Annotated in this window: 52 protein-coding genes (2 of these 52 cut by a window edge); 35 read left to right on the top strand and 17 right to left on the bottom strand. The window is 43.6% G+C overall.

Going from position 1 to position 57,671, the window contains the following annotated elements; translation table 11 throughout:
* Positions 1–703, top strand: partial view of a hypothetical protein gene (locus tag KUV50_RS04950; protein ID WP_222578994.1) — the 3' portion only. The gene continues 254 nt to the left of window position 1, outside the view; the window shows 703 of its 957 coding nt (coding positions 255–957); its start codon lies off the left edge, out of view; the stop codon is at positions 701–703.
* On the opposite strand, the gene KUV50_RS04945 is transcribed toward KUV50_RS04950, so the two are convergent.
* The gene (locus tag KUV50_RS04945; RefSeq protein WP_222578993.1) at positions 695–1,264 is read right to left on the bottom strand and encodes an L-threonylcarbamoyladenylate synthase; all 570 of its coding nucleotides are present in this window, start codon (positions 1,262–1,264) and stop codon (positions 695–697) included. The two genes, KUV50_RS04950 and KUV50_RS04945, sit on opposite strands and share 9 nt — an antisense overlap.
* Positions 1,265–1,358: 94 nt before the next feature.
* On the opposite strand from KUV50_RS04945, the gene KUV50_RS04940 reads away from it, so the two are divergent.
* The 7 genes from KUV50_RS04940 (at position 1,359) to KUV50_RS04910 (ending at position 9,427) form a co-directional block, all read left to right on the top strand.
* The gene (locus KUV50_RS04940; protein WP_222578992.1) at positions 1,359–3,608 is read left to right on the top strand and encodes a PKD domain-containing protein; all 2,250 of its coding nucleotides are present in this window, start codon (positions 1,359–1,361) and stop codon (positions 3,606–3,608) included.
* Between the two features lie 97 nt (positions 3,609–3,705).
* Positions 3,706–4,059 carry a 50S ribosomal protein L19 gene (gene rplS, locus KUV50_RS04935; RefSeq protein WP_222578991.1) on the top strand — a complete coding sequence of 118 codons (354 nt, stop codon included), beginning with the start codon at positions 3,706–3,708 and terminating at the stop codon, positions 4,057–4,059.
* Positions 4,060–4,181: 122 nt separating this feature from the next.
* Positions 4,182–5,390, top strand: coding sequence for a metallophosphoesterase (locus tag KUV50_RS04930; protein WP_222578990.1), 1,209 nt, complete (start codon positions 4,182–4,184; stop codon positions 5,388–5,390).
* Positions 5,387–5,749 (top strand): hypothetical protein, encoded by a 363-nt coding sequence (locus KUV50_RS04925; RefSeq protein ID WP_222578989.1) that lies wholly within the window; start codon positions 5,387–5,389, stop codon positions 5,747–5,749. The genes KUV50_RS04930 and KUV50_RS04925 overlap by 4 nt, the downstream gene beginning before the upstream one ends.
* Positions 5,746–6,267: a DUF6794 domain-containing protein gene (locus KUV50_RS04920; RefSeq protein ID WP_222578988.1), complete on the top strand. Its 522-nt coding sequence runs from the start codon at positions 5,746–5,748 to the stop codon at positions 6,265–6,267. The genes KUV50_RS04925 and KUV50_RS04920 overlap by 4 nt, the downstream gene beginning before the upstream one ends.
* A gap of 166 nt (positions 6,268–6,433) precedes the next feature.
* Positions 6,434–8,947, top strand: a complete 2,514-nt coding sequence (gene topA / locus KUV50_RS04915) for a type I DNA topoisomerase (protein WP_222578987.1) — start codon at positions 6,434–6,436, stop codon at positions 8,945–8,947.
* Between the two features lie 12 nt (positions 8,948–8,959).
* Complete coding sequence (locus KUV50_RS04910) at positions 8,960–9,427, top strand: Lrp/AsnC family transcriptional regulator (protein WP_222578986.1); 468 nt, start codon at positions 8,960–8,962, stop codon at positions 9,425–9,427.
* 158 nt (positions 9,428–9,585) lie between these two features.
* Here KUV50_RS04910 and KUV50_RS04905 read toward each other — a convergent pair whose 3' ends face one another.
* Genes KUV50_RS04905 through KUV50_RS04895 form a run of 3 tightly spaced genes read right to left on the bottom strand, consistent with a single transcriptional unit; the run spans position 9,586 to position 13,644 of the window.
* Entirely contained in the window at positions 9,586–11,112 is a 1,527-nt protein-coding gene (locus KUV50_RS04905) for an aldehyde dehydrogenase family protein (protein ID WP_222578985.1), read from the bottom strand.
* A gap of 30 nt (positions 11,113–11,142) precedes the next feature.
* On the bottom strand, positions 11,143–12,267 hold the full coding sequence (locus KUV50_RS04900; protein WP_222578984.1) for a saccharopine dehydrogenase family protein: 1,125 nt from the start codon (positions 12,265–12,267) through the stop codon (positions 11,143–11,145).
* A gap of 12 nt (positions 12,268–12,279) precedes the next feature.
* Entirely contained in the window at positions 12,280–13,644 is a 1,365-nt protein-coding gene (locus KUV50_RS04895; RefSeq protein WP_222578983.1) for an aminopeptidase P family protein, read from the bottom strand.
* A 280-nt stretch (positions 13,645–13,924) separates the two neighbouring features.
* On the opposite strand from KUV50_RS04895, the gene KUV50_RS04890 reads away from it, so the two are divergent.
* The gene (locus KUV50_RS04890) at positions 13,925–15,016 is read left to right on the top strand and encodes a Gfo/Idh/MocA family protein (RefSeq protein ID WP_222578982.1); all 1,092 of its coding nucleotides are present in this window, start codon (positions 13,925–13,927) and stop codon (positions 15,014–15,016) included.
* 457 nt (positions 15,017–15,473) lie between these two features.
* Here the strand turns inward: KUV50_RS04890 and KUV50_RS04885 are convergent, their stop codons facing one another.
* Complete coding sequence (locus tag KUV50_RS04885) at positions 15,474–15,911, bottom strand: RrF2 family transcriptional regulator (RefSeq protein WP_222578981.1); 438 nt, start codon at positions 15,909–15,911, stop codon at positions 15,474–15,476.
* Between the two features lie 261 nt (positions 15,912–16,172).
* On the opposite strand from KUV50_RS04885, the gene KUV50_RS04880 reads away from it, so the two are divergent.
* Positions 16,173–16,367 (top strand): hypothetical protein, encoded by a 195-nt coding sequence (locus KUV50_RS04880; protein WP_222578980.1) that lies wholly within the window; start codon positions 16,173–16,175, stop codon positions 16,365–16,367.
* 133 nt (positions 16,368–16,500) lie between these two features.
* Here KUV50_RS04880 and rlmB read toward each other — a convergent pair whose 3' ends face one another.
* The 3 genes from rlmB to KUV50_RS04865 form a co-directional block, all read right to left on the bottom strand.
* Positions 16,501–17,241 (bottom strand): 23S rRNA (guanosine(2251)-2'-O)-methyltransferase RlmB, encoded by a 741-nt coding sequence (gene rlmB / locus KUV50_RS04875; RefSeq protein ID WP_222578979.1) that lies wholly within the window; start codon positions 17,239–17,241, stop codon positions 16,501–16,503.
* Positions 17,242–18,507 (bottom strand): hypothetical protein, encoded by a 1,266-nt coding sequence (locus tag KUV50_RS04870; RefSeq protein WP_222578978.1) that lies wholly within the window; start codon positions 18,505–18,507, stop codon positions 17,242–17,244.
* A gap of 229 nt (positions 18,508–18,736) precedes the next feature.
* Entirely contained in the window at positions 18,737–19,735 is a 999-nt protein-coding gene (locus KUV50_RS04865; RefSeq protein WP_222578977.1) for an aspartate-semialdehyde dehydrogenase, read from the bottom strand.
* Between the two features lie 207 nt (positions 19,736–19,942).
* Between KUV50_RS04865 and KUV50_RS04860 the strand changes: the two genes are divergently transcribed.
* The 15 genes from KUV50_RS04860 (at position 19,943) to KUV50_RS04790 (ending at position 38,145) form a co-directional block, all read left to right on the top strand.
* Positions 19,943–22,114 carry a hypothetical protein gene (locus KUV50_RS04860; protein WP_222578976.1) on the top strand — a complete coding sequence of 724 codons (2,172 nt, stop codon included), beginning with the start codon at positions 19,943–19,945 and terminating at the stop codon, positions 22,112–22,114.
* Positions 22,115–22,335: 221 nt separating this feature from the next.
* Positions 22,336–23,112 (top strand): endonuclease/exonuclease/phosphatase family protein, encoded by a 777-nt coding sequence (locus KUV50_RS04855; RefSeq protein ID WP_222578975.1) that lies wholly within the window; start codon positions 22,336–22,338, stop codon positions 23,110–23,112.
* Positions 23,081–23,461, top strand: a complete 381-nt coding sequence (locus KUV50_RS04850) for a diacylglycerol kinase family protein (RefSeq protein WP_222578974.1) — start codon at positions 23,081–23,083, stop codon at positions 23,459–23,461. Before KUV50_RS04855 ends, KUV50_RS04850 begins: the two co-directional genes overlap by 32 nt.
* Positions 23,458–23,994, top strand: coding sequence for a GNAT family N-acetyltransferase (locus tag KUV50_RS04845; RefSeq protein WP_222578973.1), 537 nt, complete (start codon positions 23,458–23,460; stop codon positions 23,992–23,994). The genes KUV50_RS04850 and KUV50_RS04845 overlap by 4 nt, the downstream gene beginning before the upstream one ends.
* Before the next feature lie 232 nt (positions 23,995–24,226).
* Positions 24,227–25,573 (top strand): TolC family protein, encoded by a 1,347-nt coding sequence (locus KUV50_RS04840; protein WP_222578972.1) that lies wholly within the window; start codon positions 24,227–24,229, stop codon positions 25,571–25,573.
* Complete coding sequence (locus tag KUV50_RS04835) at positions 25,570–26,793, top strand: efflux RND transporter periplasmic adaptor subunit (RefSeq protein ID WP_222578971.1); 1,224 nt, start codon at positions 25,570–25,572, stop codon at positions 26,791–26,793. The genes KUV50_RS04840 and KUV50_RS04835 overlap by 4 nt, the downstream gene beginning before the upstream one ends.
* The gene (locus KUV50_RS04830; protein WP_222578970.1) at positions 26,786–30,205 is read left to right on the top strand and encodes an efflux RND transporter permease subunit; all 3,420 of its coding nucleotides are present in this window, start codon (positions 26,786–26,788) and stop codon (positions 30,203–30,205) included. The genes KUV50_RS04835 and KUV50_RS04830 overlap by 8 nt, the downstream gene beginning before the upstream one ends.
* Before the next feature lie 264 nt (positions 30,206–30,469).
* Positions 30,470–31,096 (top strand): pyridoxamine 5'-phosphate oxidase, encoded by a 627-nt coding sequence (gene pdxH, locus KUV50_RS04825; RefSeq protein WP_222578969.1) that lies wholly within the window; start codon positions 30,470–30,472, stop codon positions 31,094–31,096.
* Positions 31,097–31,308: 212 nt separating this feature from the next.
* Positions 31,309–32,850 (top strand): Do family serine endopeptidase, encoded by a 1,542-nt coding sequence (locus tag KUV50_RS04820; RefSeq protein ID WP_222578968.1) that lies wholly within the window; start codon positions 31,309–31,311, stop codon positions 32,848–32,850.
* Positions 32,851–33,007: 157 nt separating this feature from the next.
* The gene (locus KUV50_RS04815) at positions 33,008–33,649 is read left to right on the top strand and encodes a Crp/Fnr family transcriptional regulator (RefSeq protein ID WP_222578967.1); all 642 of its coding nucleotides are present in this window, start codon (positions 33,008–33,010) and stop codon (positions 33,647–33,649) included.
* Positions 33,650–33,902: 253 nt separating this feature from the next.
* A complete protein-coding gene (locus KUV50_RS04810; protein ID WP_222578966.1) occupies positions 33,903–35,267 on the top strand; it encodes a TrpB-like pyridoxal phosphate-dependent enzyme in 1,365 nt (454 codons plus the stop codon).
* Positions 35,268–35,840: 573 nt separating this feature from the next.
* Positions 35,841–36,038, top strand: coding sequence for a hypothetical protein (locus KUV50_RS04805; protein ID WP_222578965.1), 198 nt, complete (start codon positions 35,841–35,843; stop codon positions 36,036–36,038).
* Positions 36,039–36,173: 135 nt separating this feature from the next.
* Positions 36,174–36,494, top strand: a complete 321-nt coding sequence (locus KUV50_RS04800) for a hypothetical protein (RefSeq protein ID WP_222578964.1) — start codon at positions 36,174–36,176, stop codon at positions 36,492–36,494.
* Positions 36,495–37,207: 713 nt separating this feature from the next.
* Positions 37,208–37,756 carry a DUF4142 domain-containing protein gene (locus KUV50_RS04795; protein ID WP_222578963.1) on the top strand — a complete coding sequence of 183 codons (549 nt, stop codon included), beginning with the start codon at positions 37,208–37,210 and terminating at the stop codon, positions 37,754–37,756.
* A gap of 8 nt (positions 37,757–37,764) precedes the next feature.
* Positions 37,765–38,145, top strand: coding sequence for a plastocyanin/azurin family copper-binding protein (locus tag KUV50_RS04790; RefSeq protein ID WP_222578962.1), 381 nt, complete (start codon positions 37,765–37,767; stop codon positions 38,143–38,145).
* Between the two features lie 157 nt (positions 38,146–38,302).
* Here the strand turns inward: KUV50_RS04790 and KUV50_RS04785 are convergent, their stop codons facing one another.
* The 3 genes from KUV50_RS04785 to KUV50_RS04775 form a co-directional block, all read right to left on the bottom strand.
* Positions 38,303–39,211 (bottom strand): alpha/beta hydrolase, encoded by a 909-nt coding sequence (locus tag KUV50_RS04785; protein ID WP_222578961.1) that lies wholly within the window; start codon positions 39,209–39,211, stop codon positions 38,303–38,305.
* Positions 39,212–39,458: 247 nt separating this feature from the next.
* Entirely contained in the window at positions 39,459–40,628 is a 1,170-nt protein-coding gene (locus tag KUV50_RS04780) for a thiolase family protein (RefSeq protein WP_222578960.1), read from the bottom strand.
* Between the two features lie 29 nt (positions 40,629–40,657).
* A complete protein-coding gene (locus KUV50_RS04775) occupies positions 40,658–43,045 on the bottom strand; it encodes a 3-hydroxyacyl-CoA dehydrogenase/enoyl-CoA hydratase family protein (protein WP_222578959.1) in 2,388 nt (795 codons plus the stop codon).
* 236 nt (positions 43,046–43,281) lie between these two features.
* On the opposite strand from KUV50_RS04775, the gene KUV50_RS04770 reads away from it, so the two are divergent.
* The 3 genes from KUV50_RS04770 (at position 43,282) to KUV50_RS04760 (ending at position 45,330) form a co-directional block, all read left to right on the top strand.
* A complete protein-coding gene (locus tag KUV50_RS04770) occupies positions 43,282–43,989 on the top strand; it encodes a MotA/TolQ/ExbB proton channel family protein (protein WP_222578958.1) in 708 nt (235 codons plus the stop codon).
* 3 nt (positions 43,990–43,992) lie between these two features.
* On the top strand, positions 43,993–44,394 hold the full coding sequence (locus KUV50_RS04765) for an ExbD/TolR family protein (RefSeq protein ID WP_222578957.1): 402 nt from the start codon (positions 43,993–43,995) through the stop codon (positions 44,392–44,394).
* Between the two features lie 108 nt (positions 44,395–44,502).
* Entirely contained in the window at positions 44,503–45,330 is an 828-nt protein-coding gene (locus KUV50_RS04760) for a cell envelope integrity protein TolA (protein WP_222578956.1), read from the top strand.
* Between the two features lie 192 nt (positions 45,331–45,522).
* On the opposite strand, the gene KUV50_RS04755 is transcribed toward KUV50_RS04760, so the two are convergent.
* From KUV50_RS04755 to KUV50_RS04745, 3 genes are all read right to left on the bottom strand, one after another.
* On the bottom strand, positions 45,523–47,040 hold the full coding sequence (locus KUV50_RS04755) for a flotillin family protein (protein ID WP_222578955.1): 1,518 nt from the start codon (positions 47,038–47,040) through the stop codon (positions 45,523–45,525).
* A gap of 81 nt (positions 47,041–47,121) precedes the next feature.
* Positions 47,122–47,706: a hypothetical protein gene (locus tag KUV50_RS04750; RefSeq protein ID WP_222578954.1), complete on the bottom strand. Its 585-nt coding sequence runs from the start codon at positions 47,704–47,706 to the stop codon at positions 47,122–47,124.
* Positions 47,707–47,990: 284 nt separating this feature from the next.
* Positions 47,991–48,695 carry a CDP-alcohol phosphatidyltransferase family protein gene (locus tag KUV50_RS04745; protein ID WP_222578953.1) on the bottom strand — a complete coding sequence of 235 codons (705 nt, stop codon included), beginning with the start codon at positions 48,693–48,695 and terminating at the stop codon, positions 47,991–47,993.
* A gap of 202 nt (positions 48,696–48,897) precedes the next feature.
* Here KUV50_RS04745 and KUV50_RS04740 point away from each other — a divergent pair, with 202 nt between their 5' ends.
* The 4 genes from KUV50_RS04740 to KUV50_RS04725 all read left to right on the top strand — a co-directional run bounded on the left by KUV50_RS04740 (position 48,898) and on the right by KUV50_RS04725 (position 54,481).
* Positions 48,898–50,370 (top strand): sodium:solute symporter family protein, encoded by a 1,473-nt coding sequence (locus KUV50_RS04740; RefSeq protein WP_222578952.1) that lies wholly within the window; start codon positions 48,898–48,900, stop codon positions 50,368–50,370.
* Between the two features lie 112 nt (positions 50,371–50,482).
* The gene (locus tag KUV50_RS04735; protein ID WP_222578951.1) at positions 50,483–51,685 is read left to right on the top strand and encodes an AGE family epimerase/isomerase; all 1,203 of its coding nucleotides are present in this window, start codon (positions 50,483–50,485) and stop codon (positions 51,683–51,685) included.
* 308 nt (positions 51,686–51,993) lie between these two features.
* Positions 51,994–53,313 (top strand): GntP family permease, encoded by a 1,320-nt coding sequence (locus KUV50_RS04730; protein ID WP_222578950.1) that lies wholly within the window; start codon positions 51,994–51,996, stop codon positions 53,311–53,313.
* Between the two features lie 178 nt (positions 53,314–53,491).
* Positions 53,492–54,481 (top strand): SMP-30/gluconolactonase/LRE family protein, encoded by a 990-nt coding sequence (locus KUV50_RS04725; protein ID WP_222578949.1) that lies wholly within the window; start codon positions 53,492–53,494, stop codon positions 54,479–54,481.
* A gap of 30 nt (positions 54,482–54,511) precedes the next feature.
* Here KUV50_RS04725 and KUV50_RS04720 read toward each other — a convergent pair whose 3' ends face one another.
* From KUV50_RS04720 to KUV50_RS04710, 3 genes are read right to left on the bottom strand one after another with little or no spacing between them, the layout of a single operon-like run.
* A complete protein-coding gene (locus tag KUV50_RS04720) occupies positions 54,512–54,850 on the bottom strand; it encodes a type II toxin-antitoxin system HicB family antitoxin (protein WP_222578948.1) in 339 nt (112 codons plus the stop codon).
* Positions 54,847–55,104, bottom strand: a complete 258-nt coding sequence (locus KUV50_RS19685) for a type II toxin-antitoxin system HicA family toxin (protein WP_222578947.1) — start codon at positions 55,102–55,104, stop codon at positions 54,847–54,849. The genes KUV50_RS04720 and KUV50_RS19685 overlap by 4 nt, the downstream gene beginning before the upstream one ends.
* Positions 55,105–55,162: 58 nt before the next feature.
* Complete coding sequence (locus KUV50_RS04710; RefSeq protein WP_222578946.1) at positions 55,163–55,861, bottom strand: DUF4377 domain-containing protein; 699 nt, start codon at positions 55,859–55,861, stop codon at positions 55,163–55,165.
* A gap of 378 nt (positions 55,862–56,239) precedes the next feature.
* Between KUV50_RS04710 and KUV50_RS04705 the strand changes: the two genes are divergently transcribed.
* The 3 genes from KUV50_RS04705 to KUV50_RS04700 form a co-directional block, all read left to right on the top strand.
* Positions 56,240–56,851 (top strand): FMN-binding negative transcriptional regulator, encoded by a 612-nt coding sequence (locus KUV50_RS04705; protein ID WP_222578945.1) that lies wholly within the window; start codon positions 56,240–56,242, stop codon positions 56,849–56,851.
* A gap of 163 nt (positions 56,852–57,014) precedes the next feature.
* Positions 57,015–57,266 carry a carboxypeptidase-like regulatory domain-containing protein gene (locus KUV50_RS19375; RefSeq protein WP_261395001.1) on the top strand — a complete coding sequence of 84 codons (252 nt, stop codon included), beginning with the start codon at positions 57,015–57,017 and terminating at the stop codon, positions 57,264–57,266.
* Positions 57,267–57,317: 51 nt separating this feature from the next.
* Positions 57,318–57,671, top strand: partial view of a TonB-dependent receptor plug domain-containing protein gene (locus KUV50_RS04700; protein WP_261395000.1) — the 5' end (the start) only. The gene runs 1,668 nt beyond the window's last position; only the first 354 of its 2,022 coding nucleotides appear in the window; it begins with the start codon at positions 57,318–57,320; the stop codon falls past the right edge of the window.

The raw sequence follows: 57,671 nt of genomic DNA, 5'->3' as shown, positions 1-57,671 counted from the left end.
GCCCTGGAAAGTTGGTAAAACATATACTGCGAATGAGTTGGAAGGAGTACAATCTTGGTACATCGGTCAGTCAGACTTTTACTCCAGAAAAATTGCTTCAGGGAGTGTGTATGTCAATATTGATCAGGGCAATGACCAGGCAGTGAAAGGATTTTTAAAAACCATGGATGCGTACAAAATTGAAAACCTGGATTCTCTGTTTATTGATTTTAGGTTTTTAGGACCGGTTGATTTTGGTGCGATTCTGCGTCTCTTTAATCAATTGGCACCCCGGGATCGATTTGAATTGGGTGTATCGATTGATGGTCATCAAGAGACGGAGGTGAATAGTAGCGGTCGGCCATTTTTTACCGCTAATCATGTGGTGTTTATGGTTAATCCTTTGGTTCCGATTGCGGTCAAAAAATTAGTTCTGAACCTGGCCACTGAACCCGGCTATCAGGTTGTGGGGATAAGCGATGTGGTGCCGGATACAGTATGTTTATTTACGGATTTCAGGGTTGACTCGAAAGTATACCGGGTTTGTACAGAAAAATGGACCGATGATGCGAAGTCGTCTTCAATCAGTATAGCCCCCGGGCCACAAAAAGATAGCCTTCAGATTTATTTTCAAAAAAAGGTCGATGAAACGTGGTACAAAAATCAAGATTCTGTGGCGATGAATGAACTTGTTCCAGAAATGCTACACAAGTTATTACCTTAAGAAAACAAGTTCTTTTTGTTTGGTGGAATATCTTGCAATTAGAGAAGGCATGACCTCATCCCGCCGCTCCTCCAGTTGGGGTGACACAATGTAATCCACTGCATCTTTTATACGCGGGTGAATGTCATCGAAGGATATGGGGAACGGATCATCACTAATATTGGCTGACGTACTGACGAGCGGCCGATCCGTAGCTTTGATGATGCTTTTACAGAAGTCATTTTGAACGATGCGAATCGCGATGGATCCATTTTCCGCAGTAATGCCTTCGGACCATTTTCTCACCGAAGAAGGAAAGATAATGGTTAATGGGCGTTCGTTATAGTGTAGAATGTTTTCCAGGTGCGGGTGTATTTTCGGGACTAATCCCCTTAGTCGCTCCAGCGTGTCAACAAGGACTATGAGTGGTTTGGATTTTTCACGTTTTTTAATGGTAAATATTTGATCTACTGCGTCCTGGTTGTAGGGGTCGCAACCCAAGCCCCAGATGGTATCCGTAGGGTATAGAATGACATTGCCCTGTTTGAGATGGGCAACTGTGTTTTGCAATTCTTTTTTCATAAATGGCACGTACTGATTTAAAATCTAGACCAGAAACGAAATTTGTATCCGGATAATTACTACCTTTTCAAAAAAATCAGGTATTTTAAGAGAGATGAACTGGAAGATTTATATCATACTCGGATTTATTTCGATGTTTGCTCCGCAGCTCACGGCCAAGCATATTATAGGGGGTGATGTGTCCTATGAGTGTCTCGGTAATGGAAAGTATCGCGTGACAATGTATGTGTATCGCGATTGCAGGCCGCAGCAAAATGCAGCACAATTGGATGGCGATGCTTCCATTGCGATCTATCGGGGGGGCAGTAGGTATGCACTGGCTGGGAGCTTCCAGGTAAAGTTGTCGAGCCGTGAAACGATTGATCCACCGGAGTATCCTTGTCTGATACTACCACCGGGACTATGTGTGGAACGGGGTAAATATGAATTTGAAATTAATTTTAATCAATGGCCGTCTTCGGAAAGCTATTATATTGTCTACCAACGATGTTGCCGCAACAATACTATTAACAACATCGTCGACCCCGGCAGCATTGGAGCCACCTTTTTTGTGGAGATTACACCGGAGTCTATGGAAACTTGCAATGATAGTCCGACCTTCGATAATTTTCCTCCGACGGTGGTTTGTGTCGACCAGGAATTTTCGTTTGATCACTCTGTGTCGGATACGGAGGGTGATTCCATAAGTTACCGCTTCGGAACCCCGCTGGTCGGTGGTGGTCTTGAAGGAAGTTCTTTTACGAATCCCGGTGATGCCACGGCATGCAATGGGGTGAAACCGACCCCGCCTTGTCCACCACCTTTTGAGAAAGCGCAATACCGTTCACCGCTGTATTCTGAATCCAATCCCATGGGTGGGAATCCACGGATTGCGATTGACCCTGAAACGGGTCTGATTACGGGAAAACCTGAGATTCAGGGTCAGTTTGTCATTACCATTGTTGCCGAAGAGTTTCGGGATGGCCGGAAAATTGGTGAAATTAACCGGGAATTCCAGTTTAATGTAGCTCAATGTGATCCGACCGTATTTGCACGGATAGAGTCCGCTGTGATGATTGATGAGTCCAATGCCGTGATGCGTTCGTGCGGTGAATTTACAGTTCCTTTTCGGGATTCTAGTTATGAAGAAAGGTTTATCGATACGTACAGATGGACGTTTAATATCGACGGAAAAGAGGAGGTTTACCGGGAAAAAAATGTGGATGTAACCTTTCCCCGTTTGGGTAATTATCAGGGGCAGTTGATCGTAAATGAAGGGACCGACTGCAGTGACAGTACCGATATCACCATTTCTGTGCTGCCCGACATCGGTGCAGAGTTTGATTTTGCGTACGATACCTGCATCGCCGGAGATGTAGAGTTTACGAATACCTCGTTCTCCGATGCAGACGGTGGAATCACCCAATATATTTGGGATTTTGGAGATGGCGGGCGGTCTGGTGCGAGAGAGCCTGCCTATCGTTATCAGTCACCAGGGACCTGGGATGTGGGGCTCACGGTGGTCGATGGAAATGAATGTCGGGAAACAATCCGGAAGAAGTTACCCTATTACCCGGTTCCGGCGGAAGAAGTGATTCGATCCCAGATCGAGATTGCTTGCCTGCCGGCAGCGGTACGATTTGATAATTTACCCCCTCCTGTTGACCCCACTTATGATATTACCTGGGACTTTGGCGACGGAAATACCGGGAAGGGGTATTTACCCGAGCATATCTATACTGAAGAAGGTGAATACGACGTGGGTGTGCATGTGGTGTCACCGATTGGGTGTGAGGTGTCTGCATTTTTTCCGCGGATGATCACGACCCAACCTTCGCCCGTGTCAGACTTTGATTACAATCCAGCGCGACCAACGAACCTGGACAAACGGGTCACCTTTACTAATAGGTCCGAAGCAGCCGTGGCCTATTCCTGGGAGATTGATCGGTTGGGCTCGTATTCATCGGAGGACCTGGTGATCAATTTTCCGGATTCGGGAATCTATAATGTGTCGCTTATTGCCATTCATGAGAATGGTTGCATGGATACCTTGACCCGGCCGGTCGATATTGAACCCATCGTAATTTATACGGTTCCCAACGCCTTTACACCCAACAGCGATCAGATGAACGATGTGTTCCGGGGGGTGGGGGTGTTTTTGGGCATGCAGAATTTTGTGATGAAGGTGTATGATCGGTGGGGCAACACGGTCTTTACCAGCACGGATCCTACGCATGGGTGGTCCGGTACGATCGCAGAAAGCGGCCGACAAGCTCCGCCGGGACTCTACGTGTATCTGGTGAATTATCAGGATGCCCGAAAGCGGCCCAAGCAAGTCTATGGTGAAGTTTTATTGATAAATTAGGAATGATTGTAATAAAATTAAAAATAAACCCTATCTTTGCACCCGCTATGCCGGAAATAATGGAGGCAGTATTCGTCAAACGCTAATCAATAATACAATGGACGCGATCAAATTTGTACAAGAACAAAATTATGAAACCAAGGATTTTCCGGTGTTTAAAGCTGGAGATACCATTGAAGTGGTTTATAATATCGTCGAGGGTGGTAAGAAGCGCCCCCAGGCATTTAGAGGTGATGTGATCAAGGTCGTCGGAGCCGGTCATTATAAGACATTCACCGTTCGAAAACTATCGAATGGGGTTGGAGTGGAGCGAATTTTTCCAATCAACACGCCAAATATTATCGAGATCAAACTTCTAAAGAAGGGTCGGGTAAGAAGATCCCGAATCTATTACCTTCGAAATCTGGTTGGTAAAAAAGCTAAAATACGAGAGCGTAGAACCTTTAAGTAAATTCGCTTTCTGTAAACAAAATGATAGAACGCCGTGTTTTGCAAAAGACATGGCGTTTTTTTGTATTGTACTATTATAAAAAGACCTTAGACGTCAGATTCCAATGGCTTTGAATTGTGAAGATGGTATTTTTTATTTTTATTTTATTAGTGCTTGATATCTATGCCACCAGGATGGTACGGCAGGTTCGTTTTATCAGACATCACGTCTGGTTATTCTGGCTTCTGAACAGTGTGGTATACCTTTACTTTTTCTATCTTTTTATGGATTATACCTTTTTGGGGCACCAAATGGCGATTTATCTGCGTGCTTGTGTAATTGTGTATTTTTTTTCTAAGCTGGCTTTTGTTTTTCCTTTGATGATACAGGATATAGCTCGTGGAATACGATGGGTCAGCAAAAACATTTCCGGAGAAAAACCAGTCCGTATAGATCGTCAATCCAGGAAGGCTTTTATTAAAAAAACATCTGTTGTATTGGGGTCTATCCCTTTTATGGTGATGGGGTATGGAGTAATTCGAAATATTTATAGGTACCGAGTACTGCATCAAAAATTGGCAATTAAAGACCTTCATCCTGATTTGGAAGGATTGAGAATCGTACAGATCTCCGATATCCACTCCGGTACATTTCCCGAGCAAAAACCCGTATGGAAAGGGATTGAAATGATCAACGAACTGGATCCTGACCTTTTTGTGTTCACGGGCGATCTGGTGAATTCGACGGCCGATGAAGTCGATCCGTTTTTGGAGTATTTTTCACAAATTAAATCTCGTTTTGGTAAATTTAGCATCATGGGGAATCATGATTACGGAGATTACCACCCCTGGAAATCCGAGCGTGAAAAAATAGAAAATGATCGTTCATTTGAAGACAAACATCGCCAGATGGGGTGGGATTTATTGCGCAATGAGCACCGAACTATCCAGGTAGGTGATAGTCAGCTTGGTGTCATCGGCGTAGAAAATTATAGCACGCTGCCCAGATTTCCCAGAAAAGGCGATTTAAAAGCAGCTCGTAATGGGATGAAAGATACCGACTTCCGATTGCTATTATCCCATGATCCGACCCATTGGAATGCCGAAGTCACCAATAAAAATCAGGATATTCACCTGACCTTGTCGGGACATACGCACGGCTTTCAGTTCGGATTTGAAATACCTGGTATAGGACGATGGAGCCCGGCACAATATATTTATAAACAATGGGCGGGTTTGTATCAAACTAAAAACCAGTACTTATACGTTAACAGGGGATATGGGGTGTTGGGTTACCCGGGAAGGGTCGGTATTCTTCCCGAAATTACCTTAATTGAATTGAAGAAGGCATGAATACTGTAGCACGCATACTAATCATAGTTCTGAGCGCAATCTTTTTGCTGGCATGTAGTAGTCACGATCCAAAACGAGAATTGATTCTCGGGAATTGGACTTTACAAGAAGCAGTTCGTCAGGGTAGAACCACCTCCACGTTGGATGGACTGAACTTTACATTTACCAATGATTCTTTATTCACGAACATTATCGCATTTGGAAACAACGAGTACACCTATGAAAATGATTCAGTGACTATTCTTGCAGAAGATCCCATCGTGTTTAATGTCTTTTATGTCGATTCCACGGAATTGGATTTGCATGGTGAAATTCAACAGGTTCGGTTTCGGTTGAAATTTGAAAAAATGACTCCATGAAGTACTACATCATAACCGGTATAATAGTGCTGTTGTGCCCTCTATTAGTAGCAGGCCAGGATAGTTTGCATCTGAACAAAGAGCAATCGGCAATAACTACTTTTGCAGAAGAGTATCAAAAGGAATACCTGAAACGAATTCAGAAAAGCCACATCAATGGATTCTACATCCCCAAAGACCTGCCGGATGCGTTGCGTATCTTAGATGAAATCGTGGATGACGATGGCAAAAGGAAATTTAGATCCAGAGAAGACTCCGTAGCGGTAAATAAGGTGTTTTTTAGTTTTGGCCGTTGGATTAACTTAAACTGGGGCATGGAGCTGGGAAGTCGTCTTACAGTGGCGCTTAATAAATTAGGGGTCAGTTATCCGGATGATATGACCCGGATGATCATGTATGCCTGGCATCGCCACCTGAATAATGAACCACTGGCTCTTGAATCGCTCGCTGATCGAGTGATACAAGAACGCATTGTCAGAGCAGAAAAGGTGAAGAATTTAGCTCGTGACAAACCCTGATGATTCGATCAAAAATCCCTATACTTGCAAAATATTTATGATGACCAGGATGAACATATCCGGTCACAAGCGAGTTGTTAATACTCGCTTTAATTAAAAAATACAGATTGTAAGATCGACGATCCATACAGTTGTTCGATCCAATCATTTAAATAAAAAGTCCCACATGTCAAAGAAGCTAGTCATCGTAGAGTCCCCGGCGAAAGCTAAAACCATTGAGAAATTTTTAGGTAAAAACTATATTGTAAAATCCAGTTATGGACATGTTCGTGACCTTGAAAAAGGAAACAATGCGGTCGATGTCGAACACAACTTTAAACCGAAATATGCCGTCTCACCGGAAAAGAAAAAAGTGGTCAAGGAGCTTAAATCCATGATGAAAAAGGTCGATGAGGTAGTCTTGGCGACGGATGAAGACCGGGAAGGGGAAGCCATATCGTGGCATTTGTGTGAGGTGCTGGGGCTTGATCCCAAGACAACTGAGCGGATTGTTTTTCGTGAGATAACCAAATCAGCGATACAGAAAGCGATAAACAACCCGCGAACTGTGGATGAAAAGCTTGTTGATGCACAGCAAGCACGCCGTATTCTGGATCGGTTAGTGGGGTTCGAGTTGTCGGAGATATTGTGGAAAAAAATTAAAGGAAAGCTGAGTGCAGGAAGAGTTCAGTCAGTAGCTGTCAAGCTGGTTGTGGAACGAGAACGCGAAATAAACAATTTTGAAATCACCAACTTCTTTAAGGTTTCAGCGTTGTTTAAGCTCCGAAATGAGGAAGGTAAATGGGTAGAACTTAAAGCGGAATACCCGCAGCGTCTCTCTACGCTGGATGAAGCAAAAAAGTTTTTAGAGGATTGCAAGCCCGCAGAGTTCACCATAGCAAATATCGAAGTTAAACCACTCAAGCGAAAACCAGCGCCCCCCTTTACTACTTCGACTTTGCAGCAGGAAGCCAGCCGCAAACTAAATTTTGCGGTCAAAAGGACGATGATGACAGCACAACGACTGTATGAGGCAGGTCACATCTCTTATATGCGAACAGATTCTATTGCGCTGAGTAATGATGCTTTGGGAAGTATAGGAAGAACCATCGAACAGGAGTATGGATCCAAATACCACCAGGTCCGTAAATACAAAAACAAATCGGGTTCGTCCCAGGAAGCGCATGAAGCCATTCGACCTACCAATTTTAATCAACGCAATCTGGGGACCGATTCTGATCAGAAAAGATTGTATGAACTGATTTGGAAACGAACGGTAGCGAGTCAAATGGCAGATGCAAAGCTTGAAAAGACTACTGTAGATATTGATATTTCTACTCGTCAGGACGATCAGTTGCGCGCAGAAGGAGAAGTTCTTATTTTTGATGGCTTTTTAAAACTCTATATCCAGGCTAAGGATGATGATGATGACGAACAAGAAGAAGCAAAAGGAATGTTGCCCCCTCTTCAAAAAGGTCAGCAACTGGATTTGAAGTCGATGACCGGGAAAGAAAGTTTCACCCGACCTCCCGCCCGGTTTACAGAAGCCAGCCTGGTCAAGAAACTGGAAGAACAGGGGATTGGAAGGCCATCTACTTATGCTCCAACCATTAGTAAAATCATGGAAGAAGGACGCGGATATGTTGTCAAAGAAAGCCGGGAAGGTGAGAAACGATCTTATGCAGTTCTGACCTTGAGTGATGGAAAGATCAATGAAAAAAATGAAACAGAAACCACGGGTGCTACCAAAAATAGATTGTATCCGACCGATATGGGGATGGTGGTGACCGATTTTCTTGACGAGCATTTTGAGAAAATCATGAATTATAACTTCACGGCCAATATTGAGAAGGAATTCGATGAAATTGCCGAAGGTACTTTGGAATGGCAAACTATGCTTGCGAAGTTTTACGGTCCTTTCCATGAAAACGTTAATCAAACACTCGAGGAAGCTGATCGTTTCAAAGGAGAACGGTTACTGGGTAAAGACCCAGAGACGGGGTTGCAGATTATTGCACGAATATCTCGGTTTGGAAAACCGCTGATTCAAAAAGGACATTTTGACGAAATCGGGGAAGAAGAAAAACCCGATTACGCCAATTTACGACCAGGACAGAGTATTGAAACCATTACATTGGAAGAAGCATTGAAGCTATTTGATCTGCCGCGGGATTTTGAACCGTTTGAAGACAAAGCAGTCATGGTAAATGTGGGTCGGTATGGACCCTACGTAAAATGGGGAGACCAGTTTATTTCATTGCCTCGCGGCGAAGATCCGTTTGAAGTAACACAGGATCGTGCCTATGAAATTATCCGTGAAAAAAAGAAAGCGGATGAACCGATCATGACCTATAAAGGAGAGCCCGTTACCCAAGGGAAAGGACGGTTTGGACCTTTTTTGAAGATAAATAAGATTTATGTCAACATTCCAAAAAAATACGATCCCGACAATTTGACCCAGGATGAAATGATCGAGTTGATTGAGAAAAAACTGGAGAAAGAAGCCAATCGATACATTCAAAAGTGGGATAAAGAAAAAGTTGCCCTCGAAAATGGACGGTGGGGCCCTTTTATCCGTTATAAACGCAAGAGTATTTCACTGCCCAAAAAAGCCGATGGAGAAAAGTATACCAAAGAGGACTTGATGGATTGGACCTTGGAAGATGTGATGGAAATCGTTAATAAAAGCCCTAAAAAATAAACCTCATGAAAAATGATAAAAATTGACGAAACAGATCTTAAAATTCTTAATGAGCTGATCGTTGATGCCAAAAAAGCGTATACTCAGATAGCCAAAGACCTAGGGATTAGCAATACCTTGGTCCACCAGCGCATTGCTAAGATGAGAGAATCAAAGGTGATTGATAAAATCGAAGTCAAACTCAATCCGAAAGTGCTTGGTTTTGATACTTTTGCTTATATGGGAATCGTTCTGAAAGATACCAGCAAGTCCGCAGAAATTGTCGAAAAACTGAAAATGTTTCCTGAAATTATTGAGTGTAGTTATGTGACCGGAAATTATTCTTTCTTATTGAAAGTAGTCGTTCGCAATAATGAACACCTCCGCGATGTCTTTGAACGGCTGGATGCCCTCAATGATATTCAGCAGACCGAAACCATGATCAGCTTTGGACATGAATTTCAAAAGAATATTCCCATCGAACTGTTGGATTTCAATTAAAATTGAGCTGTTTGTTGTTCGTCCTTTGAAACGAGGTGGCCCAAAATACCATTGAGAGGACCAATGTGATTCCTAATCCACTTGGATTAAAGAATCGAGTCTTTCAACAAGGTATAATGCCATAGCACACGATTGGTTTCGCAATGTGGAACCTGGAATCAAATGTCAAACTTAATTCCCTGTGCCAGCGGAACACTATCTCCAAAGTTGATGGTGATAGTCTGCCGTCGCATGTATGTCTTCCAGGCATCAGAGCCGCTCTCTCGACCACCACCGGTCTCTTTTTCACCACCGAAGGCACCACCGATTTCTGCTCCACTGGTTCCTATATTGACGTTGGCAATACCACAATCTGATCCCTCGACAGAAATAAAGCGTTCTGATTCCTGAACGTCAGTGGTCATTATGGCACTTGAGAGACCCTGGTTAACGCTGTTCTGATAACGAATGGCTTCTTCGATGGTATCGTATTTCATAACATAGAGAATTGGTGCAAATGTTTCATTTTGAACAACCTCCGCTTCCGGGCTTATTTCAGCGATCACAGGCTTTACGTAAAAACCTTTCTCCAGACCCGGTGGATTGATGGTGCCTCCTTCCACCAGAAATTGACCACCTTGTTGAAGGATGGCATCAAGCGTCTTGTGATAAGAAGAAACTGCCTCTCGATCTATCAGGGGACCGATATGCATCGATTTGTCGAGTGGATTGCCTATTCTTAACTGAGCATATGCGTTTTTCAATTTTTCTGTAAAATCCTTGTAAATGGATCGATGGATGATCAGTCGACGGGTGCTGGTACAACGTTGACCAGCGGTTCCTACTGCTCCAAACACTGCAGCGGTCAAGGCAAGTTCTTGATTTGCACTCGGTGTGATGATCATAGCATTATTACCACTGAGTTCCAGCAGAACTTTTCCGAGTCGTTCTCCCACCCTGGATGCAACATTTCGACCCATGGTTGCACTTCCTGTTGCAGAAAGTAGTCGAATGTTTGGGTCTGCTGCCAACCATTGACCTGCTTCTTTGCCGCCGGTGATTACAGCTGATATGGGATAATTAATGTTATTCTCATCAAGGACTTCCTGTAGAAGCTGTTGACATGCCAGGGCACAAAGAAGAGTCTTCTCTGACGGCTTCCACAGACACACGTTGCCACACACCAGGGCAATCATAGCGTTCCATGACCATACGGCTACCGGAAAATTAAAAGCAGAAATAATTCCAACGATACCTAATGGGTGCCATCGTTCCAGCATATGATGTTGTGGTCGTTCCGACGCGATGGTCTTGCCGTATAATTGTCGGGATAAACCGACCGCAAAATCACAAATATCAATCATTTCCTGAACTTCTCCTTGTCCTTCTTGCAGACTTTTCCCCATTTCGACAGAGACGAGCCTGCCCAGGTCGATCTTATGTTTCCGGAGCTTCAACCCATATTGTCTGATTATTTCACCTCGTTTGGGAGACGGAAAAACCCGCCATTGCGCAAAACTGGAATTCAATTTTGTAATGGTATGATCATATTCTGGTCGGGAAGTGACGGGCAAGTGAGCCAGAACATCACCGTCAATTGGGGATACGGAACTCAGGTAATCTGTCTTGCGTCGATCATCTGGACTTGAAGCCGTTTTAGAAAGGTGGTTGTCTATGCCGAGGTTTTGAAAAAATGAATGCTTCATAGTATTAATGAATATGTTGTGATCATTGCACTAGATTACCGACCCATAGTGTTTTCGAATAATGTCACCATTAAGGAATTCTTGCAGAGGATACCGGCTTTGGGTCAACACTCCGCTGTATCGGTTGGTCAGGAGTAAAAGCGCCGTCTGTGCTAAAGAGGCAGCAGTGGCTCGTTGGATAGCCGTTACTTGAACCGATCCGTACTGGGCCGGATAGATTTCGCCGTGCCGGATTATCTCATAAGAACTACCTGTCTTATCTTTTCCATTTACGGCGCAGTAGATCAAAACCCGGTCCTGATCATGCATTGGAATGTCTGCCCTCATTTTTTTGAGCAACGCATCTACAGATAAATCATTTCCGAGTTCTCTTTTCATCTGATCAATATAATCAAAATGACCGGGATAACGAAGAGTCTTGTAATTCAATTGCCGTACTTTGTTCTTGTAAAATTCTGGCAGATCTGCTGCTCCTCCCGAAGTAAGGTCGGCTTCATAGCGTATACCTTTGAGAATGATTTGTTCGCGAGAAGACAGGGAAGGTTTGGTGACTTTTCGATACTGCTCGATGACTTCTGATTGATTGAGATATTCTGTACTGACTCCTACCGGATTCCATACAAAGGCGTAAAATCCCGGTGATGACGCATATTGACTCAGGGCTCCCACTCGCATTTTAATGCTATCAATGGTGTGTCCGGGATGTTCTTCACTATACTGGCTCGCCATGAGTCTTCCCAGTTGATTAATATAGCCAGGCGCCAGCCCGGTTTGTAAAGCGAAACCAGTAGTGGCGTTTTGGACTAATTGATAAATTTTTTTGGTGGCTGGGACATTTTCCGTAAGATTGGCATAGTGCATGTTCTGTCTCAGGGCTATGGAGGCCATGTCCGCTGCAAACGCTCCCGGCGTACAGTCGAGGAGCAGCTCTCCCTCCGGATTCCAGTTTGTGGCGGGGTTAGGTGGTAATACGATTTTTTTCAGGGTGACGGACTGATTGTATGCCTCCTGAATCCATGACTCTGCCTGATTGCATTGATCTTCATTGATGTCAGCGAGGCTAAGCGAAACATCTTTGCCCAGGTGTTGCAATAAGATTAATCCACAGGCTCTGCCAATTCCCCCCGCTCCTGCGATAATGATCTTTTTTGTCATGTTTTTATAGTTTTACATGGATTCTATTTCATGGATCTCCTTGGCAATAAGTGGATTGAGAATTTCGCTCCCATGATCCGTCACCCGGACATTGTCTTCGATCCGTACACCCCCAAAATCCATCCATTCGCCGAGTTTATTATAAGCTATAAAATCTTTAAACTTGTTTTCACTTTTCCACAGTTCGATCAAGTTGGGAATAAAGTATAAGCCGGGTTCGATCGTGATCACAAAATTCTCTTCCAGCTTTCGACCCAAGCGCAGATTGGAGGTGCCAAATTTTTCCGATCGTTGGGTAACCGGGTCGTAACCCACAAATTTTTCACCCAAACCTTCCATGTCGTGTACATCCATTCCGACCATGTGTCCCAGTCCATGGGGAAAAAACAGGGCATGGGCCCCTTCTTCGACGATTTCATCGGGATCACCCATCATCAGTCCGAGTTCTACTAATCCTTTAGTCATTTCCCGGGCAGCAAAAAGATGAATGTCTTTAAATTCTTCTCCGGGGCGAACCATGGCGGTCGATTTTTTTAATGCATCCAAAACGATTTCATAAATGGCTTTTTGCTGCGCATTGAATTTTCGATTTACCGGTGTTGTCCGGGTAATATCAGCGCAGTAATGCATGGCATTTTCCGCGCCCATATCGCAGAGCAACATTTTGCCTTTCCTAAGCTGATTTTGGTAAGTATTTATATGAAGTGTCTGGCCCTGTATGGTTACAATCGCATTGTAAGCCAGACGACAACCATTTTTTAACACAATCTCCATGCCCCGGGCGTACAATTCTTGCTCGGATACGCCCTCATTGCAGTTTTTCATGATCATATGATGTAGCTCAGCTGTGGTTCGAAGAGCATCTTCCATTTCACGCAACTCTCGGTCCTCTTTGATCGATCGCTGACCCACAATGGTTCGGATAAGGGATTCAGATGTTTCCTGATCTGGACCGATTAATTCTCTTTGAAGTGTTTCCTGATAGCCATGATACAAGGGTAAGGTATGTATTTGACGGCCACCTAACAGGGCTTTTTTTAGAATGCCGGGTAGTTTCTCCAGGGAAAGAATATTTGCTATACCAGCTATCTCGGCATGTGCTTCCATGTCGGGTAGGTCACCTACCCAGATGGTTTCATCAACTGTCAGGTCATCTCCTACCAGATATTCTTTATCTTCCTCGATATCGATGATCAGATGCATGCCCTGTGCTTCTACCCCGGTGTAGTACAGAAAATTGCTATCCTGCCGGTAAGGAAAGGGATTGCCGGTATAATTCATCCCCACTTCCTGATTCCCCTGTAGCCAGATCATGCCGTGATCCACACGGTGCTTAAGGATTCTTCTTCGGTTTTTATAAACAGTATTTACAAACATATAATGATTTTTTGTGTGTATCAATCAAAGGATAAACTACTTCATACGTGCAAAGCAGATCGAACGGGAAGATAAAACATAAAATGCTAAGACAAAAAGACTACTGAAGAACTTCCTCGAAATCCTTAATTTCAGATGGTGTGATTTATATAGGACAAATCCTGGTTTGACATAACTTGTTTGAGCAATATATTCTCCGTATTTGCAAGTATGAGATAAAAAGAAGAACTTGTGAAGGACAGTTTGCACGAACAATACCATCAATAAAAGTAAAAAATAAATGACCAATCGAAGATCTTTTCTCAAAACCAATACAACTTTAGCAATGGCGGCACCCTTTCTTTCACCAGGCTTCTATCCCATGCGGAAGCAAAAAAGAAATAAAAAACTAGGAGTAGCATTGCTTGGTTTAGGTGGGTATGCCTCTGGTCAATTGGGGCCGGCTCTTCAGGAAACCAAACACTGTTATTTGGCGGGCATTGTCACGGGTTCACCGTCAAAGGTGCCCAAGTGGCAGGATAAGTACAATATCCCTGATGAGAATGTATATAGTTACGATAACTTTGATTCTATTGCGGATAATGACGCCATTGATATTGTGTACGTTGTCACGCCCAATGCATTGCATATGCCGTTCACTGTTCGGGCCGCTGAAGCGGGAAAACATGTCATCTGTGAAAAACCAATGGAAATTTCCTCCGACCGGTGCCGGAAGATGATTGCAGCCTGTGAGAAAGCCGGTCGCAAACTCCAGATTGGGTACCGGCTCCGCTACGAATCTCACCACAAGCAGATTATGGATTTTGCTAAAAATGAAACCTATGGGAAAATCAAAGTCATGGATACCAACTTTTCATTTTATGGGATCAATGGGAGCAATTGGCGTTTTACAGATGTCTCGCTGTCAGGTGGCGGACCATTGATGGATATCGGTCTTTACAGTCTTGAAGCCACACTGTATGGATCACAGCTTAAACCGATAGCCATCACGGCGCAATCCTACAAATCAATCCCGGACAAACTACCGGGCATGGAAGAGAGTATATTCTGGCAGATGGAGTTTCCAGAAGGAGTCATCGCAAATTGTGGAAGCAGCTATGCAGCTCGAAGTAATTACTTCCGGGTATCTACAGAGAAAGGATGGTATGCCATCGAACCTGCATTTTCATATGGAGGGTTGAAAGGGGTGATCAACGGAGAATCAATGAATATTAAAAACCACAATCAGCAGGCAGCTCAAATGGATGCTTTTGCGATAAATATCCAAAATGACACACCAGTCATAGCCTCCGGTGCACAAGGTTTGCAGGATATGGTGTACGTGGAAGCGATTTATGAGGCGGCGGAAACAGGTAAGAAGGTGAGGGTTTAGAGTTCAGATTTTAGAATTCGGATTGTGGGATGAGCAGAAGTTTTTCCCGAGGATCCGCCGGCGGACAGCTCCGGATTTAAATGTAGCCGGAGCTTCCAGCTCCCGGACTGACGTTATTTCTAAAGAACGGTACTTTTGTCACTTTGGAGCAGGATCGTGCACCGCTAAGGTGGCACAAGCACAGCGACAGACGCATTGCTTTTGTAACATTATCTCCTGCCCGTCGTTTAGTCTCCTTTTTGCAGTTCCGCGCCCTTTTGGTTTTTCTTTGAACCAATAAAGAACACAATGTTTAAAATAAAAAAGCCCGGGTGTCCCATTCAAAAACAACCCGCGCCCTAAATGTACCATAAGAAAAGTAAGAAAATTTCGATTATTTTTCATGGGAGAATTGCGATTAAGGTTGAGGATTGTTATAAGATATAAGACTATTATATCTTATCCTGTAATAAGTTTTTTAAATTGTAATTCGCATTTTATCCTCACTGACTCTGACTCCCAAGTCAGCTAATGAAGTCGTTTCAAATTCAAGTCTCATTTTGTCCTTCTTATCCTTCCAAACTTCATGAATAGGACAGGGGGCACCATTGCCACAATCAGGTAAACCCAACAAGCAGGTGTCAAAAAAGTCGTCGCCTTCGATGACCAGGATGATTTCCATCATTGAAATATCTGCAGCTGGCCGGGTCAGTGCGACACCACCATTGGGACCTCGTGATGATTTTAATAGGTTAGCCCGGTTCAATTCCTGGAAAGTCTTGGTCAGGAAATGAAAGGATATATCCAGTTCCTCGGAGATTTCACCAATGCTGGTATTCTCCTGTCCGCCATTATTTGCGACCATATAGATCAACGCTCTGATTCCGTAATTGCACGCTCTGGATAGGATTTTCATTTGGATTTTAGATTATTTCAGACTTCCAAGACTTAAATGTAGAACTAATTTTTCTACGGTTCAAAATCTTTTTTATAAAATGGATTATTTAGAATGATTCCAGGACTTCTGACACTTGGCAAGTGGCAGACCAGGTGACGGTTGGTAGCTCATCATCGATGATGGGCACTATTCCCTATACACATCCCTCATACAAAGCCTGTACAACCAAAGACGGTGTGCCAACCACGGTCGTTTCTAGCCCGGGCTGAACCACTGAGGATGCAATTATCAAAGAAGCTTTCTGAAGTGAAATGCGATGGAAGTACTTTATATTGGGATGACGGTTTAGAGTTTGAGGATTATGATGGGCAGATCAAAGATGGGCCGTTAGACATGGCACCTGAGGTGCTTTTTAAATTCACTAAAAAAGGCAAGACGAATAAAATTTGCCCGGCAAAAACCACCAAATCATAAATATTGAAGCCACTTCCGGAAATCTTAATTGAAGCCAGTAATCCGGGTTAACCTTCGCTAATATGTAAATTGTTCAGTAAGCTCTCCTTAATCTGCAATCTACAATCAACAATCAACAATCTACATTCTGAATTCATCCTCTCTGTCTCATCGCCTCATAAACCATCATGCCGGTGGCAACAGCAGCATTAAGTGAATCGGTTTGACCATATTGGGGGATGATAAACAGTTCGTCGGCCATGTTTTCGATTTCGATAGAAATCCCGGTATCTTCTGAGCCGACGATTAGACAGGCAGGGACGGTAAGATCAATCTTTTGGATCGGGGTTTTATCTTTCAGGGAAGACGCTATGATACGGATACCCTGATTCTGAATCAACTGCAACGTATTCTGAACATGGTTCACCCGACAGATCGGTATATGGAATACCGCTCCAGTAGATATTTTGACAACCTGGTCATTGACCGGAGCCATTTTTTGAGCTGGAATAATAATAGCGTGTACACCCATGACTTCCGCCGTGCGAACAATCGAACCAAAATTTCCAACATCCTGAACTCGATCAAGGTACAAAAGCAACGGTACCTCGCCCTGAGCATAAGTGTGATTTATGATCGTTTCGATGTCTGCGAACCGGATGGGGGAGGTATAAGCAATCACACCCTGATGGTTGGCCTTGGTTTTTTTATCAAGCACCAGCCTGCTTACCCGCTTGAGTGGGATGGAGTACTCCTTGGCCGTTTGACGGATCTTAATCTCTTCGGCACCGCGGAGACTGCGATCAATCCAGATACTGGAAATCGGGTCTTCATTCTGCAGTGCATCCAATACGGGTTTCCGACCTATAACGATTTGAGACTGATTCGATTCCATCTATTCTTCTTCATCTTGATGGATGGACTGCGACGCTGTGACCGCGGCTTGAATGACTTCTACAGTTTCTCTGAGAATTTCATTTCCTGCCGGGGCACTTTTACCCGTGATTTCAGCAGCGGCTTTCAGAATCTCCGGATCCTGCTTTAATTTTTCCTGTTTTTCTTGCATTTCTTTTGCAATGCGATCTTTAATCTTTTGTTGGGCTTTGTCCTTCTCAGCTTGCGCTTTTAGTTTAGCGACACGTTGATTGAGTTGTTTCTCCGTTTTGAGCATATCATCCAACTTGGCTTGTTTGGAGTTGATTCGCTCTTCGAGCATGACCAGCTTAGCTTGACGGATTTGGGCTTCAAGCTGACCATCCGCGCGCTCGATCTTTGATTTTTGAAATTTCAACTCTTTTTTGTCCTTACTGATCGATCTTTTCATGCGGTCTACAGCTGAACTCAGACCATCAACTCGACGCTTCGATTTTTCAAGTGGATCGCTTCCTTGGGCTGATTGACCATATTTTCTGGTTTTAACCTCTTTGAACAATCCATCCAGTTTGTCCCATACAGCTGAATGATCTTGACGTGTAAACCGATATTTTTTAAATTCGTTTTGAATTTTTTTGAGTTGATCAAATAGGTTTCGAAGCGATTGACCGCCTTCCATTTTCTTTTCGATGGTTTTCAGTTGGTCCATGAATTTTGCCCTGTGAGCTGAAGATTCTGCATTAAACTTTTTTTCAGATTCTGCGCGCAGTGCTTTTAGGGTCGAAAATATTGCATTGGTTCTTTTTCGAAGGTCATTCCCGTGTCGTCGTGCCAGATTACGTTCCCTGATCTGCTTCTGGACTTTGCCCCAAAAGTTCTTCATGTTGTTCCAGAGATCCTGACTATAATCTTCCAGTTTCTCGATTTGTTCTTCGTAATCCTCCAGCTCGTTATTGTAGGCATTTTTAAGCCGTCTGGATAACACAAAGAAATTCCACTCAGCCTGAGCCATTTTGAGCAGATCCTCCCGATCCACTTCGTATTCATGGGGCAAAATATCCTGCGTTAGACTCAGTTCTTTGGTGAATTTTTCAAGGATTTCAGGAAAATTTATTTCTGCCGCGTTGTTTCGCCATTCATTTCTGACCATGGTATCAAATTCCTCTGTAACATCTGACCCCTTAATCACCTGCACATCGTATGTTCCTTCATCTTCGTGAAGATCAATGGTGATCAGAACTTTTTGTTCCTTTTCTTTTTTACCCCAAAAAACTAACCTATCCTTCATAACTATTTACTTTTTAAAATGCTTGTGTGCTAACAAACAATTCAATTTCATCTTATCCGGATCTAAAACGGATTATTCACAACTTTCTTATGGTTTGACGAACGGCCTTTCGGTCAACCATCTATTTTACTATCTGGAGAACTATATTTCTTCATTCTCATCGGACTTTCTTATACCACTATAGTCAGACCTTTGAGGTATGCGCGCGAAAAATTACAGATCCTGAATTTTATACAGCAACCAAAATGTTCTTGGCGAGATGTTGTACGATTTGAACCGCATTGGTGGCAGCTCCTTTACGCAGATTATCTGCTACTACCCAGAGATTTAAACCATTTTCGATGCTGTCATCCCGACGAATCCGACCTACAAACACATCATTCTTGCCCTTGGCCATTAGTGGCATGGGATACTCCCCATTGGCGGGATTATCCTGTACGACCACGCCCTCTGTGTTTTGAAGGACAGTGACGACCTCCTCGATATCAAAAGGATGTTCAAATTCGATGTTAATTGATTCAGAATGTCCGCCATGAACTGGTACCCGAATCGCGGTTGCCGTAATACCGATCGAATCATCTCCTAATATTTTTCGCGTTTCATGGACCAGTTTCATTTCTTCCTTGGTATAGTCATTGTCCAGGAATACATCGCAGTGTGGAAGGCAGTTGTCAAAAATAGGGTGCGGATAAGCCGGTGCATCGACCAATTTACCTTTTTGTTCTGCTTCATACTGATCTACTGCTTTGACGCCTGTACCGGTGATGGATTGATACGTGGAAATCACCAATCGCTTGATATTGAATTTTCTGTGAAGTTGAGATACTGCCAGTACCATCTGAATGGTTGAACAATTTGGGTTAGCTATGATGCGGTCATCGGCGGTAAGATCTTTAGCATTAATCTCCGGAACGACGAGTTTTTTAGTGGGGTCCATACGCCAGGCCGATGAATTATCTACAACAAATGTTCCTGCTTCTGCAAATCGCGGGGCCCATTCCTGGGACGTAGCACCCCCTGCAGAAAAAATGGCTACATCTGGTTTGCGCTGAAGTGCTTCTTCAAGTCCTATAACGCTATATTTTTTTCCTTTTAATTCAACTGTTTTTCCAATGGAACGTTCTGATGCCACAGGCAACAGATCATCAAATGATAAATTAAATTCTTCGATAACCCGGCAGATTTCCTGACCTACCAGACCGGTTACACCAACGATTGCTAGTTTCATTTATTTATTAATTTTGGTTTAAAAACAGCCTATAAAACAGAATTTCAAGATCAATCTAAAAAAGCTGGTTGAATTCTTTCGCAGATGTCCCATCTACTTGCAAAAGAACCAGGGTTCCAAATTGTTTTTAACTTCTTTTTATTTATGCCATTTTAGTCGTAAATTATGGGGGCAAAGATACGTTTTTCCTGGACATACCCGATATCCATGGCTAAATATTATTTCCTCTTCATTTTAATTTATAGCGTCAGCTCTTTGCATGCCCAAAAATGTGATTGGAGGGATCTCTTGCGGATCCCTGCCGAATGGTCGGGCGATACCGAGCGGATCCTGACGACACCATCGGGCTGGCAACTGAACGACGACCAGGCTCGGAATACTGAATTAGTATGGAAAAGCGAAAAATCGGCTACCCTTTTTCAGCTATCATTCTCTCTTGATTTTCCACCTTCACCTAACAACCGATTGGAAGTGGTTGTTGGATTTCGGGATAGCCTGAATCAGGATGCTGGATCACTCCACTTAGTCGTTGGAGAATCAGGTGACCAGGATGGTGTCCAGCTGACCTACCATCAAAATGAAAAATTGATTGGAAAAAGTACTATTTGGCGTGGCTTGTACGGAGCAGGCGCTGATCGTTCGACGTGGTTTTTGACGATAAGTAAAACCGTTCTTTCCATCCAAAACGAATCAGAAGATTCCCTATATCAGTTGCCGTGGGAAACGGAAAGTCCGGTTCGGATCCATGCAATTTTGATCCGGTGTACCTATACCAAATCAAGATCGACCGGTTTTGTTTTTCATCATGTCAATGTCGGGACAGGTTCAGAAACAGGGATCCTAAGAATAGTTCCAGGTGATATATTTATTAGTGAATATAGAATCCCTCAAAATTCTTCAGGTTGTTTTATTGAGCTCTATAATTCTTTTATGAATCCTGTGTGTGTTACTGGATTGCGTATTCTGCTGGATGGTTTGATTTTTGAGCTTCCACCGATACTATTTATTCCTGGGGATTATACCCTTATAGCTGATTCAACCAGTGTATGGGCCGCGGAAGGAATAGCCGTTCCTATCCATGAGTTTGTTGATAAAGAAGGTTCTTTTAGTGAAATAAGATTGTTCCATTTAAATGATCTTATACACGTGGTGTATTTGCCGGAAGATGGTGGCAATTATAGTTGGGAAATGATCGATATTACTAAGCCGTGTAGAACTGATAATTGGCTGCAATCTGCAACAGTTGATGGAACACCAGGTAAGGAGAACGGCTGGTTTTCTACCCTCGACTCTGGTTCTGTGTCATTTCATTGGAAGAATTCTCAAACCGGTATTTTATCTTATCCGTCTTTGGTTTTAGGTCAGAATGGATTTGCTCCATCAATTGCATCCAACCACGCTTTTGCTATTAAGATCAGAGAGGAAAAGAGTCTGGTTGAAATCTATTTTAAAAATGGTTTTACCAGAGCTGATTCACTTGTACTCCGGATAATCGCGGATTATCAAGGATGTGGAGGTTCGGGCATCAGTTTGGATACAACAATCGTGGAAAAACCTCCGAACCGGGGACGAAAATATGGATTGCTATTCACTGAATTAATGTATGATCCTCCGGCGGGTTGTCCCGAATATCTGGAGATTTCCAACCTGGAAGGAGAGCGTGTGGTTTGGGATCAGTTGATACTTCAGCGATCAGGCGCCAGTCCCATACCTTTGAATGTACCCGTGGAGTGGTCTGCGAACGAAAGTCGGGTTCTTACCGCCGCGGGGTCCGGATTTAAAAAGTGTTACCAGGAAGTGCGGAACGAATCGGTGTTTGTAGTTCCCCGCTTTAGTCTTCCAAACAGAGGGGGGCACCTGATACTGGCAGCGGTAGACCCGGTGAACCGCATTGTAGATGAGGCCAGTTATGGGCCTTATGATCACAATGAAATTTTTTCCAACCCCAAAGGAATCGCGCTTGAACGAAACATCTTTATACCTGAACGCAATAAATGGCGATCAGGATTCGTACAGTTCGGGCATCGGAGTCCCGGGTTTGTACCGGAGTGGGAACTAGAGCCCCGTGTAGAGGTGATATTTTCTTCCTCAACAATTTTTACTACCCCGGGCAGATCACCATCCGAGTTGGAGATCACCTTGAAAACACCCGGCGTGGGAGGGAGTGTGACCATTGAAATTTTTGATTTGCACGGGCACAAAATTCAAACCCTGGCTGATGCAATTCCCGTACAAGGCGGAGAAACATTTATTTGGAAAGGCTCAGAAGAAACAGGTTTATTACTTCCGGAAGGTTTATATTTATTCTGGATTTATTATTTTGACATGGAAGGTCACAAAAGAATTATTAAGAAAACATGCGTTTTGTCAAACAATTAGGTGCTGTATGGGCTACCCTGGAACGTTGGTGCCAAATGCCATGGTTGCAATATTTTATTATAACTGTGGTGAGCGGAGTGACGTTAATCTGTGTTTTTCAGCCGGAGGTTGAATTTTTACGATGGATTTCAAATCAGACGGTATTAATTTTATTGTTCTGGCTCGGGTGCGGTGTAGGTTTTTTGATGCTACGGTGCAGGCGCTTGGCAATTGTATGTCTGATGAGTTCGGCGGCACTTTGTCTTTATTTGAAAAATGCTTCCAATATTTCATTGGCTGCTCCACAGATTGTGCTCAATGAAGATTCGAAATTTACAATAGCTCATTTTAATTTATCATCGGTTCAGGATAATCTGGAAGAAGATTTCAAAATTATCGACCAGGTTGCACCGGATATTCTTGTTTTTCAAGAATATACACCGCAGTTCCAAGACCAAATTACCGGGCATTATGATACGATTTATTCGAATCAGACCGAATTTTTGAGAATCGATGATTACGGACAATCGGTATTTACTTCATTTCCCGTTTTAGCACAGGACACCTTTTTGATATACAATATGCCGGTTTTGCGGCTGCGTCTGCAGATTCCGGATGGCCGCACAGTCCAGCTGATATCCCAGTACAGTTTACCTCCGTTGACGACTCAATACAAAGAAGATAGTAAATTAGTGTTTTCACAGTTGGCTGAATTTATTGCGCAGGCTGATGAGCCAGTTATTTTTGTAGGCACGTTGAATTATGTATCGTGGGACAATCAGATGGTACGGTTTAGGTACCAGGCGAATCTCGAGGACAGTCGGAAATCTTTTTTCCCTTCTTTCGCCAATTCGGATAAATCGTTGTTTTATGCACCGGTTGACCACATTTATTACAATGAATATCTGGATTGCCTGCAGTTTAAAAAAATTGATGGGTATGCAAATAAAAAGATAGGGATACGGGGTGAATATCAAATCAATAATTATGAAAAAATATTTACTTCAACGCAGGAATAGTGTGGGACATGCCTGGTCCGGTTTGGTGGTTTTTTTTAGATCAGAAGCGCACGCAGCTTTTCACTTTACGGTGGCTGTCCTGGTGCTGGGGTTGGCATGGTTCTTTTCTGTATCCCGCATAGAATGGATTGTATTGTTATTTGCCATAGCTTTGGTAATAACTGCAGAACTGGTGAATACTGTTTTTGAAAAGATTGCTGATTTTGTACAGCCTGATATTGATCCGCGGATCAAATTAATCAAGGATATGGCGGCAGCTTCGGTTTTGTGGTGTGCTTTTGTATCAGTGGTGATTGGAGTGCTTGTTTTTTGGCCTTATTTTGTGGATATAATCTACAGGTTGTCATGAAAATAATTGACTTTTCGCACGCTGCATTTGATCAGCTTTCTTTGCGTCAGTGGTATGCCATCTCACGGTTGAGACAGCAGGTCTTTGTGGTCGAACAGGCGTGTCCGTATCTGGATGCTGATGGGCGCGACCGACTGGCTCACCATATAATTGGTCACGATCATCTGGGGCACATGGTTGCATATGCCCGTATTGTTCATCCCTCTGACCAGGTCGTACCCATGGATAAGATTCAATATTTTACCAGTTCAGAAATCAAAACATTACGGTCCAGGGTGGCTTCGAATCGCTCACAGTTCAATATTCCTGCTCTGGGTAGGGTGGTACTTCATCCCTCCGTACGAGGAAAAGGACAGGGTGAGGTTCTGATGACCTATGCGCTGTCTTGTTTTACTACACTGTTTCCTGATAAACCGGCATTTGTATCGGCTCAGCAACCCCTGCATGATTTTTATTTCCGGCATGGGTTCAGACAAAGCGGACCTTCTTACCTTGAGGATCAAATTCCCCATATTCCCATGGTTATGAAGTAGGCCCTTTACTTTAATCTATAATCATGATTGATTCGTAGAAAATCTTTTTAATGTTTTATAGGTGTTTCTTTCTTTGCCCGCTTTCGTCAGAGAGAATCAGACTACTGGCGAGACTTTGATCAACCAGATTTATTTTGAGATAAGATGAACATTATTGAATAATTATTCTTGGTAAGGTGTGAATCACTCGATATACAAATTAATTATATTTGCGTCCCTAAATCGCCAAATAATGAAATGGACCGGATTTTGTTTTTTGTTTGTTATTTCATTTATCTCCCAGGGGTTTTCGCAGACTCCTTTTACGCTCCAACAGGCTTTAGAATATGCAGAAGCTAATCAAATAGCGATCCAAAAATCAAAACTAGATATTGAGGACGCGGAGTATCAAATCAAGGAAATATTAGCCGCAGCTATACCCAAATTAAATGGTAGTGTTGAATATCAGCGGTTTCTTCAGTTGCCGACCCAAATATTACCGAAAGGATCTTTTTTTGAGGGGGATCCATCACAGGGAATTCCTCCCAACCCAGAAGAGGATCTTGAAGTGCAATTTGGGGTTAAAAATTCACTGAACGCAGGTGTCTCTTTTAATGCCCTTTTATTTGACGGAAGTGTCTTCGTGGGGATTCAGGCATCCAGGTTGGCTCGTGAATTAGCCGCATCTCAAGTGGGAGTTGCAGAGCGGGATGTTCGTGATGCAGTGAATAAAGCTTATCTGGCCGTGCTCATTGCTAAGCGAAACCAAGAAATTCTGAGCAAAAACGTGACCAACCTGGAAGAAACTTTGTTTGAAACAACAGAAATGTATAAGAGTGGTTTTATGGAGGAGCTTGATGTGAAACGGCTGGATTATTCGTTGTCAAACTTGCAAATGGAGTTGGACAATGTGGGGAACTTGATTTATGCTGCCAAGAATGTACTCAAACTTCAGATGGGATTCCCGATGGAGGACTCGATTCAGGTGGTTGAAACACTGGATGATTTTGTGGATCAACAGGTGGCTGTCAGTTTGTTGTCGGAAGAGTATGATTTTAGGAATCGGCCGGAATATAAGCCCCTCGTTGTGAGTAAGGAGCTGCGACAAATGGATATCAAACAACTGCGATTTGGATATTTTCCTACGCTTTCGGTATTTGCGAATTACAACCAGCAGCTTCAGGCTGATAAGTTGGCCAATGGGAAATGGTTTCCTTCTTCCATCGTGGGAGCCAGCCTGCAGGTACCAATCTTTGACGGACGAGATCGGGCGATGAAAATCAATCGCGCCAAAATACGGCTTAAACACCATGAACTTGATATCGAAAGTAGTAAAAGAGCTTTTCAGCTGGAAGTAGATAATGCACGACAGGATTTTATAACCAACCTCAATATCGTTTTGAATAGTGAAAAAAATATGATTCTGGCTGAAGATATTTTTGAGGTAGCTCAGATAAAGTTTCGGGAAGGAGTAGGGTCTAGCGTGGAAATGTATCAGGCGGAATCTTCCTTTTATCAGGCACAAACAAAATACATCAACGCATTATATGATTTTATGGTCTCCAAATCAAATCTTGAAAAAGCACTTGGAAAAATATGAAACACAATCCACTATTTTATGTAGTCTCTTTTGTTATCATCCTCGCATTTACCTCTTGTCAGAACCGTGCGGATAGCCAATCTGAAATGAAGAAGCTGGCGCAGATGGATCTTGCTTCCTTAAAATCACTTTTGTCCAAAAAGAAAAGTGAAATAGCCGTGATTCAAGGAGAGATCGATACCATACTGGCAAGAATGGAAGAACTGGACCCTGCGATGAACCGGAAAAAAGCACAGCGTGTGACCATATTGCCGGTAGTTGATACGGTTTTTGAAAAGTATATTACAGTCCAAGGGCTGTTGGAAGCCGATGAAACACTAAATGTCAATGCGGAAGCGGGAGGCAGATTGATAGAACTTAAAATTGAAGAAGGTGATTATGTGGAAAAGGGTGAATTAGTGGGGCGGATCAATCTCGAGCAATTATCCAAACAAAAAGCAGAGTTGGAAACGAGCTATGAACTTGCCAAAGAGGTTTTTCAGCGCCAGAAACGTTTATGGGATCAGAATATAGGTTCTGAAATGCAATATCTGCAAGCGAAGAATGATATGGAAAGATTGGAGCGATCGTTGGAAACGCTCGAGTACGAGCAATCTAAGAGTGAAATATTTGCACCCATATCCGGCGTGGTGGATGCCGTGAATATCCGGGAAGGTGAGCTGGTGGCACCTGGTGAACCCATTGCCGTTATACTGGATATCCGACAGCTCATAGCTACTGCAGATGTACCCGAAAACTACCTGTCACAAGTCCAGGTCGGCGATGAAGTCACAGTAAGATTTCCGTCCCTGGACGCAGAAACCACAGGGCGAATATCTCTGATTGGGAACAAGATAGATAAGGCCAACCGAACCTTTGAAATCGAAGTGGGGATCCGTCGGTTCACCAAGAATCTAAAACCCAATATGCTTACAGAAATTCAATTAAATACCAGTACGGTCAAAAATGTAGTGACCATACCGATCAACCTGATTCAGCAGGAGATCAATGGAAGAGAGTATCTGTTGATTGTAGATCGTAGCAGTGGTGAACCGAAGGCCAAAAAGACCTATATTACCAAAGGTGAAACCAATGATCTTCGGGCCATTATTACAGAAGGCATTGTACCGGGTGATGAAGTTATAGAAATCGGAGGACGCACCGTCAGTGCCGGTGCTCCATTGGATATCATTGAGAAATCGGTTTTGATATCAGACCCAAATCAACCAATGAATGAGTAATACCAGTGAAAAAATAGTAGGGAAGCTGCGGGAATTTGGGCTGACCAGCTTTTCGGTCGATAACGCGACGACGATATTTCTGCTGACCATCATGATTTTCTTGTTTGGTCTGCAGTCTTATAACTCCATGCCCAAGGAGCAATTTCCAGAGGTCTCTTTTCCGACTGTATTCGTCAATACCCCATATTTTGGGAATTCAGCTGCAGATATTGAAAATCTGATTACCCGACCATTGGAGAAAGAAATCAATACCATTGTAGGACTGGAGAACCTGACGTCGATTTCGATCCAGGATTTTTCAGTGGTCACGGTGGAGTTTGATGCGAGTATAGAAATGGATGAAGCCGTTCGTAAAGTCAAGGATGCTGTGGATATAGCGAAAAGCGAATTGCCGACCGACTTGGAAGAAGACCCCCGCGTCGTGGAGATAAACTTGTCGGAGATTCCCATTATGTCTGTGAATCTGTCCGGTGAATTTTCTATTGATGAGTTAAAGGAGTATGCAGAATACCTGGAAGATGAATTTGAAAATCTTACCCAGGTCTCTGAAGCCGATATAAAAGGAGCTTTGGAACGGGAAGTAAAGATTGATGTGGATCTGTCTAAAATGGAATCTCTGAAGATTTCATTTCAGGATATAGAGAATGCTATTGCCAGTGAAAACCTCACCATGTCCGGTGGCGAGCTTGAATCGGAGGGATTCCGCAGAGCAGTCCGCATTATCGGTCAGTTTGAGAACATGGACCAGATTCGAAATGTGATTGTGAAAAGCGAATCCCAACGTCCGGTTTATCTTAAAAATATTGCAAAAGTAACCTATGGGTACAAGGAACGAACAAGTATTGCTCGTTCGGATGGGTTGCCGGTCGTGTCTGTGGATGTTATTAAACGAAAAGGAGAGAATCTGATCGAGGCCGCTGATAATGTTAAGGCGATTTTGGAAAAAGCTGAAAATGAAGTTTTTCCGGCAGATCTTAAGGTGAGCATTTTTAATGATCAATCCGACAATACGAAAAGGTTAATCAATAACCTGGAGAATTCAATTATTTCAGGAATGATTCTGGTAATTGTGGTGCTGTTATTTTTCATGGGCTTGCGAAATGCCAGTTTTGTGGGCATTGCTATACCACTGTCTATGCTGACAGGAATCCTCTGGCTTTATCTGACCGGCGTGACGCTCAATATGGTGGTGCTGTTTTCCCTGATTCTGGCACTGGGTATGCTGGTCGATAATGCGATTGTCGTCGTAGAGAATGTTTACCGGTATTTTCAACGCGGGTATAGTCCGATCCAGGCAGCCAAATACGGAGCCGGTGAGGTGGCCGTTCCTATTATTGCGAGTACAGCTACTACCTTGGCCGCATTTGTGCCTTTGGCGTTCTGGCCAGGTCTGTTCGGAGAGTTTATGAAGTATTTACCCATCACACTCATTTTGGTGTTGACGTCCTCTTTGCTGGTAGCCCTGGTCATTAATCCGGTATTTACGTCACGATTTATGAAAGTCGACGAACGACTGGATACCGCTGAAAAGCGACGTCGTAAAATACGAAGTAATTTGTTCTTAGCCGCGGGATGTATTATAGTAGCGGTGATATTTCATTTTATTGGTGTCGAATGGATTCGAAATCTATTGGGTATTGGAGCCATTATTACTCTTCTCAATACTTTCGTGCTTCGTCCTTCTTCGTTTTATTTCCAGGATCAAATTATGCCTGCGTTAGAACATGGCTACAATTGGTTTGTGACCCGGGCATTGAATCGGCGTATGCCCGTTGTCGTATTCCTGGGAACGTTTGCTTTGCTGATATTTTCCATTGTACTGCTAGCATTCAATTCGCCAAAAATTATATTTTTTCCCAGTACGGATCCGCTATACATCAATGTATTTGTAGAACTGCCGTTGGGGCGTGATATTAAGACCACAGACAGAGCGGTGAAAGCCATCGAACGACAGATAGACGGTGTGTTGGAACCTTATGAAAATATCGTGGAATCTGTTTTGACACAAATCGGTGAGAATACATCCGATCCAAATTCGCCTCCTGAACCCGGATCGTCGCCTAATAAAGCACGAATCACTGTAACTTTCGTGCCTACTGAAGAAAGAGACGGAGTCAAAACGTCCACCATTATGGAGGATATTCGTTCCCAATTGAGTAATCTTCCGGGTGTTCAGATTGTTGTAGACCAGAACGCTTCAGGGCCACCAGCAGGAAAACCTATAAATATTGAGTTACAGGGTCAAAATATCGATGAATTAGCGATCCTCTCTGAAGATGTTATCGAGTATATCAATGCACAAAACATTGGTGGCATTGAAGAACTAAAAGCAGATGTACAAATAGGAAAACCAGAATTGCTGGTGCACATTAACCGGGAAAACGCCCGGCGTTTTGAATTATCTACCTCCATGATAGCAGGTGCCATTCGCACGAGTATTTATGGAAAAGAAGTATCCAAATACAAGGATGGGGAAGATGACTACCCCATTCAGCTCCGCCTGGATAGTACCTATCGGAATAATATAAGTTCGATTTTGAATCAACGAATAACTTTTAGAGATCCAGCCAGTGGGAAGTTGGTTCAGGTGCCCATATCGGCCGTAGCTGATATAGAGTATACGTCTACGTATAGTGCGATCAAAAGAAAAGACATGGAGCGGGTGATTACAGTGTATTCTAACCTTCTGGCCGGATACAATGCAAATGAAGTCGTGGCAGAAATTCAGGAATCTCTCGAAAACTTTGATTTTCCCGAGGGCGTGAACTATGAGTTTACCGGAGAACAAGAGCAACAGGCCAAGGATATGGCATTTTTGGAGAACGCTTTTTTGATTTCAATTTTTATGATTTTTATCATTCTGGTTAGCCAGTTTAACTCCATTATATCTCCTTTTATAATAATTCTATCCGTGGTGTTCAGTACCATTGGGGTTTTTCTGGGCTACTCTATTACAGGGAGGGATATCTCTGTGATTTTTACCGGCGTGGGGATTATATCACTGGCTGGAATCGTTGTCAATAACGCGATTGTCCTGGTCGATTATATCAATCTGTTGGTTCAAAGAAAACGGGAAGAACTCGGCCAAAGTTCCATGTGGGAGATGGACAAGACCGTCGTCAAAGCAATGATTATCGAGGGGGGAGAAACCAGGCTGCGACCAGTATTGTTAACGGCCATCACAACTATACTGGGGCTTATTCCATTGGCCATCGGATTAAATATTGATTTTTTCTCTTTTGTTGCAAGGTTGGATGCCAACATATATATCGGAGGTGACAATACCGCGATATGGGGCCCCATGGCCTGGACAGTAATTTATGGGTTGGTATTTGCGACTTTCCTGACTCTGGTGGTAGTACCTGCTATGTATTGGTTAGCGTACAGAATAATGGCACGGATAAAAAGTTAGGACGGTTTGCGGTTAAGTATACGGGCGTCAATAAAAGACTATTTATAAAGGATATCCGATGAAACCCAAAATATTTGGACCTACTAAATCAAGAAAAATTATAGAATAAATTGGGATTGAAAAACTTAATAAGTTTTGTAAGTTTATCCATGTAGGAAATTCATCAACATATACTAGGCAATAATCAATCCCGATAATGCTATAAAATCAATAGATCTTTTGGATCTTCGAAATTAACACCTAACACCTAATACATTCTCTACAATGGACTACAGTAAAATACGACGAGAATACATTCACGAAGCATTGGAGGTCGAAAGTATGGATAACGATCCGTTGGTAGTTTTTCAACAGTGGTTTGATGAAGCTTATAAGCTTTTCGGCCTTGAGACGAATGCCATGTCCTTAGCCACTGCAGATGAACGGGGACGGCCATCAGTCCGGATAGTCTTGTTAAAGGGAGTTAGTCCGGATGGTTTTCTATTTTATACGAATTATACCAGCCGAAAAGGGCGACAGTTGACCGTGAATCCTTATGCTGCATTGCTGTTCTACTGGCCTGGTATGGACCGGCAGGTCCGGATCGAGGGGCATGTTTCCCGGGTGTCTTCAGAGCGGTCCGATGCTTACTTTCACTCCCGGCCGATCGGAAGTCAGATAAGTGCTGCCATATCCCCTCAAAGTGAAAAAATCACCCTGGAGCAATTGCAGGAGAAGCGTTCAAAAATAGAACAAATTACTTATGTGGAACGTCCGGTTAACTGGGGCGGCTACCAGCTCACGCCGGATTATTTTGAATTTTGGAATGGTCGGGAGAGTCGGTTTCACGATCGGATTGTCTATGAGAAAAGCAGAGGAGGGAACTATGACCGATATCGGATAGCTCCTTAAACCACGGTTTGGGTCTGTGTTTTATAGATGAAATTTTTCTGTTGGTCGAAGAATAGCAAGTTTAAAAGTTCATTAACAAACATATACGATATATATTCATTATTTTATTAGATAAATCGTTAATAGTATTAAAGACTTGTTCATGGAAAGTCTGTTCCGGGATCCGTCTTCAGGCTACAAAGATTTTGTAATAACAAATAAATCATATCGTGATGAAAAAGAACATAATAATTTCGGCTGTAGTGGCCTTGTTGGTTACTGTATTAACCATTGGTGGATATCATTATTTTACGACAGATAAGAAGGTACCTGTGACCTTTCAAAGAGAGCTTGATGCGCCGGTAAATAATGTACTATATACAATGGATGCGGAAGGCAATGCCGTTCCCCTGGATTTTACGCAGACAGCAAAAAAGGTGGCTCCGGCGGTAGTACAGATAAATGTAGAAATATCCAGCCGTTCAGCGGGCCGTTCGCAGCAACGGGAATTGCGTGATCCTTTTCAGGATTTTTTTAATGATGACTTTTTTAGGGATATGTTTCCCCGGCAAAGAAGAAGTCCGCAAAACCCTCGACAGCGGGATGCTCCTGTAGCACGAGGAAAGGGATCAGGCGTAATAATTAATTCCAATGGGTATATCGTAACAAATAATCACGTGGTGGAAAACGCCTCCAAAGTGGAAGTGGTTATGAATAATCAAGCCACATATCAAGCAGAAATAATCGGGACAGACCCGACCTCTGATCTGGCATTAATCAAAATTGATGAGCAGGACTTACCACATGTCAAGATGGTTAATTCTGATGATGTACAAATCGGAGAATGGGTTTTGGCGATTGGAAATCCGTTGTCTTTTGGTAGTACTGTTACGGCTGGAATCGTGAGTGCGACCGGACGAAATATAAACATTTTTGACCGAAATGAGAATCCCTACGCAGTGGAGAGTTTTATTCAAACAGATGCAGCGATCAACAAAGGAAATAGTGGAGGCGCACTGGTAAATATGAATGGAGATTTGATCGGAATCAATGCAGCCATTGCCAGTCCTACAGGTTATTACGCGGGCTATGGTTTTGCAATACCTTCCAATCTGGTAAATAAAGTAGTGGAAGATCTTTTGGAATACGGAGAAGTCCGAAGAGCTATATTGGGTGTAACCATCGCTGAGGTGAATCAACATTTAGCTGAAGAAAAAAATCTAGATGTAAGCCAAGGTGTATATGTAGACTCCGTTATTGCCAACTCTTCGGCAGCGGATGCCGGGATTATGTCCGGAGATGTCATTGTAAGAATGGATAATGAAAGAGTAACCAGCATGCCGGTATTGCAAGAAAAAATAGCCAGTAAGCGACCGGGCGAAAAAATTGATATGACGATCAATAGGAACGGAAAGACTGTGAATACGACCGTTACCCTAAAAAGCTTGCATGATACCCGTCCAGAAATGGCCTCCGTCAGCCGATCTGATGTAGAGCGGCAGTTAGGAGCCTCATTGGAGAGTTTGACCAGTGAAGAAAAAGAGGAGCTGAATCTGGAGTACGGAGTCAAAGTGACCAAGCTCGGACGTGGAATTTTAATGACACACACAAATATTGAAGAAGGCTTTATTATTACTAAAATTAATGACCAACCCGTTTCCTCTGTTAAGCAATTGGCAGAGATATTGAAATCCAGAAAAGATTCGGGTGTTTTGATTGAAGGAATTTATCCTGCACGGCCCGGAGAAAAGATTTATGAAGCATTTGGTATGTAAAAAAATATTCTTTTCTGAACGAGGGAACTGTGGGTCTCTTGGTTAGAAGGACCGAAAGTCAGTAATAAGTTACCGAGTTTTTAGATGGCGAAAGCAAAACAATTTGTTTTCGCCATTTTTTGTATTTTCGATTAATTGTGATTCAAGAAATTCAACGATGATTAAAAAGCTGATAAAAGCCAAATTTTCATACCAGTTCGAAGATGAACTTCTAGAGGAGATGGTCGAAACCGGGCAATACATTGAAAAAAAGAAGGGAGAAGCCATGATCCGTGATGGGGAATACTTAAGATTTTTCCCGTTGCTGATTACCGGATTAATCAAAATCATGCGTCATGATGGAGAAGGGAATCAATTGTTTCTATATTATCTTACGCCAGGTGAAACCTGTGCCATGAGTCTGACTTGTTGTATGACCGCACAGCGAAGCATGGTGTCGGCGCTAATCGAAGAAGATGCGGAAATGATTGTTTTTCCGATAGAAAAGCTGGAAGAATGGTTTTCAAAATATCCATCTTGGAAAGGCTTTGTGATGCAGGCTTACCAAGCACGTTTTGAAGAATTGATTAATTCTGTGGATGACCTGGCTTTTAATCGGATGGATGAACGGTTGTGGTCGTACCTCGTGGGACACCATGAAGTACTAGATGACCATGCCATCGAGGTAACACACAGTGAAATTGCTGAAGATCTTAATACCTCACGCGAAGTGATCTCCAGATTACTCAAAAATCTGGAGAAACAAGGTAAGGTGAAGCTTTCACGCAATCGAATTGAGATATTTCAACCGTCCTCCTGACGCGGACGGCGGTCTATGAAGGAGGCACGGTCCTTTGCTTTGTTATTAATCCACCATATCTTAACCTGTGTTCACCAACACCACCCGACTAGAATCTGCTGTGGGGGATTATTCGGCAGACCTGAATTTTCCGTATCAGGATTTGATGTGGGGCTTTGAAAATTTTGTTCTTTTTTTTGTTCAAGTTCTAAATGTCAACCCCTAATCAAATTTATTTTTATATTCGCTGTGACTTCATAAAAATCATCAAACTATGCAACAACGAAAATTTATTCTCAGCGAAAAAGATATTCCTACACACTGGTACAACATTGTAGCAGATATGGACGAGAAGCCGCGACCACCGCTACATCCAGGAACTGGTGAACCCATCGGTCCGGAAATGCTCGAACCCCTTTTTCCCGAAGAACTTATCCGCCAGGAGGTGAGCCAGGAAAAATGGATTCCAATTCCAGATGAAGTCCGTGATATGTATTCCATATGGCGTCCGACACCACTTTTTCGGGCCCATAATCTCGAGAAAGCACTGGATACACCTGCCAAAATTTATTATAAATATGAAGGCGTAAGCCCTGCCGGTTCTCATAAACCAAATACAGCCATTCCTCAAGCATATTACAACAAGCAGGCGGGCGTAAAAAGAATTACTACGGAAACCGGTGCAGGACAGTGGGGGAGTGCTCTGAGCTTTGCTTGTCAGTTGTTTGATATCGACTGTGAGGTATATATGGTCCGTATATCGTTTGACCACAAGCCCTATCGAAAAACGATGATGAATACCTGGGGCGCTAAAGTATTTCCTTCACCATCGAACAACACGGAAGCAGGGCGCAATATATTGGCTGAAGATCCGGATTCACCCGGATCGTTGGGAATTGCAATCTCAGAAGCAGTGGAACAAGCAGCAAAAGATCCGCACACCAAATATGCCCTGGGAAGTGTACTGAATCATGTGCTGACTCACCAGACGATTATAGGTCAGGAAGCCATCAAACAGATGGAAATGGCCGGAGGAATGCCGGATGTAGTGATTGCACCTTTTGGGGGCGGATCCAATTTTGCCGGGTTGACATTCCCCTTTCTTCGGTTGAATATGGAAGAAGGACATCAAATTCGATTCGTAGCAAGTGAACCCGCTTCATGTCCAAAATTAACGCGCGGACAGTTCCGTTATGATTTTGGAGATGCAGTAGGAATGACTCCGCTGATTCCGATGTATACCTTGGGGCATGATTTTGTTCCGGCTCCTATTCATGCCGGAGGATTACGGTATCATGGTGCCGGTGCTATTGTCAGTCAACTGCTTCACAATGATTTGATCGAAGCAGAAGCTTTGATGAATAAAGAGGTGTTTGAAGCGGGCGTCTTGTTTGCCCGAACCGAAGGGATTATTCCTGCGCCGGAAGCTTCGCATGGAATCGCTTCAGTCATCCGCGAAGCGAATAAAGCAAAAGAAGAAGGCCAAACCAAAAGTATCCTCTTTAATCTATGCGGACACGGAAACTTCGACATGAAAGCTTTTGAAGACTATTTTGCCGGGAAGATCGAAGATCATGAATTAACACAAAGCGAAATTGACGCCTCATTGGATAAGCTGGCTACTCCTATGGTGGAGTAGGACCTGGGAGCCGGGAGCACTTCCGGGAAGTCAGGGCTCCAGCTCTGACAATAACGGAGCTGGAGCTCCGTTCTCCCGGGGGGCTCCAGCTCTGACAAGATAAACGGAGCAGAGCTTCTGCCGCTGATAAGTGGTAAGCTCGGCTAACCATATGTTCCATACACATTCCCAACTGATTCAAATATTAGAAAATTTCTTAGTACAATTTTCAGGTACTTATCCTTTAGTAAAAAAATAGTGCTGTTGGTTGTTAAGAGAGGATTTTACATTTGTATACACGTTCCTCTTACTTATTTTGTGTCTAATATAGTTAAGATTATAGTGCTTTTTGTCATTTTTCGATGCACTTCACTGTACTCAATAGTTTTGAACAGTGAAATGCATAAAAATGACCAAAACACTTTAGGACCCAAAATTTACCAGCCATGAAAAGATTCGGAATTTACTTTTTTGTTTTTTCTTTATTGACTACACTACTTTTTATTTCCTGTGACAAGGATGACCCAATAGGCCCCAATCCTCCCCCTTATACAATACATCAGTAAAACGTACGGGGATGAAAAAATCGTGGAAGTGTACGAAGCCATAGCAGGAAAAGCCAAAGATCCGGTGGCAACTTTTAAAACGGGTGCTGGTAAAAGGGTTCAGGCGATGTATGTGGATTTCCTTCGCAACTATCTGGAAGGCAAAGTTTACAAGGATATATTAGTGGGGAACCTGTTTTCGAAGAATCGGGAAAAGGAATCGGAAACGCCAATGTTTTCAAAATAGAGACGGAATCCGATACGCTCCGGGAATATGAGAATACGCTGCCCGGACTGGCAGCTAAAAGGTATGCGGTACACCTTAATTATGAGGTATTCGTAGATGGAGATCAACTGGTGATCTTCAGAGCGACCCACAATAGTGTATGCGTCCAAATACAACCCGGGGAAGAAGCCGGAATTGCTCTTCTATGGTCGGGAAAAGCAAACCATCCCCAATCTGAAAAAACTGCAGGAAGAAGGCGCATCTATATCGATACTTCATACCAATACGGAGGTGACGGATATATCTTCCAAACTAAAAACTTCAGGTTCAAAAACCACAATACAGTTTTTCCTTCCTCGTCGAGGATTTCAATTCTACCGTAAAATACCTGTACAAAGGAAAATCGAGACCAGTAAAGGCATTTATGGGACGGAGCTCGAAGGTCCGATGATGGTATTTACGGAATATCCGGTATAGGATGGGACGACGATGAAAATTATAAATTCAAGCTTGATTTAAAAAACAAGAAGCTTCTCCTGGCGGAGCAATCCGACAAATGCCTCAAGGTCCAGATCAAGAATGTGCCGGCTTCCAGCTGGGCCGAGGACAAAATGGTGTTTGAATTGCGGGGCAGAGCCATCGGAAATTATTTTTCATTCGAAAACATCGGTCAATTTGGCTATGTAAGTGATGGCAAATGCAATGAGGTTGTCAACTTTTCATTTGACAATAAATCTCTTCTGAGAATTGTTTTTGTAAAGTGACATTAGGATAATATAGATTATTTTTGCAATATCCATCCTACGATGAAAGGAAAAATTGTTTTGAAAAAGTATGAATAGAGGAATAGTAATGGATTCTCAGTATTCTGAATGTACCCGTTTCGGTTTGTTCTCGAAACGGGTTTTTTATGTTTTGCACTTTGATGAGGAAGGTGCAAGAGCTTCTTGGGAACCGTGAGCACCAGCTCGCGGCAAAAAGAAAGGAGTAGGGTCTTCTTCCTCCCAGGAGGCGCACCCAGTCCAGGTAGAAATGAAAGGAGCAGGGGTCCTTCCTCCCAGACAGAGCTCCTTCCCCCGGGTATGCCAGTTCTTGAAGCAATTTTTCAGTGATACCTCTTTTTTTGTAACCTCTCCCGCTGTTTTTGATCTAATGGACATAACAAATTCATTAAATCAAAAATTTTAATCATGAAAACATTCATTATGCGCACCAGATGGGTTATCGGAGCTGTAGCTCTGATTGCTTTATTGGTAACTGACGGTCAATCCCAAAATGATACACCATTAAGATTGAATGACGCACAGATCGCTTCGGCTGCTGTGACTGCCAATCAAGTTGATGTGAATTACGGAAAACTTGCATTGAAAAAGTCTAAGCGTGCCGAGGTGAAAAAATTTGCAGAAACGATGATCCGTGATCATTCTGGTGTCATTGACCAGGCAATGGATCTCGCTAAAAAATTGGGCGTGACCCCCGAAGATAATCCCTTGACACAGCAATTGACACAGGGTGAAGAAGAAACCACCAAAAAACTGGAAGGACTCAAGAGGAAAAAATTTGATAAAGCTTATATCGATAATGAGGTGGCTTATCACGAAGCGGTCATTGCTGCAGTAAAAGACATTTTGATACCACAAACCCAGAATGAAGAGTTGAAAGCGTTGCTGGTACAAGTTGCCCCTGTGCTCGAACATCATCTGAAAATGGCCAAAGAAACCCAGGCGAATTTTAAATAAACACAATTATGAAAAATTTACGCTTAAACCGGGTTTTTTCATTGATTTTGATGATTGCCTTTTGTATGGCTTGTTCTGCTGGTGATGATAATTTGGATCAAGGGATGGCGCCAGATAAAAAGCAGGATGAAGTGGAGAAGGAAATGACCACGATAACTATAAAAAATATGGCGTTTTCTCCGGCGAAGATAACTGTTGAGAAAGGTGAAACGGTGGTGTGGGTAAATGAAGATGTTGTCCCGCATGATGTCACCGATTTTATAAATCAAGAGTGGACTTCCGGTACTTTATCTACCGGACAAACATTTAAGAAAGTCATTGAAAAGGAGCTGGATTATTTTTGCAGTATTCATCCCACAATGAAAGGAAATATCGTGTTGAAAAAATGAATAGGATGGAGTCATCATAAGGATGAATTCTCAGTATTCTGAATGTACCCGACCCGGTAGAACAGCTGCTGGATCGGGTTTTTTATTCTGGTAATTGTGCATGAGCGCTCCATGAGTGTATCCATTTAAAAAGCTGAACCTCTTTGTCGAAGGATATTCACCTGTAAAACTTATACACATCCTGATACGCTCTTCGAACTGACCGGGATAAATTGTGCAATAGATAAAATCCGTGTGGCAGATCAGGATACTGATGGAATTCAATTGGTTGACCATCGGATTGCACCTTCTTTGTAAATTCGACCACCTGATCATAAAGCGGATCTTTTCCACCGACAGATACCATCGTAGTCGGAAGAAAACTAAAATCCTGATAGTAAAGAGGAGAGACCAGCGGGTTGTTTGATTTAGTGTCCGGACCCAAATACTGGTCACGCATCCAGGTGATATCCTCTTTTTCTATGATGTGTCCTTTCCCATAAGTCTCCATAGAAGGTTGATTGAACAGTGTGGATACAGGCGGGTAAAGCAGGAGTAGTTTTTGAAATGATACTTCCTGGCGGAGGAGATAAGTGATTCCGATAGCCATATTCCCTCCGGCGCTGTCACCGCACAAATGCAGTCGATTAACATCGAGGTTGTGATTATTGATAAAATGACGAATTGCATCGATACCATCTTCCAGAGCGCCCGGAAATTTTACTTCTGGTGATAGCCGATATCCAATGGAGTAGACCGTCATTTTAGTATGTCGACTGATGCGTCGGCAAAAATTATCATAGGTGTCGATATTTCGTCCTACCCAGCCACCGCCGTGAAGATAAAATAAAACCTTTCCGTTGGAATTCTTGGATTTATACTGTCGTACCTGAATGGGTTCACCCTGACGATTTTCGATGTAGTGATTTTTCACCATCGGAAGTTGAACCAAGCGGCCATCAATCCACCACCGGTTTTTACGCCAACTTTCATTAACCTGTCGTCGATACTCGCTGAGCTCGGTGGCGGCCATGGATTCTGGATTTCGATGCAATAACCAAAGGAAAAGTCGGAGACGGAGGGACATAGGAAGGTTTAGAATGAGTTGTCGTAATGATTAAAAGGATACCAGCCTGACATCATTTGAACTAAAATCTGGGGTTTTAATTAAATTGTTTCTCAATCAGACTGATCCGGACGAGCCAATGAGATTTGGTCTGTTGATGGTTGATTATCTACAGAACAAGATTTAGATCTGCATCTGACTTGTAGCTGCACGTGCTTTTTCATCGATACATGATATCTATTATTATTTGTCGTTCAGATAAGGTACGCTACATCTTCTCAAATACTCCGGCAATACCCTGACCACCCCCGATGCACGCGGTAACTAATCCATACTTTCCGTTCCGTCGATGAAGTTCATGAATGATCTGCGTGGACAATTTCGCACCGGTACAACCCAATGGATGACCCAGGGCAATGGCTCCGCCGTTGACGTTGAGCTTGTCCAAATCAAAGCCCAGTTCCCGGGTTACCGCCAGGCTTTGGGTGGCAAATGCTTCATTTAGTTCGATCAAATCGATCTGGTCGAGGCTCATATTGGCCTGATCTAGTGCTTTAGGTACAGCAGCGATCGGTCCGATTCCCATATATAAGGGATCTACTCCAGCTGATGCGCAACTGATTAATCGGGCCATGGGGGTGAGGTTTAACCGCTTGACAACTTCCTCACTAACGACTAAGGTGAAAGACGCGCCATCCGACGTCTGAGAGGTATTTCCTGCCGTCACACTGCCCCCTCTGGTAAATACAGGACGAAGCTTAGCCAATGCCTCCAGGGAGGTGTCGCGACGTATTCCTTCGTCAGTATCGACGGTATAATTCCGTTCTTTGCGTTCACCCTCTTCTACATAGACCTGATGGACTTCAAAAGGCACAATCTGAGATTCGAAATAGCCTTTATCGATAGCGTGAGCGGCATTTTGATGTGAACGCAGGGCAAACGCATCCTGGTCTTCACGTGAAATGTCGTATTTACGAGCTACCGCTTCGGCTGTTAACCCCATAGAGACCAGATGGTCTGGTGTGTTTTTTACAACATCGTACTTCGGGGCCATTTTTAAGCCGGTCATAGGAATCAGACTCATGCTTTCTGCACCGCCAGCTATAAATACATGCCCCATTCCTGAGCGAATTTTGGCGGTCGCCATAGCAATAGTTTCGAGACCCGATCCACAATACCGGTTCACGGTCACTCCAGGAACTTTTTCACCCAAAGCTTCCAGGCTAATTCGGCGTCCGATCTGCAGTCCCTGTTCGCCCATGGGGTTGGCACAGCCGACCAATACATCATCTACTTCGCTGGCTTCCAGTCCGGGAACTTCATCCATGATGCGATTAATGACGGCGACGGCCAGATCTTCTGGACGGGTAAATCGAAAAACCCCGCGTGGCGCTTTGCCTACTGCTGTACGATAACACTTTATGATGTATGCTTCCATTATTTTTAGTTATTGGATTAATGAGTAAATTAGTTGCGAAGTGGTTTTCCGGTTTCCAGCATATGCTGTATTCGTTCCAGTGTTTTTTGCTCTGTACACAGACTGAGGAATGCCTCACGTTCCAGATCGAGCAAGTAGGTTTCGCTGACTTCTTGCGGCGCACTCAAGTCTCCACCACACAATACATGAGCGATTTTACTGGCTATCTTGGCATCGTGCTCGCTGGCATATCGTCCCAAACGGAGTTCGTTGATTCCTAATTCCAGTGTACCTAGTCCAGATCTTCCCAATACTTTAATGTCATTGCGAACCGTGGGCGCTACATAGCCATCGGCCAAATCGAGCACCTGATGTCTGGCCAAAGTAATGCGATCGTCCTGTTGCATGACGATTTTGTCTTTTTTATTGAGGTATCCATATCTTATAGCTTCGTGCGCGGAGGTGGAAACTTCACCCATTGCTACCACTTTGAACCAATCCATAAGGATGTTATTGGGTACCAGAGAACCTGCATATTCATCCGCTGCCCGGACAGCAAACTCCTTACTGCCACCTCCCCCGGGGAGAAGACCGACTCCTACTTCCACTAATCCGATGTAGGATTCAGCAGAGGCGATTGTACTGTCGGTGTGCATGACGAACTCACAACCACCCCCGAATACATAACCCTGAGTAGCTGCCACAACGGGAATTTTGCTGGTGCGAATGCGCATGCTTGTGTCCTGAAATAATTTTACAGCCATATGAAGTTCATCAAATTCCTGTTGGAAGGCCAAAGAACCGATCAACATTAGATTGGCTCCTACTGTAAAGTTTTTAGCGTCATTCGCAATGACCAAGCCTTTCCAGTCTCCTGATTCAGCAAGATCAATCGATTCTCCGATACCGCGTAGGATGCCTTCACCAATGGTATTGGATTTACTGGTGAATTCCAGACCCAGTACTCCTTCTCCGATATCATGTAATACCAACTCATCATTGGAGAAAACAGGCTCTTTTGATTTGAACCAGGCCATTTTGATCTGATCACCAGTGCCCGGTATTTTTTTATAATCCTGATCCTTTAAGTCATAATAGTGAGGTGTATTCTCCTGAATCTTATAGAATTTGTCTGCGTCGGAATTTTGGTAGGCTGTTATCCATTCAGGTACGTCCATGCCCATCTGTTGTCCGATCTCGATCATTTTATCGACGCCAATAATATCGGCGTATTCGAATGGACCGTAGTTCCAGGCAAAACCAGCTTTTAGGGCTTGATCGATGCTGTAAATGTTTTCTGATATTTCAGGGATCTGGTTAGCTGAATATAAAAAGGTAAAAGCCAATGATCGGCGGATAAGTTCCGCCCCTTTGTCATCCATCTTCCATAGGGCTTGTAGTCGTCGGGGAACATCTTCGATTTGTTTCGAAGTTTTCAGACTTTGTATATCCGATGAAGGTGCTTTTTCGTATTCTAGGGATTCGAGATTGAGTTCCAGAATGACAGATCTTCCTTTGTCGTCCTTTTCGTCGGTTTTGAGATAAAAACCTTGTCCGGATTTATTTCCCAGGTATTCGTTTTCAACCAAATAATTCAAAAATTCAGGGATCTCCATTTTTTGGATTTCCTGATCGTCCGGACATCGCTCCTGAAGACCTTTCATGACCTTGACTGCTGTGTCGAGACCGACCAGATCTCCGAGCCGAAAAGTGCCCGTTTTAGGACGACCGATCGCCGGACCGGTCAATTTATCTACTTCATGCAAGCGCAGTCCCAATTCTCGGGTTAATTCAAAAACCTTGGCCATGGATGAGACTCCGATCCGGTTTCCGATAAAGGCTGGAGTGTCTTTACACCGCACGGTTTCTTTTCCAAGATTGGTTTGACCAAACTCCATAAAGAATTCGACGACAGCTTCATCGGTATCCGCTGTAGGTATGATTTCCAACAGCCTCAAATACCGTGGTGGATTGAAGAAGTGGGTCCCCAGAAAGTGTTTCTTAAAGTCTTCAGAGCGGCCCTGGGCCATCATATGGATGGGTATTCCGGAGGTGTTCGACGATACGACGCTGCCTTTCGCCCGGTATTGGTCGACCTTTTCAAATAATGATTGTTTGATGTCGAGCCGTTCTACGATGACTTCTATGATCCAATCGTAATCCTTAATTTTTTCCAGATCATCTTCAAAGTTGCCGATGGTGATCCGATCCGCCATATCAGCAGTGAACAGGGGAGCGGGTTTAGATTTCATTGCCTGCTTCAGCGCTTTCGCGGCCACGGCATTGCGAGCTTGAGAATTTTTTGACTGATCTTCAGTCAGGTTTTTAGGAAGCATGTCCATCATAAGCACGGAAAACCCGGCATTGGCAAGATGGCATGCGATTCCTGATCCCATTATACCGGATCCCAGGACAGCTACTTTATTTATACGTCGCATAATATCGTTTTTGAATTTGACTCAAAGTTAAAAAATTCATCGTAGTAATCAAATTAAGAAATATTTATTTGATCGGAAGTCATTATTTTAGGGTGATAAGATAATAAATTCAAATTATTTATCATTCTATCTTAAAATTTACCTCCTGAATTTTTTTTAAATATTACGTATTATAATTATTGATAATATATTATTATCCGTAAATTTGGGAATTACTTCAAACCAGTATAAGTTTTATGAATCTACTAAATTTCATTGCATTGCTTCAGGATCAAGCAGTAAATCTTGAAGAACAAACAACCATTGAACGGGAAAGTTTATTTGAACTCATTACCAAAAGTGGATGGATTGGGATCGTTATTGTGCTGATATTAATCGCCATGTTCGTCGTTGCTGTTTATTTATTTGTCGAGCGGTATTCTGCGATTCAACGAGCCGGAAAGATTGATGATAATTTCATGAACAACATTCGGGCCAGTGTTCAGGCGGGGAATATTATGGGCGCCAAAGCACTTTGCCAAAGTAACGATTCACCAGCTGCGCATATGATCGAAAAGGGGTTGATGAGAATCGGCAAACCATTGACCGATGTCAATGCCTCGATCGAAAATGTGGGCAACCTTGAACTTTTTCGCTTGGAAAAAAACCTAAGTACGTTGGCATCTATCGCCGGAGCAGCTCCCATGATCGGATTTTTTGGGACGGTAACCGGTATGATTTTGGCGTTTTACCAAATGGCCACCGCTGAGAATGTAACACCCGACGTATTGGCTGGCGGAATTTATCAGGCATTGATTACGACCGCATTTGGCTTGTTTGTGGGCATTTTTGCATTTATAGCGTACAACTTATTGGTTTCCAGTGTGGAAAAAGTAGTCTATAAAATGGAGCGTACTTCGGTTGAATTTATGGATTTATTGCAGGAACCCGTTAATACTCCTTAATTTATGGCACTTAAAAAAAGAAGTAAGGTCAGCGCAGAATTTAGTATGTCGTCCTTGACAGACATTATCTTTTTGCTGCTGATATTTTTCATGCTGACTTCAACGTTGGTGAGCCCCAATGCATTGCGGCTTACTTTACCCAGTAGTAGTTCCAAAACCGTGGCTCCCCAGTCATTTACCATATCTATAAAAAACAATGGAAGCTATTACCTCAATGGAAAAGAAATGAGTCTTGGGAACATTGAACAGCAATTACGTGTTGAATTCCAGAAAGGAGCTGAGAAAAAACCGACGGTCGTCATTGCGGCCGATAAGACCAGCCAGCTTAGTTATACCGTGCAGGTGATGGATTTGGCGAATCGATTGGGTGCTCAGGCGATTATTGCGACAGATCCGGCCCGCTAAGACATTTTAGTGAAGGCATAAAAGGAATTCCAGGCATGCTACAGTCCTTATGGGGTCCATGTGGAAACGGTGATCGGCTGCGTCGCTCCTTATAAATCTTAAAAAGTCATGACAGAATTTGAAACACATCCAAAGGATCGGAAAAAAGCACGAAGGGTCAGTGTGATTGTTAATATCGTATTGATTATCTTATTACTCGTGCCATTTATGTCTTTCCAGGTGCCCCCGCCCGGCGAAGAAGGAATTCTAGTGAGTTTTGGTATGCCTGATATGGGACGGGGTGACGATCAACCGGATACACAGCAGGAAGAGGAGGTTCCACCACAGCCTGTGGAGGAGATTCCAGAACCTGCCGAACCCGAACCTGTAGAAGAACAAGCCGTGGAAGATGAAGTGGTGACCCAGGAAGATCCGAATGCGATTGCACTTAAGAAAAAAGAAGAGGAGGAAGCGCGTAAAAAAGCGGAGAAGGAACGTCAAGAAAAACTGGAAGAACAGCGCCGGCAGGAAGCAGAAGCGAAGAAAAAGGCAGAATACGATGAAGCCAAAAAACAATTTGGCGACTTATTTGGTGGCGGGAAAGGAGAGACCGATACCGAAGGTAATCAGGGAGATCCACTCGGCGATCCCAATTCTGATAACCTGGAAGGCCTATCCACCGGAAGTGGTTCTGTGGGGGGCGGCCTGGGTGGACGAAAAATTCAATACAAACCCCAGGTGGTTGAAAGATCTCAGAAAACGGGCCGGGTGGTAGTCCGGGTATGCGTTGGTGATACTGGAAAAGTGATCAGTGCTGATTTCACGCAAAGAGGAAGTACCACAGGAGATTCGGACCTGGTAACGACGGCATTGAAGTTTGCGAAGCAATATCGGTTCTCTGAAAGTACCGTAAGCAGACAGTGCGGGACGATTACATTTGACTTTAAGGTGAAGTAATAATCTCCTCCGGGAGTTCCCAAGATCTGGAGTCCCCGGGTGGAAGGAGCTTCAGCTCCTTAAAGATGGATTTATACCCTAGAGCTGGAGCTTATGCTTCCTGAGCTCCCCATGAGCTGGAGCTCATGCTTCCCGGGTTACCCAAGAGCTGCTATCTATTCTTTCCCGAGCCCCAAGTGCTCGATGTTTCGACTACATTTTCTCCTTTCCGTTTCTTTTTGTATTGACGACACCCGATGGAACATCTTCCGCGGAATCATCCACGGAAGCATCCTCATGGTGGTTTTGTTCGGGTGCCTTTGATCCCAGGTACTGCGGCAGGTTCATTCCCGCCATGTCAAATACATCATGCATCGGTGGAACAGACCGGTATAGATTGCTAATGAAATTGGCGGTCGAACTTTTGGTTGCTTCGCCATTGCCGTCTGAGCCGCCCTCCCATACCGTGACTTTATCGATTTTAATGTTCTTGATCGCTTCCACCTGCATTTTGACCAGTTCTTCCAGTTTGTCTGCTATAAGCATCAAAACGGCATCCTGAGTGTTCCCATTCGTTGCTTTCACGATCTTATCGAACCCTTCGGATTGCTTGCTCAGAATCTCTAGCATACCGCGTGCTTCAGCTTCTTTTTTCATATAAATCGCATCGGCTTCTCCCTTGGCGATTAAACGCTTTTTCTCTGCTTCGGCTTCTGCAGCAATAGCAATTTTCCGTTTCTCAATTTCTGCATTGACGATTTCGTCGGCTTCCTGGCGCGCTTTTTCCCGGGCTGCCCGCGCCATTTCCGCTTCTTTTTCCGCTTGATATGATTCTTCCAGGGCTTTTGCTGCCTGAATTTTTTCGGATGCAGTTGCCCGGCTCAGGGCTTCGGCTTCTTTTTCCCGTCGTATGGAATTGGACATGGCTACTTTAATTTTTGCCTCATTTTCACCTTCAATGGCTTCGGCATCCGCATCAGCGATTCGTACACGGGAGGTTTTCTTGGCATCGGCTTCCCCCGAAACAGCTTCTGCTTCATAACTCGCTACCTTGATGCGTCGCTCCTTATAGGCTAACGATTCACCAACGGATCCTTCCCTTTCTTTTTCCGCAACCCGGACTTTGGCTTCGTTCACCGCATGAGCAGCAGCTTCTTTACCCAGTGCTTCAATATAACCTGATTCATCTTCGATGTCGGTGACATTTACGTTAATCAATGTCAATCCGATTTTCTTCAGTTCACTGCCTACGTTAGAAGCCACATTGGAGAGGAATTTGTCGCGGTCTGCATTGATCTCCTCAATGTCCATGGTGGCAACGACCACCCGCAGTTGTCCGAAAATAATGTCTTTACAGATATCCCGAATCTCATTGGTGGATTTCCCCAGCAGACGTTCTGCTGCGTTGACCATGGTCCCTTCCTGATTGGAAATGGCGACGGTAAAGCGAGAGGGCACATTGATCCGGATATTCTGTCGACTCAATGCATTGCGCAAATCTACATCAATGGAAATCGGTGATAAATCCAGATAGGCATAATCCTGAATGACCGGCCACACGAAAGCAGCTCCACCCGCTAAGGTTCGGGCTGATCCGCTGCCTGTTTTTCCGTAAATGACAAGAATTTTATCTGAAGGACATCGCTTGTAACGCGTGATGAACAATAAGATCAGTAATATGGCCAAACCGATCAGCCCTGCGATTAATATTAAAGATGTGTCTAAGCCCATTTTTCTTTGATTTATGTGGTTAATATTTATTTTGACATATGAAATTTTAAATTTTCAGAACACACAAATCATTTTGTCTATTCAATTTTCAACTTTTTCCACCAATAGTACATTCTCGGGTAATACTTCCAGTACCCGGACTTTCTCTCCGGTATGAATTTTTTCATGATCCTGTGTCACGGCATTCATCTCACGTAGACTCCTGTTTAGTGTCACGTGCACCTTCCCTTTTCCCTGCTGATCCGGTGGTATGGGTAAATATACACTGCCTTTTTCAAAAATAAGATCGAGCGTATCTGCGGTCCCCGATTCGGTGAAATCGGAGAATTTTTTCATTAAAAAAACGACCAGAACCATTGCAACAAGCCCGGAAAGGAATGAGTAGGGGATAATTTGCCAAAGTGAACGACCTTCACCAATCAACAACACACTGGTCCAACTGAAAAAAGTCATGAATGCCGTCAGAGCTTTCAGGCTGAATATAGGGAAACCACCTCCTGAATCTGCATCGGTACCTGTTTCAACGTCACTGTCTGCATCAAACCCCAACAAATTGATCACAAATACAATGAGAAATAATGCCGATGAAAATAACGCGAATCCCCAGAAGAATTGCCCGGTTCCCGAGAGTGTGCCCCACCAATCATTAAGAGAAAGAACAAGCATGGCTTTTAGTTAAGGTCAATTAAGCTGTTTAGATAAGTTCCATAAGGCTTCGGTGTCGTGAATTATAACAATAACCGAAAGAAAGATAAAATAATTCATTTTTTTTGAAATATTAGAGGAATTAATCCGGAGTAGTTGCGAATCAATCTGTTTTCTTCCCTCATTGAGCTCACATCAACATTTGGTCTTGTGCTATCTCCACTATGGAGACTGCAACAACTTGCATTCAAAAATAGAAGCTGGATTTATGATCTGGGCTGGTCCAATTCAGGAAGTTCTTGACTTTAGGATGACCTGGCTGAACGGGAAAACAAGGGGAATAACAGGGATAATATGATATAAGATAAGGAAGTAATCAATACCGCTAACCGCCAGTTAACGAATAGCCCGCCGAGAAATATGAGAATTAATAAGAGGCTTAAGATCTGATCCAAGGTATACGAATTACCCAATGAAAATTTTATAAACCGAAGCGATATGTTCATCATAAAGGTCAGGAATAGAGATAAAATGAGAATGAACACCGGGTCCGACAGCATTTCCAACGATGGATAAACCGTATTATCCAGGTTAACCCAAATCGCAAAAACTGTCATGGCCATCGCGGGACTGGGCATGCCCATAAAACCACTATCTCCTTCTTTCCCGGTATTGAAACGGGCCAGGCGCAGAGCTGCTCCAGCTGCTAACAAAAATATAAGACCATAAACCGGCCATTCCCTGATTTCCACAGATCGTTCGACAATGTCGATCAGTAAAAAAGTAGGAAAGACACCAAAAGAAATTAAATCAGCCAATGAATCAAGCTGCTTTCCCAGTTCACTGGTTTGAGATAAGAGACGCGCTGAAAAACCATCCAGAAAATCAAAAATCAAGGCCAGTCCAAAAGTGATGATGACTACCCACGATGATTCGTAAAATATGCCAAACAGCGCTATACAACCGCATACCAAATTCAACAGTGTAAAGATGTTGGGCCAAGAAAACATAATACTCTTCAATCTTAATCAGAAACTACTCGTAAATAAGTTAAAATTCCACCGCTTCACCGATCAAATCAATATCTTAACAAAAAATTAATCAAAGTGGCCCGACCCCATTATGTGGTTTCAAAAGAGACCAAATAAAAGAAATTTTTGGAGATCTAAAAGTTATTCGTAATTTCGGTAACGTTAACTTAAAAAAGGATCAATGGAGAATGTCGACTATATAGTGCTAGCTTCTTATTTTTTGGTTTTAATTGGTATTGGAGTCTGGGCCTATTTCAGGGTGCGGTCTTCGGCTGATTTCTATACTGCCGGTGGTAATCTACCGTGGTGGTTGTCCGGGATATCCCATCATGTGTCGGGCTATAGCGGAGTGGTTTTCGTGGCCTATGCAGCGATTGCCTATACCCATGGACTGACCATATATATATGGTGGGCGGTCGGAATCGCGATTGCCATGATAGGTACAACTTTTTTCATAGCCCCACGCTGGGCACGATTGCGGTCCAAGACCGGGATCCAGTCACCAACAGAATATTTGCTAACGCGATACAATTTACCTACCCAGCAAGTGATGGCCTGGAGTGGCGTGATTGTAAAACTATTCGATATTGGTGCCAAATGGGCAGCCATAGGCATTTTGTTAAACGTATTTACAGGTCTTTCTATTGGTTCCGGAATTGCTATTTCCGGGGTGGTTACCCTGATATACATCACCATCGGCGGGTTGTGGGCCGATGTAGTGAACGACCTCTTTTCATTTATCATTCAGTTCGTTTCCGGGATCATCATGTTCGTGGTTATATTACAGCATTTGGGTGATGGCATGGGAGGTGTGGTGTCAATGTGGGACCAGTTGCCTGCCGCTAATTCTCAGCCGTACAATGATCCGTATACCTTTGGGTTCTCAATTGGTTTTATGGTCATTGCTTTTTTTAGTTATAGCGGAGGAACATGGAATCTGGCGACCCGTTTTATTTCATCATCTTCGGGGCAGGTCGCCCGAAAGGCCAGCATGCTTTCGATGATACTTTATCTTATCTGGCCATTTATATTGTTTTTTCCCATGTTTGCGGCGCCGATCTTTTTTCCGGATCTTGAAGATCCCACGCAATCTTATTCGCTGATGGCGATCGAATTTTTACCGGCAGGGATTACGGGGTTGTTGCTTGCTTCACTGTTTTCTAATACGCTGTCCATGGTCTCTTCGGATGCCAATACTATTTCAGCGGTCATTACCCGGGACATAATGCCTGTTTTTATGAAAAAAATCAAAGGATTTTCGCAATCGCGAATGTTAGCTGTGGCCCGGGTGACAACTTTTGTATTTATTCTGATCACGATCATCATCGCGTGGAACTCCAGTTCATTCGGCGGTGTGATTGGATTGATTATTACCTGGTTTTCGGCCTTGCTTGGTCCTATATCCGTACCTATGATTTTGGGACTGTTACCAAGATTCAAGCACAGTGACAGTACCGCCGCGTTGCTTTCCATTTTCGGAGGATTGACAACGTTTGCGTTGTTTAAACTGGCGTTTGCGGTTTCCTATGGATGGGAACTGAGTGGCCCGATTATTACTTCGTTGGTCATTTATGTAGGGTATGCATATATCGTGAAAAAACCGGTATCGGAAGAAGTGGAGGAATTAATCAGTTCTTTAAATCTGGATAAATAAGGAATCATTAGATGCCGACACATCGAAGAACAAAAATGTTAGATGGCAGATTAAAACAACCATATATTGTTTTTTGTCTGCGAGCAAGTTAAATAGCTAGATTTTGGATCAAATGCAATTAGCGGGATACTCGATCAATGAATTATTGGAGATTTACAGACAAGATCTCTTTGATGACTTCCTCCCATATCTCGATACACACATTTATGATGAAAAGTTTGGTGGGTTTATGTGCCACACGGACCAATCGGGGAACCAGGTCTCTCAGATTAAACGCACCTGGTACGATGGTCGGGGGATATGGGTCTATTCGTACCTCTATCGTCATTTTGGTCAGCAGAAAAAATACCTGGATAAAGCAGACAAAACGATTGCTTTTCTATGGGAGGTGGAGTCTTCGGAATATCCGTATTGGCCATGGGGCTATTCTCGAGAAGGGTATCCAATCAAAGATCAAACGCCGGATATCTATGGCGCGCTTTTCATTGCGGAGGGTCTGACTGCCTATTCGGCAGCTAGCGGTCGAGAAATGTATTGGGATAAAGCGAAGTCGATTCTTTTGAATTGTGTTGAAGAATACGACCGAAAAAAATACCAATACAGCCCACATTATACCACGTCAGAAACTACACTTCAGGCGCCCCGGGTTTTAGGTCATTGGATGATCATATTGAATTTGTGTGGTCAGATGCTGGATCAGAAGGACGACCCGGTGGTCAGGAACCTATCGGACCGCAGTATTGAGGCATTGCTGGAGCATCATCTGCATCCCAGGTTTAATTTACTCATTGAGTATCTGAATCATGATCTGACATTACCGGAGTCGCCCCTGGATCAGTTTGCTTACACCGGGCATGGCATGGAGGTGCTGTGGATGATCATGGCTGAAGCGGAACGAAGGGAAGACAATTTATTGTATGAAAAAGCAGCTGACCTGTTTAAGCGCCATGTTGAATTATCGTGGGATGGAGTGTATGGAGGGTTTTTTCATGAGCTGACCCATGTCACGGAGAACAAATGGTTGACCGATAAGGTGCTGTGGGCTCAAGAGGAGGTGCTGACCGGGTTGATGCTCATGATTGCGAAAAACAGGGACCCCTGGGCGATGCGATGGTTTGACCGGGTGTATCCCTATGTACGGGAAAATTTTATTCTGCATGACCACCGGAACCGGCTGTGGGTGAATGGCGGAGACCGGATCATGGAGGAACATCATCAGGTGGATCGATTTGAAAATTATCACCATCCCCGGCATTTAATGATGAATATAAGGGTGCTGGAGAGAATGTTGTCCCACTCAGTTGAGCCGCGATGAGTATAAAGAGGGGTGAGGGCCCTTGGGAGGGGGATTTAGGGGGAGGACCACAATATTTCTTCTTTAAAAAAAGGGTATTTTCCAAGCTTCCTTATCACCAATACCCACACAAATGCTCAATTTCCATTGCGATAAGAATCTACGGAAAATTGACTTAAAGGCATCTGAAAAATATGATTTGATTAAGGCCTGACTTCGGAAATATGTATTGGGCGGTCGGCAGATGCACTACTACCAATTCAATAAAGGGTTCCATATTCCCCCTTTTTATGTAGTTTAGGGACTCAAAACTACTTCAATAAAAACAGATGATTTACGCAATCGCCCTCATTCTGGCTCTGACCTTCATTATTATCGGTATTGTCCGATGGAAGATACACCCCTTTTTCGTACTGCTTTTGGCGGCCATCGGCTATGGCTTCATATCCGGCATGGGTGTCACGGAAATCATCGCTTCCGTAAACGATGGTTTTGGGAGTATCATGGGGAAGATCGGATTGATCATCTTTTTTGGAGTGGCTATCGGTACGGTGCTTGAAAAGTCCGGCGGGGCGATGGTGATTGCCACCCGGATGCTCCAGGTGGTGGGGGAGAAGTCCGTGCATCTGGCCATGTTACTGACCGGTTACATCCTCTCCATTCCGGTTTTTGTGGATAGTGGATTTATTATTATGAACTCGCTCAATAAAGCATTGACCAAAAAAGCGGGTCTGGCCTATGCGGGTACGACAGCAGCACTTGCGTTGGGACTTATGGCGACCCATGTCATGGTCCCACCGACACCCGGTCCGATCGCTGCGGCCGGAATGCTTGACGCTGATCTGGGAAGTGTGATTCTGTGGGGATCGATCGTGAGTATATTGGCTCTGATCCCTTGTTATTTCTTTGCGACCCGTCTGGCATCAAAAGTACAGTTACCCATCCATATCGAGACCGCTCCGGATGCGGCACCTAAACCCCGGTTGGGATTGTCTGTGCTTTGTATTATAGTTCCTATTTTATTGATCGTGGCTAAATCCATCCTGGACTATCCATCCATTGATGCGACCGACTGGTTGATATACCCTTACGTGACCTTTTTTGGTAGTCCGGTGATGGCTTTACTGACCGGAGTAGGGTTGTCCCTCCTGCTTCCTGAAAGACTGGATGATAAAGTCTATTCAGCGACCGGATGGTTGGGGGATGCCTTACTGATCGCAGCGCCCATTATTCTCATCACAGGAGCGGGTGGTATTTTCGGTTCTATGCTTCAGAATTCCGGTATTGGAGATGTCATAACGGGCCTGTTCTCCGGTGGCTCCCTGGGATTGCTGTTTCCTTTTTTGCTGGCTGCTTGTCTCAAAACTACACAGGGTTCGTCTACGGTGGCGCTCATCACGACCGCTTCCATCATGGCTCCGATGATGCCATCACTTGGCCTGGAGGAGCCGCTTCAAAAGACGCTGGCTGTATTAGCGATTGGAGCCGGGTCGGCTGTCGTATCACACGCAAATGATAGTTTTTTCTGGGTGGTGACCCAATTGACGGGGATGAATGTAAAACAGGGTAATCAGGTTCAGACGGTCGGGACATTGATATTAGGGGTGTCGGCTTTTGTGGTTGTGATGGTGATTTCGTTGATCTTGTGATCTATCTGATATTTATATTTCCGTTGACTTGATCGAGTTCATAAACAGAGGTGGAATTGGCCTCATCATGATCAAATATGGTTGACACATCGTTACAACAAAGTACTATGTCTGTTTTTTTGATTTATTATGGCCATATTTAAAATTAGAAATTGGTTGAACCAGGTAAAGAGTGAGAATGAAGATTCTGAATATTACTTTATTGATCATCTGTTTTTTATCCGCGGCGTTAGCACAGAACCGCTTCTCCATCGAAATCCTCGATGAGGAAGCTCATCAGTTTCTGGAGGTAGATAGTGAGATCATAGAATTGGCCCGTGGATTCACCTGGACAGAAGGCCCATTGTATCTGCCGGAGGAGAATACTTTGCTGTTTTCAGATATTCCGGAAAATATGGTTTTGAAAATTGACAGCGAGGGCCGGTTATCGGAGTATTTGCATCCAGCTGGATACTTGGGCGAATCATTTACCGGAACTGAACCGGGATCCAATGGTCTTTTACTGAGTCCGGAAGGTGAATTGGTGTTAATGCAGCATGGTGAACGCCGGGTAGCCAAGATGCTGGCCCCGACCCAGGCTCCGCGACCGGAATATCAATCCTTGGTCGGTCATTATCATGGTAAAAGATTGAATAGTCCCAATGACGGAGCGTACGATCGGGAGGGGAATCTGTATTTCACCGATCCACCCTATGGTTTACCGAAAGGGATGGAAGACCCGGATAAAGAGCTGGGCTTTCAGGGCGTATATTGCCTCCTGGTAAATGATGAATTGGTATTGGTGGATACATTATCCCGACCCAATGGCATTGCCTTGTCACCGGACGAAAGAAAGCTATACGTCGCAGTTTCAGACCCCGGACATGCTGTGTGGTACGAATATGATGTAGTTCGACCCGGACGAGTGAAGAATAAAAAACTGTTCTACGACGTCACCCATCTGATCGGGCAGGAGGGACAGCAGGGACTTCCGGATGGTATGAAAATGCACAGCCGGGGCTATTTGTTTGCTTCCGGCCCGGGCGGTATTTGGATATTCAATGTGGAAGCCAAACCAATAGCCCGGATTTATACGGGAGAGCGGACCTCGAATTGTGCATTTTCAGCAGATGAAAAGACATTGTTTATTACGGCAGATGATTATGTGCTGGCGGTGGAGTTGAAATGATTTTTACCCTGGGTGGACAAGTCGTTTCGGTTAGGTATGTTGCAATTTTTCTTCTATTGCTTCTTTTACCAGTTGGTTCAGACTTTTTCCTTCGAGCAAGGCTTTTTCGAATGCTTTGGAATGCAATTCCGGGTTCAATCTTACATTGAAACTTCCTTTGAATGATTTGAATATTTCTTTTCCTTGTTCCTTGCAGATCTCCTTATAATCCTGAATAGCTTCTTCGAATGCTGATTTGAGTTCATCAACGGATGAACCTTCAAAGGTGACCAAATCATTGACTCCTTCGATCTTTCCATAAAAGACTTCATCTTCGGCTGAAAAGTGGACCGAGCCTATAAAATTTTCATATTTTAATTTGTCCATCATATCAGGTTCTGGTTTTTTAGTTCTTTTACGATATAGTTCTTTATATATTTTTTCAATTCATTACCGGGATGGGGTTTATGAATTCTAATAATGTGTTGGGTAGATTCATGGATAAACGCAACACGAGAGCCAGAAGTTTTTCCGGTTCTTTTTTTCATATATCCTAATTTTCCAAGTAAATATTCGAGTTCCGGGTATGTTACTATTGAGCCTGGAATCAAAAACTTTTGAATCGTTTTATCGAATTTACTCATATAGCAAAGATAGCAATATTGTTTTGCAACTAGTAATTAGTTGCAAAATATTTAATTTTTAATCCACCTTCTTAAACTGCATTAATGGTTGACTATCCCCATCCAGTAATGTTAACTGTAATTCATCGAGCCGGTACCCTTGGACTTTCGCCATTTGTTTATGAAACAAATCAGATTGAGCCATGCCCGGGCAGGCTTTTTTGGTAGCAGCCAAAGGTCCCAACACGAGTTTTTTTGGCGTGATATTTTCAATGGATCCATGATAACGGTTGCACCCATCGATGCCCATGACTTGTCCGGTGGTCAATTTGATTTCGAGGGTGGGACGTTCCAGCGTAGTGCTTTCCCATGCTTTTCCATCAATGGCTTCAAGGGCCCAAATATCATGGAGACGTACGACCGGGTCTAATTTTTTCTGAATTTCTTCTACCAAGGTGTGTTTGATGGAAGAAGCATCGGCCGGTACTTGACTGGGCGGTATTTCATTTTCCCGCACCTTGAGCTTGTAGGTGTATCCGGGCTGCCAGTCAAACCCCTGAATCTCATTGTGAAAATTTTCCCAGGCTCCCGGAATTACCTTTTCTCCTCTTTGGATCTGCAGACACATCTGTTCGCCCACACCGGTACAGACCACCTTGTAGCTGTTGACCCAATAGATGAATTCATTTTCAGCAGTTGCATCTTTTTCTTCGGTGGTTTGATTGCAAGCCAATGTCAGGAGAATGAGTGTTAGGAACAGAAGATTATTGATGGTCATATCGGTTATTTTTACTAATTCTGTGATTGAATATAATATTTTTTATTGAGACAATTGAGTGTAAAGGGTTTAGAAAGTTGAGATGGTTGAGGGGGTTGATGAGGTTTATAAGGTTTATAAGGTGAGGGGGTTGATAAGGTTTATGATGTTTAGAGGGTTTAGGAGGTTTAGGAGGTTGAGAGAGGTTTAGGAAAATTAGATTTGACAGATCTTGGAGATCTGTTAAATCTGTATTCCTCACGTCTTGTTTTTGGATGTGGACTGACTTTGTGAGAAAGGAAGATTTTCGAGCCCTTTAGTTACGAATTTTTGAAGGGACTAACTCGAGGACAACCTCCACATTTTCTGTAACTTTGCAAAACTAAAATTGGCATTAAAATGGACATCGCGCCCTTATTTCAGAATAAAGATAAAAATGAATTACTCGAGTTTCTCCGACAAAATGCATTTGGTCTTTTGGTCAGTCAGGGAGACCATCATCCGGAGGCATCCCATGTGCCCTACACCATTGCGGAAGAAAAAGGGGTATGGTATCTTTATTCACATATCGCCCGAGGCAATCGTCATACCCACTTCCTGAACGAGCAAAATTCACATTTATTTATTGTCCAGGGCGTGGATCACTATATCTCCTCCACTTGGTACGATCATGAAAATGTTCCCACCTGGAACTACATTTCAGTGCACGTGACCGGTACGGTTGAGATCCAGACTGGTGAGGCTGCATTGGATAATATCAAACGACTGATGGATGACCTCGAACCGCCGGAGGAAAGCCATCGATCCATGGAGAAACTGGATCCGGAGATGGTTTCGCGTCACATGCATGGTCTGGTGGCTTTTCGGATGATAATTGAAAATATAGAGGGAGCTAAAAAGCTCTCTCAAAACCGGGATAAGAAAAACCGATCCAATGTGATCCGCGAATTGGAACGGTTGAATAATCCACAGGCTGCAGAGGTGGCCAAAGAAATGCGTAATAATGAGTAATGAATGTTGAGTGGAGAGCAGTTATAAGTGATTTATTATCCGACGGACCGTGGATGTGATATTTCCTTAATTTATTAATGTAAGACTTTTTTTAGCGGTAGTGGACGTATTGATCTGGAATTACGTTGTATTCACATCTGATTGTCTGGAATTTCATGGAATTATGCGAAAAATAAGTTTTGTCACGATATTGACCTTGATGACGTTGCTGGGGATGACCCAGGAGGTCACGATCGATGGTTATGTAGAAGAAATGGGGTCGGGGGAGAAACTGATCGGTGCCAATGTAATGAACATGAAGTACCGGAATGGGACCACAACCAATGAATACGGGTTCTACAGCTTGACGGTTCCTGCAGGTGAGGTCAGTCTGGTGTTTAGTTATGTGGGGTACGAGCGCGATACGCTGTTATAGACGGCCAGCTCGGATACGACGATTGACGTCCGACTGTCCAGTGCAGTTCAGTTGGAAACGGTCCAAGTTCGCGCAGACCGGGTCCACCGGATTGAGGAAGAAAGTCAGATGAGCCGGAATGAAGTACCGGTGGAACAAATTCGAAAGCTCCCGGCCTTGTTGGGAGAAACCGATGTGCTCAAGACCTTGCAGCTAATGCCCGGGGTGCAGAGTGGGGCAGAAGGAACCTCCGGGATCTTTGTCCGGGGTGGAAGCATCGATCAAAATCTGATCCTGGTGGACGAGGTACCTATCTACAACCCGACCCATGTTCTGGGTATTTTTAGTTCGTTTAATTCCGATGCCATCAAAAGCGTCAGCATCACCAAGGGCGGATTCCCGGCGCGGTATGGCGGACGGTTATCT

Origin of the sequence: Membranihabitans marinus (genome assembly GCF_019802045.1) — a bacterium.
Taxonomy (GTDB): domain Bacteria; phylum Bacteroidota; class Bacteroidia; order Chitinophagales; family Saprospiraceae; genus Membranihabitans; species Membranihabitans marinus_A.
The sequence above is the reverse complement of the archived record's forward strand: the minus strand, read 5'-3'. Positions and strand labels throughout refer to the sequence as shown.

Bases quoted from the DNA above. Each gene is read 5' to 3' on its own strand.
- rplS (WP_222578991.1), top strand. From the start codon at position 3,706: ATGGACGCGATCAAATTTGTACAAGAACAAAATTATGAAACCAAGGAT.
- KUV50_RS04910 (WP_222578986.1), top strand. From the start codon at position 8,960: ATGATAAAAATTGACGAAACAGATCTTAAAATTCTTAATGAGCTGATC.
- pdxH (WP_222578969.1), top strand. From the start codon at position 30,470: ATGGACTACAGTAAAATACGACGAGAATACATTCACGAAGCATTGGAG.
- KUV50_RS04775 (WP_222578959.1), bottom strand. From the start codon at position 43,045: ATGCGACGTATAAATAAAGTAGCTGTCCTGGGATCCGGTATAATGGGA.
- KUV50_RS04730 (WP_222578950.1), top strand. From the start codon at position 51,994: ATGATTTACGCAATCGCCCTCATTCTGGCTCTGACCTTCATTATTATC.
- KUV50_RS04755 (WP_222578955.1), bottom strand. From the start codon at position 47,040: ATGGGCTTAGACACATCTTTAATATTAATCGCAGGGCTGATCGGTTTG.
- KUV50_RS04780 (WP_222578960.1), bottom strand. From the start codon at position 40,628: ATGGAAGCATACATCATAAAGTGTTATCGTACAGCAGTAGGCAAAGCG.
- KUV50_RS04890 (WP_222578982.1), top strand. From the start codon at position 13,925: ATGACCAATCGAAGATCTTTTCTCAAAACCAATACAACTTTAGCAATG.
- KUV50_RS04840 (WP_222578972.1), top strand. From the start codon at position 24,227: ATGAAATGGACCGGATTTTGTTTTTTGTTTGTTATTTCATTTATCTCC.
- KUV50_RS04815 (WP_222578967.1), top strand. From the start codon at position 33,008: ATGATTAAAAAGCTGATAAAAGCCAAATTTTCATACCAGTTCGAAGAT.
- KUV50_RS04750 (WP_222578954.1), bottom strand. From the start codon at position 47,706: ATGCTTGTTCTTTCTCTTAATGATTGGTGGGGCACACTCTCGGGAACC.
- KUV50_RS04895 (WP_222578983.1), bottom strand. From the start codon at position 13,644: ATGTTTGTAAATACTGTTTATAAAAACCGAAGAAGAATCCTTAAGCAC.
- KUV50_RS04705 (WP_222578945.1), top strand. From the start codon at position 56,240: ATGGACATCGCGCCCTTATTTCAGAATAAAGATAAAAATGAATTACTC.
- KUV50_RS04940 (WP_222578992.1), top strand. From the start codon at position 1,359: ATGAACTGGAAGATTTATATCATACTCGGATTTATTTCGATGTTTGCT.
- KUV50_RS04850 (WP_222578974.1), top strand. From the start codon at position 23,081: ATGAAAAAATATTTACTTCAACGCAGGAATAGTGTGGGACATGCCTGG.
- KUV50_RS04765 (WP_222578957.1), top strand. From the start codon at position 43,993: ATGGCACTTAAAAAAAGAAGTAAGGTCAGCGCAGAATTTAGTATGTCG.
- KUV50_RS04740 (WP_222578952.1), top strand. From the start codon at position 48,898: ATGGAGAATGTCGACTATATAGTGCTAGCTTCTTATTTTTTGGTTTTA.
- KUV50_RS04865 (WP_222578977.1), bottom strand. From the start codon at position 19,735: ATGAAACTAGCAATCGTTGGTGTAACCGGTCTGGTAGGTCAGGAAATC.
- KUV50_RS19375 (WP_261395001.1), top strand. From the start codon at position 57,015: ATGCGAAAAATAAGTTTTGTCACGATATTGACCTTGATGACGTTGCTG.
- KUV50_RS04725 (WP_222578949.1), top strand. From the start codon at position 53,492: ATGAAGATTCTGAATATTACTTTATTGATCATCTGTTTTTTATCCGCG.
- KUV50_RS04820 (WP_222578968.1), top strand. From the start codon at position 31,309: ATGAAAAAGAACATAATAATTTCGGCTGTAGTGGCCTTGTTGGTTACT.
- KUV50_RS19685 (WP_222578947.1), bottom strand. From the start codon at position 55,104: ATGAGTAAATTCGATAAAACGATTCAAAAGTTTTTGATTCCAGGCTCA.
- KUV50_RS04870 (WP_222578978.1), bottom strand. From the start codon at position 18,507: ATGAAGGATAGGTTAGTTTTTTGGGGTAAAAAAGAAAAGGAACAAAAA.
- KUV50_RS04845 (WP_222578973.1), top strand. From the start codon at position 23,458: ATGAAAATAATTGACTTTTCGCACGCTGCATTTGATCAGCTTTCTTTG.
- KUV50_RS04835 (WP_222578971.1), top strand. From the start codon at position 25,570: ATGAAACACAATCCACTATTTTATGTAGTCTCTTTTGTTATCATCCTC.
- topA (WP_222578987.1), top strand. From the start codon at position 6,434: ATGTCAAAGAAGCTAGTCATCGTAGAGTCCCCGGCGAAAGCTAAAACC.
- KUV50_RS04920 (WP_222578988.1), top strand. From the start codon at position 5,746: ATGAAGTACTACATCATAACCGGTATAATAGTGCTGTTGTGCCCTCTA.
- KUV50_RS04790 (WP_222578962.1), top strand. From the start codon at position 37,765: ATGAAAAATTTACGCTTAAACCGGGTTTTTTCATTGATTTTGATGATT.
- KUV50_RS04785 (WP_222578961.1), bottom strand. From the start codon at position 39,211: ATGTCCCTCCGTCTCCGACTTTTCCTTTGGTTATTGCATCGAAATCCA.
- rlmB (WP_222578979.1), bottom strand. From the start codon at position 17,241: ATGGAATCGAATCAGTCTCAAATCGTTATAGGTCGGAAACCCGTATTG.
- KUV50_RS04930 (WP_222578990.1), top strand. From the start codon at position 4,182: ATGGTATTTTTTATTTTTATTTTATTAGTGCTTGATATCTATGCCACC.
- KUV50_RS04925 (WP_222578989.1), top strand. From the start codon at position 5,387: ATGAATACTGTAGCACGCATACTAATCATAGTTCTGAGCGCAATCTTT.
- KUV50_RS04735 (WP_222578951.1), top strand. From the start codon at position 50,483: ATGCAATTAGCGGGATACTCGATCAATGAATTATTGGAGATTTACAGA.
- KUV50_RS04905 (WP_222578985.1), bottom strand. From the start codon at position 11,112: ATGAAGCATTCATTTTTTCAAAACCTCGGCATAGACAACCACCTTTCT.
- KUV50_RS04710 (WP_222578946.1), bottom strand. From the start codon at position 55,861: ATGACCATCAATAATCTTCTGTTCCTAACACTCATTCTCCTGACATTG.
- KUV50_RS04720 (WP_222578948.1), bottom strand. From the start codon at position 54,850: ATGATGGACAAATTAAAATATGAAAATTTTATAGGCTCGGTCCACTTT.
- KUV50_RS04855 (WP_222578975.1), top strand. From the start codon at position 22,336: ATGAGTTCGGCGGCACTTTGTCTTTATTTGAAAAATGCTTCCAATATT.
- KUV50_RS04745 (WP_222578953.1), bottom strand. From the start codon at position 48,695: ATGTTTTCTTGGCCCAACATCTTTACACTGTTGAATTTGGTATGCGGT.
- KUV50_RS04900 (WP_222578984.1), bottom strand. From the start codon at position 12,267: ATGACAAAAAAGATCATTATCGCAGGAGCGGGGGGAATTGGCAGAGCC.
- KUV50_RS04795 (WP_222578963.1), top strand. From the start codon at position 37,208: ATGAAAACATTCATTATGCGCACCAGATGGGTTATCGGAGCTGTAGCT.
- KUV50_RS04880 (WP_222578980.1), top strand. From the start codon at position 16,173: ATGCAATTATCAAAGAAGCTTTCTGAAGTGAAATGCGATGGAAGTACT.
- KUV50_RS04945 (WP_222578993.1), bottom strand. From the start codon at position 1,264: ATGAAAAAAGAATTGCAAAACACAGTTGCCCATCTCAAACAGGGCAAT.
- KUV50_RS04860 (WP_222578976.1), top strand. From the start codon at position 19,943: ATGGCTAAATATTATTTCCTCTTCATTTTAATTTATAGCGTCAGCTCT.
- KUV50_RS04885 (WP_222578981.1), bottom strand. From the start codon at position 15,911: ATGAAAATCCTATCCAGAGCGTGCAATTACGGAATCAGAGCGTTGATC.
- KUV50_RS04810 (WP_222578966.1), top strand. From the start codon at position 33,903: ATGCAACAACGAAAATTTATTCTCAGCGAAAAAGATATTCCTACACAC.
- KUV50_RS04830 (WP_222578970.1), top strand. From the start codon at position 26,786: ATGAGTAATACCAGTGAAAAAATAGTAGGGAAGCTGCGGGAATTTGGG.
- KUV50_RS04760 (WP_222578956.1), top strand. From the start codon at position 44,503: ATGACAGAATTTGAAACACATCCAAAGGATCGGAAAAAAGCACGAAGG.
- KUV50_RS04770 (WP_222578958.1), top strand. From the start codon at position 43,282: ATGAATCTACTAAATTTCATTGCATTGCTTCAGGATCAAGCAGTAAAT.